The organism is Corynebacterium tuberculostearicum, from assembly GCF_022347385.1.
Taxonomy (GTDB): Bacteria; Actinomycetota; Actinomycetes; order Mycobacteriales; family Mycobacteriaceae; genus Corynebacterium; species Corynebacterium tuberculostearicum_M.
The window spans coordinates 1-50,154 of the sequence record NZ_JAKRDT010000017.1; the positions used below are offsets into that span (position 1 = coordinate 1).

General features: G+C 61.1%; 52 protein-coding genes, 3 tRNA genes and 1 pseudogene. 22 read left to right on the forward strand and 34 right to left on the reverse strand.

The window, feature by feature from the left end; translation table 11 throughout:
• Positions 1 to 123 precede the first annotated feature (123 nt).
• The 6 genes from MHK00_RS09320 to MHK00_RS09345 all read right to left on the reverse strand — a co-directional run bounded on the left by MHK00_RS09320 (position 124) and on the right by MHK00_RS09345 (position 5,208).
• A tRNA-Arg gene (locus MHK00_RS09320) sits at positions 124 to 196 on the reverse strand.
• A gap of 233 nt (positions 197 to 429) precedes the next feature.
• Positions 430 to 2,004, reverse strand: coding sequence for an SLC13 family permease (locus MHK00_RS09325; protein WP_250411486.1), 1,575 nt, complete (start codon positions 2,002 to 2,004; stop codon positions 430 to 432).
• A gap of 260 nt (positions 2,005 to 2,264) precedes the next feature.
• Positions 2,265 to 3,629 carry a magnesium transporter gene (mgtE, locus tag MHK00_RS09330; protein WP_250411489.1) on the reverse strand — a complete coding sequence of 455 codons (1,365 nt, stop codon included), beginning with the start codon at positions 3,627 to 3,629 and terminating at the stop codon, positions 2,265 to 2,267.
• Positions 3,630 to 3,720: 91 nt separating this feature from the next.
• Positions 3,721 to 4,500, reverse strand: coding sequence for an LppP/LprE family lipoprotein (locus MHK00_RS09335; RefSeq protein ID WP_250411491.1), 780 nt, complete (start codon positions 4,498 to 4,500; stop codon positions 3,721 to 3,723).
• Between the two features lie 44 nt (positions 4,501 to 4,544).
• Positions 4,545 to 4,853 (reverse strand): DUF202 domain-containing protein, encoded by a 309-nt coding sequence (locus MHK00_RS09340; RefSeq protein ID WP_250411493.1) that lies wholly within the window; start codon positions 4,851 to 4,853, stop codon positions 4,545 to 4,547.
• Positions 4,846 to 5,208, reverse strand: a complete 363-nt coding sequence (locus MHK00_RS09345; RefSeq protein WP_236882844.1) for a YidH family protein — start codon at positions 5,206 to 5,208, stop codon at positions 4,846 to 4,848. Before MHK00_RS09345 ends, MHK00_RS09340 begins: the two co-directional genes overlap by 8 nt.
• Before the next feature lie 113 nt (positions 5,209 to 5,321).
• On the opposite strand from MHK00_RS09345, the gene MHK00_RS09350 reads away from it, so the two are divergent.
• The 3 genes from MHK00_RS09350 to MHK00_RS09360 all read left to right on the forward strand — a co-directional run bounded on the left by MHK00_RS09350 (position 5,322) and on the right by MHK00_RS09360 (position 6,812).
• Positions 5,322 to 6,059, forward strand: coding sequence for a hypothetical protein (locus MHK00_RS09350; RefSeq protein ID WP_005329725.1), 738 nt, complete (start codon positions 5,322 to 5,324; stop codon positions 6,057 to 6,059).
• Between the two features lie 64 nt (positions 6,060 to 6,123).
• Positions 6,124 to 6,507 (forward strand): NUDIX hydrolase, encoded by a 384-nt coding sequence (locus MHK00_RS09355; RefSeq protein ID WP_005323190.1) that lies wholly within the window; start codon positions 6,124 to 6,126, stop codon positions 6,505 to 6,507.
• 80 nt (positions 6,508 to 6,587) lie between these two features.
• On the forward strand, positions 6,588 to 6,812 hold the full coding sequence (locus MHK00_RS09360; protein ID WP_034668758.1) for a hypothetical protein: 225 nt from the start codon (positions 6,588 to 6,590) through the stop codon (positions 6,810 to 6,812).
• An 80-nt stretch (positions 6,813 to 6,892) separates the two neighbouring features.
• Here MHK00_RS09360 and MHK00_RS09365 read toward each other — a convergent pair.
• Positions 6,893 to 6,981, reverse strand: a tRNA-Ser gene (locus MHK00_RS09365).
• A 108-nt stretch (positions 6,982 to 7,089) separates the two neighbouring features.
• On the opposite strand from MHK00_RS09365, the gene hisC reads away from it, so the two are divergent.
• Both hisC and MHK00_RS09375 read left to right on the forward strand, forming a co-directional pair.
• Positions 7,090 to 8,142, forward strand: coding sequence for a histidinol-phosphate transaminase (hisC, locus tag MHK00_RS09370; RefSeq protein ID WP_250411494.1), 1,053 nt, complete (start codon positions 7,090 to 7,092; stop codon positions 8,140 to 8,142).
• Complete coding sequence (locus MHK00_RS09375) at positions 8,143 to 8,535, forward strand: phage holin family protein (protein WP_250411496.1); 393 nt, start codon at positions 8,143 to 8,145, stop codon at positions 8,533 to 8,535.
• Here MHK00_RS09375 and MHK00_RS09380 read toward each other — a convergent pair.
• Positions 8,532 to 8,792, reverse strand: a complete 261-nt coding sequence (locus MHK00_RS09380) for a MoaD/ThiS family protein (RefSeq protein WP_250411498.1) — start codon at positions 8,790 to 8,792, stop codon at positions 8,532 to 8,534. The genes MHK00_RS09375 and MHK00_RS09380 overlap by 4 nt on opposite strands.
• 59 nt (positions 8,793 to 8,851) lie before the next feature.
• On the opposite strand from MHK00_RS09380, the gene MHK00_RS09385 reads away from it, so the two are divergent.
• Genes MHK00_RS09385 through MHK00_RS09400 form a run of 4 tightly spaced genes read left to right on the forward strand, consistent with a single transcriptional unit; the run spans position 8,852 to position 11,910 of the window.
• Positions 8,852 to 9,988, forward strand: coding sequence for a molybdopterin molybdotransferase MoeA (locus MHK00_RS09385; protein WP_250411500.1), 1,137 nt, complete (start codon positions 8,852 to 8,854; stop codon positions 9,986 to 9,988).
• Complete coding sequence (locus MHK00_RS09390; RefSeq protein WP_005323196.1) at positions 9,985 to 10,464, forward strand: MogA/MoaB family molybdenum cofactor biosynthesis protein; 480 nt, start codon at positions 9,985 to 9,987, stop codon at positions 10,462 to 10,464. Before MHK00_RS09385 ends, MHK00_RS09390 begins: the two co-directional genes overlap by 4 nt.
• On the forward strand, positions 10,454 to 10,915 hold the full coding sequence (locus tag MHK00_RS09395; RefSeq protein WP_250411501.1) for a molybdenum cofactor biosynthesis protein MoaE: 462 nt from the start codon (positions 10,454 to 10,456) through the stop codon (positions 10,913 to 10,915). Before MHK00_RS09390 ends, MHK00_RS09395 begins: the two co-directional genes overlap by 11 nt.
• Entirely contained in the window at positions 10,912 to 11,910 is a 999-nt protein-coding gene (locus MHK00_RS09400; protein ID WP_250411503.1) for a ThiF family adenylyltransferase, read from the forward strand. The genes MHK00_RS09395 and MHK00_RS09400 overlap by 4 nt, the downstream gene beginning before the upstream one ends.
• 157 nt (positions 11,911 to 12,067) lie before the next feature.
• Here MHK00_RS09400 and MHK00_RS09405 read toward each other — a convergent pair whose 3' ends face one another.
• Complete coding sequence (locus MHK00_RS09405) at positions 12,068 to 13,150, reverse strand: type I restriction enzyme HsdR N-terminal domain-containing protein (RefSeq protein WP_005323199.1); 1,083 nt, start codon at positions 13,148 to 13,150, stop codon at positions 12,068 to 12,070.
• Positions 13,151 to 13,408: 258 nt separating this feature from the next.
• Positions 13,409 to 13,492: transfer RNA gene (locus MHK00_RS09410), tRNA-Ser, on the reverse strand.
• Between the two features lie 177 nt (positions 13,493 to 13,669).
• Here MHK00_RS09410 and MHK00_RS09415 point away from each other — a divergent pair.
• Complete coding sequence (locus MHK00_RS09415; protein ID WP_250411545.1) at positions 13,670 to 14,626, forward strand: NAD(P)H-quinone oxidoreductase; 957 nt, start codon at positions 13,670 to 13,672, stop codon at positions 14,624 to 14,626.
• Here MHK00_RS09415 and MHK00_RS09420 read toward each other — a convergent pair.
• Complete coding sequence (locus MHK00_RS09420; protein WP_250411505.1) at positions 14,623 to 15,879, reverse strand: aminotransferase class V-fold PLP-dependent enzyme; 1,257 nt, start codon at positions 15,877 to 15,879, stop codon at positions 14,623 to 14,625. The two genes, MHK00_RS09415 and MHK00_RS09420, sit on opposite strands and share 4 nt — an antisense overlap.
• 213 nt (positions 15,880 to 16,092) lie before the next feature.
• On the opposite strand from MHK00_RS09420, the gene wzm reads away from it, so the two are divergent.
• Entirely contained in the window at positions 16,093 to 16,944 is an 852-nt protein-coding gene (wzm, locus tag MHK00_RS09425) for a galactan export ABC transporter permease subunit Wzm/RfbD (protein ID WP_250411546.1), read from the forward strand.
• Positions 16,945 to 16,990: 46 nt separating this feature from the next.
• Complete coding sequence (gene wzt / locus MHK00_RS09430; protein ID WP_200436047.1) at positions 16,991 to 17,794, forward strand: galactan export ABC transporter ATP-binding subunit Wzt/RfbE; 804 nt, start codon at positions 16,991 to 16,993, stop codon at positions 17,792 to 17,794.
• Here the strand turns inward: wzt and MHK00_RS09435 are convergent.
• On the reverse strand, positions 17,791 to 18,459 hold the full coding sequence (locus tag MHK00_RS09435) for a GNAT family N-acetyltransferase (RefSeq protein WP_250411507.1): 669 nt from the start codon (positions 18,457 to 18,459) through the stop codon (positions 17,791 to 17,793). The genes wzt and MHK00_RS09435 overlap by 4 nt on opposite strands.
• A 104-nt stretch (positions 18,460 to 18,563) precedes the next feature.
• Between MHK00_RS09435 and glfT1 the strand changes: the two genes are divergently transcribed.
• On the forward strand, positions 18,564 to 19,478 hold the full coding sequence (glfT1, locus tag MHK00_RS09440) for a galactofuranosyltransferase GlfT1 (protein WP_250411508.1): 915 nt from the start codon (positions 18,564 to 18,566) through the stop codon (positions 19,476 to 19,478).
• On the opposite strand, the gene MHK00_RS09445 is transcribed toward glfT1, so the two are convergent.
• Genes MHK00_RS09445 through MHK00_RS09460 form a run of 4 tightly spaced genes read right to left on the reverse strand, consistent with a single transcriptional unit; the run spans position 19,475 to position 21,804 of the window.
• Positions 19,475 to 19,969, reverse strand: a complete 495-nt coding sequence (locus MHK00_RS09445; RefSeq protein WP_005329746.1) for a GtrA family protein — start codon at positions 19,967 to 19,969, stop codon at positions 19,475 to 19,477. The genes glfT1 and MHK00_RS09445 overlap by 4 nt on opposite strands.
• Positions 19,970 to 20,410, reverse strand: coding sequence for a GtrA family protein (locus MHK00_RS09450; RefSeq protein WP_005329747.1), 441 nt, complete (start codon positions 20,408 to 20,410; stop codon positions 19,970 to 19,972).
• Between the two features lie 11 nt (positions 20,411 to 20,421).
• On the reverse strand, positions 20,422 to 21,330 hold the full coding sequence (locus MHK00_RS09455) for a plasmid pRiA4b ORF-3 family protein (RefSeq protein WP_250411510.1): 909 nt from the start codon (positions 21,328 to 21,330) through the stop codon (positions 20,422 to 20,424).
• Positions 21,331 to 21,339: 9 nt separating this feature from the next.
• Positions 21,340 to 21,804 (reverse strand): hypothetical protein, encoded by a 465-nt coding sequence (locus MHK00_RS09460; RefSeq protein ID WP_250411513.1) that lies wholly within the window; start codon positions 21,802 to 21,804, stop codon positions 21,340 to 21,342.
• A gap of 34 nt (positions 21,805 to 21,838) precedes the next feature.
• Between MHK00_RS09460 and MHK00_RS09465 the strand changes: the two genes are divergently transcribed.
• From MHK00_RS09465 to MHK00_RS09485, 5 genes are all read left to right on the forward strand, one after another.
• Positions 21,839 to 22,114 (forward strand): hypothetical protein, encoded by a 276-nt coding sequence (locus MHK00_RS09465; protein WP_198492349.1) that lies wholly within the window; start codon positions 21,839 to 21,841, stop codon positions 22,112 to 22,114.
• Between the two features lie 126 nt (positions 22,115 to 22,240).
• Positions 22,241 to 23,656 carry a decaprenylphosphoryl-beta-D-ribose oxidase gene (gene dprE1 / locus MHK00_RS09470; protein ID WP_005329755.1) on the forward strand — a complete coding sequence of 472 codons (1,416 nt, stop codon included), beginning with the start codon at positions 22,241 to 22,243 and terminating at the stop codon, positions 23,654 to 23,656.
• 37 nt (positions 23,657 to 23,693) lie between these two features.
• A complete protein-coding gene (gene dprE2, locus MHK00_RS09475; protein ID WP_250411514.1) occupies positions 23,694 to 24,452 on the forward strand; it encodes a decaprenylphospho-beta-D-erythro-pentofuranosid-2-ulose 2-reductase in 759 nt (252 codons plus the stop codon).
• A gap of 194 nt (positions 24,453 to 24,646) precedes the next feature.
• Entirely contained in the window at positions 24,647 to 26,623 is a 1,977-nt protein-coding gene (locus MHK00_RS09480; protein WP_250411516.1) for a galactan 5-O-arabinofuranosyltransferase, read from the forward strand.
• 74 nt (positions 26,624 to 26,697) lie between these two features.
• Positions 26,698 to 30,156, forward strand: coding sequence for an arabinosyltransferase domain-containing protein (locus tag MHK00_RS09485; RefSeq protein WP_250411518.1), 3,459 nt, complete (start codon positions 26,698 to 26,700; stop codon positions 30,154 to 30,156).
• On the opposite strand, the gene MHK00_RS09490 is transcribed toward MHK00_RS09485, so the two are convergent.
• From MHK00_RS09490 to MHK00_RS09500, 3 genes are all read right to left on the reverse strand, one after another.
• Positions 30,095 to 31,471, reverse strand: a complete 1,377-nt coding sequence (locus MHK00_RS09490; protein ID WP_250411520.1) for a PepSY-associated TM helix domain-containing protein — start codon at positions 31,469 to 31,471, stop codon at positions 30,095 to 30,097. The genes MHK00_RS09485 and MHK00_RS09490 overlap by 62 nt on opposite strands.
• 63 nt (positions 31,472 to 31,534) lie before the next feature.
• Positions 31,535 to 32,428, reverse strand: a complete 894-nt coding sequence (locus tag MHK00_RS09495) for an alpha/beta hydrolase (RefSeq protein ID WP_250411522.1) — start codon at positions 32,426 to 32,428, stop codon at positions 31,535 to 31,537.
• Between the two features lie 39 nt (positions 32,429 to 32,467).
• Positions 32,468 to 34,402, reverse strand: a complete 1,935-nt coding sequence (locus tag MHK00_RS09500) for a M13 family metallopeptidase (protein WP_250411523.1) — start codon at positions 34,400 to 34,402, stop codon at positions 32,468 to 32,470.
• A 42-nt stretch (positions 34,403 to 34,444) separates the two neighbouring features.
• Here MHK00_RS09500 and MHK00_RS09505 point away from each other — a divergent pair, with 42 nt between their 5' ends.
• Positions 34,445 to 35,026, forward strand: a complete 582-nt coding sequence (locus MHK00_RS09505) for a hypothetical protein (protein ID WP_250411525.1) — start codon at positions 34,445 to 34,447, stop codon at positions 35,024 to 35,026.
• The gene (locus tag MHK00_RS09510; protein WP_005329764.1) at positions 35,027 to 35,878 is read left to right on the forward strand and encodes a PrsW family intramembrane metalloprotease; all 852 of its coding nucleotides are present in this window, start codon (positions 35,027 to 35,029) and stop codon (positions 35,876 to 35,878) included. It abuts the gene before it with no gap.
• Between the two features lie 82 nt (positions 35,879 to 35,960).
• Here MHK00_RS09510 and MHK00_RS09515 read toward each other — a convergent pair whose 3' ends face one another.
• The 14 genes from MHK00_RS09515 to betA form a co-directional block, all read right to left on the reverse strand.
• Complete coding sequence (locus MHK00_RS09515; RefSeq protein ID WP_239206325.1) at positions 35,961 to 36,278, reverse strand: DMT family transporter; 318 nt, start codon at positions 36,276 to 36,278, stop codon at positions 35,961 to 35,963.
• Entirely contained in the window at positions 36,275 to 36,634 is a 360-nt protein-coding gene (locus tag MHK00_RS09520) for a DMT family transporter (RefSeq protein WP_250411526.1), read from the reverse strand. The genes MHK00_RS09515 and MHK00_RS09520 overlap by 4 nt, the downstream gene beginning before the upstream one ends.
• Positions 36,631 to 36,942 carry an MGMT family protein gene (locus tag MHK00_RS09525; protein WP_250411528.1) on the reverse strand — a complete coding sequence of 104 codons (312 nt, stop codon included), beginning with the start codon at positions 36,940 to 36,942 and terminating at the stop codon, positions 36,631 to 36,633. Before MHK00_RS09525 ends, MHK00_RS09520 begins: the two co-directional genes overlap by 4 nt.
• A 5-nt stretch (positions 36,943 to 36,947) precedes the next feature.
• Entirely contained in the window at positions 36,948 to 37,775 is an 828-nt protein-coding gene (locus MHK00_RS09530) for a VOC family protein (RefSeq protein WP_250411530.1), read from the reverse strand.
• The gene (locus MHK00_RS09535; protein WP_005323225.1) at positions 37,776 to 38,060 is read right to left on the reverse strand and encodes an RNA-binding S4 domain-containing protein; all 285 of its coding nucleotides are present in this window, start codon (positions 38,058 to 38,060) and stop codon (positions 37,776 to 37,778) included.
• 35 nt (positions 38,061 to 38,095) lie between these two features.
• Positions 38,096 to 39,031: a CE1 family esterase gene (locus MHK00_RS09540; RefSeq protein ID WP_250409639.1), complete on the reverse strand. Its 936-nt coding sequence runs from the start codon at positions 39,029 to 39,031 to the stop codon at positions 38,096 to 38,098.
• Entirely contained in the window at positions 39,024 to 39,353 is a 330-nt protein-coding gene (locus MHK00_RS09545; protein WP_250411532.1) for a YbjQ family protein, read from the reverse strand. Before MHK00_RS09545 ends, MHK00_RS09540 begins: the two co-directional genes overlap by 8 nt.
• A 9-nt stretch (positions 39,354 to 39,362) precedes the next feature.
• The gene (locus MHK00_RS09550; protein WP_005323229.1) at positions 39,363 to 40,037 is read right to left on the reverse strand and encodes a LysE family translocator; all 675 of its coding nucleotides are present in this window, start codon (positions 40,035 to 40,037) and stop codon (positions 39,363 to 39,365) included.
• 136 nt (positions 40,038 to 40,173) lie between these two features.
• Complete coding sequence (locus MHK00_RS09555) at positions 40,174 to 40,377, reverse strand: hypothetical protein (RefSeq protein ID WP_250411534.1); 204 nt, start codon at positions 40,375 to 40,377, stop codon at positions 40,174 to 40,176.
• A 496-nt stretch (positions 40,378 to 40,873) separates the two neighbouring features.
• The gene (locus MHK00_RS09560; RefSeq protein WP_250411536.1) at positions 40,874 to 42,766 is read right to left on the reverse strand and encodes a heavy metal translocating P-type ATPase; all 1,893 of its coding nucleotides are present in this window, start codon (positions 42,764 to 42,766) and stop codon (positions 40,874 to 40,876) included.
• A complete protein-coding gene (gene cmtR / locus MHK00_RS09565; protein WP_150851294.1) occupies positions 42,763 to 43,122 on the reverse strand; it encodes a Cd(II)/Pb(II)-sensing metalloregulatory transcriptional regulator CmtR in 360 nt (119 codons plus the stop codon). The genes MHK00_RS09560 and cmtR overlap by 4 nt, the downstream gene beginning before the upstream one ends.
• A gap of 82 nt (positions 43,123 to 43,204) precedes the next feature.
• Positions 43,205 to 43,447 (reverse strand): hypothetical protein, encoded by a 243-nt coding sequence (locus MHK00_RS09570; RefSeq protein WP_371744450.1) that lies wholly within the window; start codon positions 43,445 to 43,447, stop codon positions 43,205 to 43,207.
• Between the two features lie 253 nt (positions 43,448 to 43,700).
• A complete protein-coding gene (locus MHK00_RS09575) occupies positions 43,701 to 43,829 on the reverse strand; it encodes a chemotaxis protein (protein WP_250411538.1) in 129 nt (42 codons plus the stop codon).
• A gap of 182 nt (positions 43,830 to 44,011) precedes the next feature.
• A complete protein-coding gene (gene betA / locus MHK00_RS09580) occupies positions 44,012 to 45,787 on the reverse strand; it encodes a choline dehydrogenase (RefSeq protein WP_250411541.1) in 1,776 nt (591 codons plus the stop codon).
• Between the two features lie 333 nt (positions 45,788 to 46,120).
• Here betA and betT point away from each other — a divergent pair.
• Together betT and MHK00_RS09590 are read left to right on the forward strand one after the other, a co-directional pair.
• Positions 46,121 to 48,369, forward strand: a pseudogene (gene betT / locus MHK00_RS09585) (choline BCCT transporter BetT).
• 45 nt (positions 48,370 to 48,414) lie between these two features.
• On the forward strand, positions 48,415 to 49,992 hold the full coding sequence (locus MHK00_RS09590) for an aldehyde dehydrogenase family protein (protein WP_250411543.1): 1,578 nt from the start codon (positions 48,415 to 48,417) through the stop codon (positions 49,990 to 49,992).
• 75 nt (positions 49,993 to 50,067) lie between these two features.
• Here the strand turns inward: MHK00_RS09590 and MHK00_RS09595 are convergent.
• Positions 50,068 to 50,154: IS3 family transposase (locus MHK00_RS09595; protein ID WP_239230518.1), on the reverse strand; the 87-nt coding region annotated here is incomplete at its 5' end.

The following is a 50,154-nucleotide window of genomic DNA, read 5'->3' on the forward strand; positions in this document are numbered from 1 at the left end:
CACACTCGCCGAAGAAAAGATCTATTACAACAAGAAAGACAACGAACTTGACCCCCAACAGGGCAACTGAAAACGAAAAATCTCGAGGCATCGACCGGAACGATGTCTCGAGACTTCACATTGTGCGCCCGGAGGGATTCGAACCCCCAACCTTCTGATCCGTAGTCAGATGCTCTATCCGTTGAGCTACGGGCGCAGACCGTTGGTAAGCAGTGCGTGTGCTCTGCTGTGCAACGAGAATTTACTATACCCACGGTACGGAAAACTAACAAATCGCCTGTTCACCCGGTGTTTACCTAGCTGGAATGAGGGCGGTTAGGATCCGTGTTTTCCCGCTACCTAAAAATTCAGCCAGCACAGTAACGGCTGTAGCCATTCCCTAATGACGCTGGTGATCTTTAGGGAATGGCTACGGACTCCGCTCTGGAACTAGATGGAGAGGCCGAAGATTGGCACTGCCAGCAAGTACACCGTCAGGGTAATGAGGAAGATGCCGATGATATTGAGGCCAAGGCCGCCCTTGATCATCTCGCCGATCTTGACGTAGCCAGAGCCATAGGCAATGGCGTTCGGCGGGGTGGCAACTGGGAGCATGAATGCGCAGGTTGCCGCGAGGGCCACCGGAATGGTGAGGAGAAGGACGTTGATATCGCCATCGGCAGTGAGCCCCACACCCACGGCGACGCCACCCATAATCGGAATGAACGTAGCCGCCGTCGCCGTATTGGAGGTGATCTCCGTCAGGAAGAGCACCAGCGCAGCCACGGCAGAGACGATGAGGACAACGGGCAGTACGCTAAGCCCCTTGGCCATCTCACCAATCCACAGGGACAGGCCGGAGGAATTAAAGACCGAGGACAGCGACAGGCCACCGCCGAAGAGCAGGAGGACGTCCCACGGCATTTCATTGGCCGTCTTCCAGTCCAGCAAACGGATGCGGCGCTGGTTATCCGCGGGGAGGATAAAGAGCAGGATGCCGGCGGCAATGCCCACGATGGCATCGTCGTAGTTCTCAAATTCCTTGAGCACCAGCGGCAGGGTAACCCAGGCTGCGGCGGCGAGGATGAAGATGATGCCGGTCATGATTTGGGGGCGGGTCCAGGGGCCGAGGGCTTCAATTTCGTCGTTGATAAGCTCGCGGCCGCCTGGAATATCCTTCATCTCCGGCTTGAAAACGGTGATGAGCAGTGCCCAGGCAATCAGCAAGAAGATTGCTGCAAGCGGCACACCGACCGCCATCCACCGCCCGAAGCCAAGGGTAACGCCCCAGGTATCGGCCATATATGCGTTGAGGAAGGCATTCGGCGGGGTGCCGATGAGCGTACCCAGCGAACCGATGGAGGCGGAATACGCGATACCCAGCATCAGTGCCGTGGCAAACTTCTTCTGTTTATCCCAGCCGCCTACAGTTTCCGCGGTCAGTGCCAGCACCGAGGTGCCGATCGGCAGCATCACCACTGCCGTAGCGGTATTAGATACCCACATGGACAAAAAGCCGGTGGCCAGCATGAATCCCAAGATCAGGCGCTTGGGCGAGGTACCGATGATCTTCACCACGTACAGCGCTAGGCGGCGGTGCAAATTCCAGCGCTGCAGGGCAAGCGCAATAAGGAAGCCACCCATGAACAAGAAAATGGTGGCGGACGCGTATGGGGCACCCACCTCTTTAATCGTGCCCACCCCGGCGAGCGGGAAGATGACCAGCGGCAGCAGCGCGGTGGCAGCGAGCGGGATGGCCTCGGTCATCCACCACACGCCCATCAAGATGGTTACGGCGGCCACGGTGCGGATGGCACTGAGCGTGTACTCGGCCTCCGGATCCGCACCCGCGGAGCCCTGTACGGTCTCGATCGCATTCGAGGGGAAGATAAAGAAGACCAGTACGGCCAAACCCAAGCCGATGAAGAGGCCGATGAACTGGCGGCGCCACTCGCTGCGCGGCGCTCCGGGGGCCTCGTCACCTTCGGTGTGGGCGGTAGATTCGTGAGTATGCGGGGTGGTCATACCGCGCGCTCCTTCACATAGAGAGGATTGTGCTGTGGGATATGCTCCGTATTTCCCAGTTTATTAGCTAGGCCGAGGCAGCAGACCGAAAGTTATCCAGTTCACTGCGAAGCATGCACTGACCATACAAAACATGTGACGCAGAAACCATATCCCGCCACACGCAATCACCCCCGCACCCCCGTAGAGCACACACCGCACCTGCCCGAAACCGGAAATTCCCCCACCACTTCCTCACCCCCGAACCGTAGGGGGGTGTGCTAGATGCCCAGCACGGTCTTGGCAATCAGGAAGTAGATAATCAGGCCCGTGGCATCGCAGAAGGTAGAGATGAAGGGATTGGAAAAGACCGCCGGATCGGCGCCGATGGTCTTAGCCACGATGGGCATAAGCCCACCGACGGTCGCGGATATGGAACAGATCAAAAACAGCGTCGAGCCGATGACGAGGCCGATGCTTAGGCCATAAACCAGGGTGGCCAGCGCCAGGCCTGCTAGTCCCAGCACGGCACCGAGCAGCATGCCGACGCGCAGCTCGCGCCACATGACGGCGAGGAGGTCGCGCGTGCGGACGTCGCCCAGCGCCAAGGCACGCGTCACCGTGGTAGCCGCCTGGTTGCCGGTATTTCCACCGGTGCCGGTCAGCAGCGGAATAAAGAGGGACAGGACCACGGCCTTGGCCAATGTGTCTTCAAAGGAATCGAGTACCTGCACCGTCAGCAGCGCAGAGACGGCCAGCACGAGCAGCCACACGATGCGCGAACGCACCAGCTTGAGCAGCGGCGTGGACAGGTACGGCTGCTGGAGGGCCTCGGTACCGCCGGCGCGAGCGGAGTCCTCGCTATCTTCTTCCTCCACGATATCGGTAGCGTCATCCCACGTCAGCAAGCCGACAAGGCGGTGCGATTCATCCACAACGGGCAGCGCCAGCATATCCAGCGGCAGGAACCAGCGCGCGGTTTCTTCCGCATCATCGCCGGCCTGGGCAAAGACGGGTTCCTGCATAATATCGGCCATGGTGAGTGCGGCATCGGCAGTAAAAATCTCGCGCAGGCTGACCACGCCTACCAAGCGCCGGTCCTCGCGTGTAATGGGCACGGTATAGATGGTCTCTAGCTCGTGTGCGGTTTCCCGCAGCTTGTACAGGGCATCCTTCACGCTCATCTCTGGGTGGATGACGGGAACCTCGGGCGACATGCGGCGGCCCACCGAGCCCTTGTCATAGCCCAGCACCACGCCCGTGACATCGCGCTTGGATTGGGTCAGCGAGCGCAGCAGGCGGTCCGCGATTTCCGCGGGCAGCTCGTCCAACAAGGCCACGCGATCTTCCGGGTCGAGCTCATCGAAGAACTCGTAGACATCGGCATTGCCCAGCTCATCGATGATATCCGCCTGGTGCTTGGCATCGAGGGCATCAAAGACGGCGATCGATTTTTGGCGCGGCAGCAGGCGCAGGGCCAGCGCCGCGCGGATGGCATTTTGCCGCTCGACGACGGCGATGAGATCCTGCAGCGGCACCCTACCCAAAAGTTCTTGCAGGCGCGGGGCCTTTTGTGGATCGATGGCGTCTTCTTGTTTCAGCCACGCCTCGACGATATCGCTAGCCTGCTCGGTGGTCTCAGCCATCGCGCTGCCCTGCCTTTCTTGCCTCTGGGATTTAGCTCCCTGAGTATTAATTACAGCCCATTTAGACTACGCCATGCTGCAGGGAATGCCGCTAGCCGGAAACCTGCCGGTGACCGGTTACCTCAAGGTGCGGCGTGTCCCCGTCCAACGTGAGGTTTCCGGTGAATTCTTGGGTAGCGCAGCAGGCCGGGTCCTCGTCAGCATAGGCACGCCAGGTAACGGTGACCGTGTCCTTGGTCCACTGCAGCTGCTGGATATGCCCGCGCGCGGGTGGCATTCCCTCGCGCTCCCAATCATCCACCTTGGTGATGTAATTCAGGTCGTTGTCATAGATGAGCAGGTTATCCGGCCATCCCGTACCGCCGTGATTACAGACGTAGGTAATGACGGCTTCGTCTCTGCCATCGCCGTTGATATCCGCGTAGGCACCCTTCGGTGTATCGTCCTGATTCAGCTTCAGGCCCGCCGCGGCGGCGTCAAAGAGCATCCCGGTCTTAAGATGCTGTGGTAGCTGGCCGCCTTCCAAGTTGCCCGCTTGGTTATTGCACAACGCCGGCACCCACAGGGAATCGAGGGCCTCTACCGGGATGATTTTATTTTCCCCGCCACCCTCGGCGTCCTTGTCTGCATCGTTTTCATCTTTATCCGCTGCGGCTTCGGTGGTGGTTTCTTCCGCCGGGGAGTCCGTGGCCGAGGACTGAGACTCTGCCTCTGTATCGGATGCGGCCGCCGCAGAGGAGCTCGGGGCGGTGCCGGTGAAATTCGGCTTATCCGCGGCCTCAGTGGAGTCAGTGGAATGGGAGCAGCCGCTCAAGGTGGTAACGACGGTCACCGCGAGGACGGCAAGAGGGAGAGATAGGGGTTTAGGCATAGGCATAATATACAGCGCCACGGCCTCCCGAGCCGGGTGAAAACCTAGAAGAAGAGCCCCCATAGCGCGAAGGCGGCCAGCAGGGACACGAGCCCCGCGGTGCTTGCAAGGATGACCGCGTGGGGGAGGGAACGGTGGGTGGATAAGGCGGCGTCGACAAGCGAGGCACGCTGCCACACCGCCAGGGCCAACGCCAATACCCCCGCGGCGAGAAAGACCAACGGTAAGAAGACGTGCACGCTTACCGCCCGCATAACCCCCAGCACCACCAAGGACAACGCTAAAAGGGTGCGCTGCCACGATAGGCGGGTGCGTTCGGGCTGCAGGCCGGGATCAAAAAGTGGGCTAGCCAAGGAACTCGCCTACTACGAGCGCACCGGCTACCACCACGATCGCCACGACGAGCACCGGGATGGCAAAGCTAAAGGGCAACGGGCGTTCCTCGCGCATTGCGCGTTCGGATTGCTTCCAGTGCACCCATGCCACCAGCGGCAGAATAATGGCGACGACCAGCATGAATACCGACACCGCAGAACGCAATTCGGCCGGCAGGGGGACGTCAAAGGCCTCGAGTGCCACGCCGCCAGCAATCAACGCCAAGGAGGTGCGGATCCAAGCCAAGAACGTGCGCTCATTAGCAAGCGTGAAACGCGGATCAGGGTCGGTGCCAACCGCGAACACCGAGCGGGGAAACCTCGAGTCACTCATGGGTACCACTTTATATTCATTTTCGGTTTGAGTCCCAATAAAGGCGCACTGCGCAGCATCCTCCCGTATTCTCAACAGTGCAGGCCAGCCCCTACGCGAAGGAGCACCTCGCTATGTACCTGCCCCAAAGCCCCCTGCAATTCGATACCTCGCCGGGCCTGCGCTTCGCGCGTGCCGCCCGCATCGCGGGCGTACACAAACCACACCCACACCCCAAGCGCTCGGCCCTGCGTGAGGCCATTGCCGCCGCCGGTCCGGCGCCCGGACGCAATGCCTCCCTATCCCTCTTTATGGTCGTAGGGATGGTCTTCGGGCTAACTGGCATCCTCACCTCCGCTTTTCCTCTGGTGCTGCTGGCTGCCCGTGCGCCCCTTATTGGATTCTCCTTGCTCGGGATAATCCTTTGTGCAGCTATCTGGGGTATCCGCCGCGCATTGTCGTACCGCAAGCGAATCCAGCAGGCCTGGGATAATAACTGGCTAGTCTTCTACCCGGCCCTAGTAGGAAACCTGGTCAAACGCGGTTCCGAAACCAGCAACGGCAAGACCACCTATATGTACAGCACCTGCCTCATGGTGCTGCGCCCCGATGGCGGCACCGACATAGTAGAAGGCCTGAGCGCCACGGGCCTGCCGAGTCCCGCTCAATTGGAAAGCTCCGGCACCTGCCTAGCTGGCCACCCGGATGAGCTACGCGTGGATTTTGAACATAATAATGGCTGGACCCTCTACGCGGTGATAGACGGCGCCCCGATCGATTCCGGCACCATCGGCCATGGCTTAACCCACGAACAGATTGCCGCCGCCCTTACCGTAGCTGAACGCGACTGGGTGCCCCGCTTCATGAATTAAGGAGCACCACCAGGCACCACATCTAAGTTCACCGCCTGCACGCCGCGAGGTTATAGTCGGGCCCATGATTGAAGTTGCTGCCGTAGTTTTCCGCAATTCCTTGGGGCATGTTCTCACCGTACGCAAGGAATCCTCCACCAAGTTCCAGTTACCTGGAGGCAAGCTTGAGGCTGGCGAAACCCCCGCACAGGCCGCAGCCCGCGAGGTCGCAGAGGAAATCGGTGTGGAGGTCCGTCTCCCGGAGCTTTCCCCGCTCGGAACCTTCGACGCGCCGGCCGCCAACGAACCCGGAGAAACCGTGCGCGGACGCATCTTTACCTATCCGCGCCCCGTCCTTGCCCGCGCTGCCGCAGAAATTGCCGAAATCGCGTGGGTAGACCCGACCAACCCGGATCGCGAGCTCGCCCATCTCTTGCGTGACGAGGTCTTTCCTGCCCTAGAATCCTAAGGCCCCGCTTAGTCTCTTGGGAATTTCCTATTGCGGCTCTTAAGAGGGCAACCTAGAGTTATTTTCATCAGAATTGAGTGATGAAAGGACTGACCCCCATGCCGCAGCAATCCACACCGGGACCTATCGTGACGATTACTTTCCTCGCCCTAGGAGTCATTAGCTCTGTTATCGCCATTCTCATGGTGCCTGCCCTCTTCCACGAGGTCACTTCCCTACGCGCTGCGGCTTTTACCGGAAGCTTCATCTTCGGCGTTGGCATGCTCACGCTCTTCCGCCGCTGCGCCAAGTACCAGCGCAAATAGCAGATTTCTCCGCTGCACGGAGCCGACGAGAATAGAAAACGCGAATTAAAAAATCCCGAGCGCGCTCGCTCGGGATTAAATGGCGGAGATGAGAGGATTCGAACCTCCGGACCCCAGAAGGGTCAACTCCTTAGCAGGGAGCCCCATTCGGCCGCTCTGGCACATCTCCACGGTTCGCAAGGAACCTCGTTTGAGAATACCTGCCTGCCCCGCCGCTGCCAAACTAGCCCCCTGCTTTCGCGCCCGCAGCAAAGGCGCAGGCCCTAAAGTGGGAGGCATGATTCGCCCAGACCTGAAAGCCATCCCCGCCTACGTCGCCGGTGCGCGCAACGATGATGCGCTCAAGCTCTCCTCCAACGAGGCGGCGCACCCGCCGCTGCCGGAGGCGGCCGCGGCCATGGCGAAGGCCGTGACGAAGGCCAACCGTTACCCGGATATTGCGGCCACCGCGCTGCGCGAGGACCTCGCCGCGCACCTGGGTGTGGAGTATGGACAGGTTGCGGTAGGCACCGGATCGTCCGCGCTGTGCCAACAGCTGGTGGAAATTGCCGCTACCCCTGGTGAAGAGGTCCTCTTCCCGTGGCGCTCCTTCGAGGCATACCCCATCTTCGCCCAGGTAGTCGGCGCCCACCCCATCCCGGTTCCGCTAAGTGCAGACCAGCGCGTGGATCTGCCGGCCATGGCGCAGAAGATTACGGACAAGACCCGGCTTATCTTCGTGTGCAACCCCAATAACCCGTCCGGCACCACGGTGACCAAGGACGAGTTCGCCGCCTTCATGGATGCCGTGCCTGCCGACGTCCTCGTTGCCCTCGACGAGGCCTATATCGAATACAACCGCGCCACCAACATTCCGCTGGGTACGGAGCTAGTGGGCACCTATCCCAACCTGGTGTGCCTGCGCACCTTCTCAAAGGCTTATGGCCTGGCCGGGGTGCGCATCGGTTATGCCTTTGGCCCGGAAAATATTATTGAGGCCCTCAATAAGGTGGCCATCCCCTTTTCCGCCAGCACCGTGGCGCAGGTTGGTGCCCGCGCAGCCCTGGCAGCGCAGGATTCGCTGCGGGAGCGCACTGATGAGGCCGTCGCCCAGCGCGAGCGCCTAGAAGAAGCCTTGCAGGACTGGGGAGTGCCGCATTCCGAGGCAAACCATGTCTGGCTGCCGGCCGCGAATCTGGCCCGCCTTGGTACCCCGCAGGAAGTGGCCGCTCGCCTGGCCGAACGCGGCGTGCTCGTGCGCGCGTTTAGCGAAGGCATACGCATTACCGTGACCACCGAAGAAGAAACCGACACCCTGCTGCAGGCGTGGAACGCAACCATAGGAGGCTAAATGCGCTCACTCATCAACTTTGCCCTGAATGTCTTTGCCATCGCGGTGGCGCTGTGGGCGGTGGTTACTGTCATTCCCGGCATCACCATCACCCCAGCAAAGACCGGCAACTTCATCGCCATCGCCATCGTCTTCATCATTATTAATGCCGTGGTCATGCCGGTCCTGCGCGTCCTCGGCGCGCCGCTGACCTGCCTGACGCTCGGGCTTTTCTCCCTCGTCATCAACGGCGCCGCGCTCATCATCGTGGAGTGGACGCTCAATTCCCTGGACCTGGGAATCGGCCACCTTGTCATCGACTCCTGGGGCGCCGCGATCATCGGCGCCATCGTGCTGTCCATCGTCAGCAGCGTCATCAACTTCTTTACTAGCCCGCTGCGGCAGCGCGATTAGCCGCCTGCAAACGGCGGCAGGACGTCCACCCGGGTGACGCCAGCCAGTGGGGAATCCATGGCGGTGTTCCCGGCGCCGTCGATAAGAAAGCTACAGCGCTCCAAGACCTCTTTCAGGCTCATGCCGGCCTCGGTGGTGCCGGTATGCTCCTCGCTCAGCTGCGCCACCAGATCACCCAAGGTGGCGGGGGCTTCTACCTGCTCAGAAGCCACGCCCGCAGCGGCGCGGGCGGCGGCGAAATAGTGAACGGTCAACATGCCCTCTACTATGCCCCGCACGCCCATGCCCTGTCGAGACCGCGGGTAAACTAGCCGCCATGCGCACACCCGAGACTCACGCGCGCGAGGTCGCCGCGGCCCTGCCCGCACGCCAAGCCACCTCCGTGCCCCTCACCCAGGCGCAGGATATGGTTCTAGCTGCAGACATACACGCCGGCTTCCCCTCCCCTCGCTTTGATAACTCCCAGATGGATGGCTACGCCCTCCCGCAGTGCGCGGCCGGGACCTACCCGGTGGGCCCCACCATCGCGGCCGGCACTGAGCCCGCCCAGGTACTCGACGGCCCGCTTTCCAGCGCCTGCCCCATCATGACCGGCGCCAAGGTACCGGAAGGAACTGCAGCCATCGTGCCCATCGAGCGCTGCGAACCACAAGAATTCCTCGCTCCGGGTGACCGCATTACCGTGCCAGAGACCTCGCCAGGCCAATTCATCCGCCGCACCGGCTCCGACCTGGAAGAAGGCGCCCTCCTCGCCGCCCGCGGCGATAGGCTCACGCCGGTCCGCTTGGCCGCCCTCGCTTCCCAAGGAATCGCCGAAGTAGAGGTCTACCGCCCCGCCCGCATCCTCATCTGCACCGGCGGCGCTGAAATCGGCCACGGCAGCGCCGCCATTCCGGATGCCAATGCGCCACTCTTGACGGCGATGGCACATCGCGCCGGCATCGACGTCGCCGGGTATATCACTACCGACGATGACCCGCAGGCCCTAGAGCGCGCTTTCACAGAAGCCATCGCGCAACACCGCCCGGATGCCATCATTACCTCAGGCGGAATCTCGGCCGGGAAATTTGAAGTAGTCCGCCAGGTGCTCGATGGCTGGTTCGGCCATGTGGACCAGCAGCCCGGTGGCCCACAGGGCATCGCCGCATTCGGCGGAACGCCGGTGATTTGCCTGCCCGGAAACCCGATTTCCACCTTGGTAAGTTTCCGCCTCTTTGTCGCCCCTGCGCTCGGCTGGGCACCAGAGCCTTTCCACGTCCCCCTGGCCGCGGGCATCGAGGGCCTCCCGCACAAGGACCAATTTCGCCGCGGGCGCGTCGATTCCCACGCCCATATCCTCGGTGGTGCCAGCTCCCACCTGCTCGCCCAAGCGGCAGACGCCACCCATCTCATCCGCATCCCTGCCGGTCAACGCCTTGAAGAAGGCCAGGAAGTGGAGGTTTACCCACTATGAGCGCACAGCGCACCGCCATCGTCATCGTCGCCTCTACTCGCGCCGCCGCGGGCATCTACGACGATCGCTCCGGCCCCATCGCGGTGGATTTCTTGCGCCGCAAGGGCTTTGACTGTCCCGACGCACGCATCGTCCCCGATGCCGAAATCGCCGCCGCCGTTGCCGCCGCCTTCGCCGAAAAGCCCGCGGTCATCCTGACCTCCGGCGGCACCGGGCTGACGCACGATGACCGCACGGTAGAGGCCGTCGCCCCACATATCACCCGCGAGCTGCCCGGCATAGCGGTGGCCTTCTGGCAGAAGGGATTGGAAAGCGTACCCACCGCGGTAGCCTCCCGCGCCATCGCCGGCGTCAATGACTCCACCTTTGCCATGACGCTTCCCGGTTCCACCGGCGGGGTAAAAGACGGCTGCGCGGTTTTGGAAGAATTAATCGTTCCGATCGTCGATATGTTAGAAGGAAAACATGAGCACTGATCCCTCCTATGTGGCCGAGCAAACCGGTTGCACCATTGGCACGCTTCTGAGCGATCAACCCCTTGAATCCCTCCTTGCCGCTGCCAAGGAAGAGGCCGCCACTGCCGCCATGGGTGCCGTCGTCACTTTTGAGGGCATCGTCCGCGATCACGATGGCGGACGGCCAGATGTCACCCTTCTTTCCTATAGCGCCCACCCATCTGCGCCAGAGAAGCTGCAAGACGTCACCGATTCCGTCGCAGCCAACCACCCAGTGCGCCTGTGGGCCGCCCACCGCACGGGGGATCTCAAGGTTGGCGACCTCGCCTTTGCGGTAGTAGCGGCCGCCGCGCACCGAGGCGATGCCTTCCGTGCCGCCGAGGAATGCGCCGATCGCGTCAAGGCGGAAGTCCCCATCTGGAAGGAACAAAGCCACGGCGATGGCTCCACCAACTGGGTGGGCCTGGAATGAGCATCCGCTATGCCCGCCAGGAAGCGCTCTGGGGCGAGGACGGCCAGCGCAAGCTCAGCGATGCCCACGTAGCGGTTATCGGTGCCGGCGGCCTGGGCTCCCCGGCCCTGCTCTACCTCGCTGGCGCGGGTGTGGGCCGCATTTCGCTTTTCGACGACGACGTGGTCTCCCCCTCCAACCTGCACCGCCAAGTCATCCACACCACCGCCGCCATCGGCACACCGAAGACAGATTCCGCCGCGGCCGCCGTCCGCGCACTCAATCCAGAGGTGGACATCACCTGCCACGGCCGCCTCGAATCGGCGACAGCCCTACAACAATTGCGCGGCTGCGATCTCATCCTCGACGGCACCGATAACTTCGACGCCCGCTACCTCAGCTCCTGGGCCGCCCACGAGCTCGGCATCCCGCACGTATGGGCCTCCATCCTGGGCTTCGATGCCCAACTCAGCGTTTTCTGGTCCGGCCACGGCCCCGTCTACGAGGATGTCTTTCCTACAGCTCCCGCAGCCGGCGAGGTTCCTTCCTGTTCGCAGGCCGGAGTCCTAGGCCCGGTGGTCGGCGTTGTCGGCTCAGCCATGGCGGTCGAAGCCCTCAAACTCATCACCGGCGTAGGCACCCCACTCATCGGCACGCTCGGCTACTTCGACGCCCTATCGGGTACCTGGGAATACATTCCCCTCCAGTCCACCGGCGCACAACCCACCCAGCCTGCCGACGCCCCCGAGGTCCGCGAGGTTCCCCTACACGCCCCGCTTATCGACGTCCGCACCTCCCCCGAGCGCGCCCAATCCGCTATCCCCAATTCCACTCACTTTGAGCTCGACCGCATCCTCGCCGGTGAAAATCCCAACATCGAAGCAGATGCTGCGGCCATTATCTATTGCGCCAGCGGCATTCGTTCCGCCCAGGCCGTAGACGTACTCCGCAAGCGCGGCTTCACCAACGTCGTCTCCCTGCGCGGCGGTATTAATGGCTGGCTCGAGCAAACTTAATCCGCGGCAGGAGGATAGTTGTTCTGAGTAACTAACGCTCAACTGAGAGTGTCTCAGAAACAACAAAAGGCGAATGATTTAGGAAGAATTGCGTAGTTTGTCTTTGCCAGCGTCGGCCCAAAAGTCGTAAGTCTGTGATTAAAGTAGTCGAGCCTGACTACTCTGCTTTCAAAATCTGGCAGCGCTTTCTCAGAAGATCGGCGTGTTGATAAATATCTTCAACTGTTTCAAGATCGAAATATTGTTCGCTTTTTTCCTCTCCAAAAATGCCAATTCGGGGTACTCGACGATCAAAATACAGGCGCGCGATAGGCTTTCGATTGTTGTCTTGGAATAAAATCGCGCAGTAACTCTTAGCATCGCGCAATGCAATGTCCGCTACCGGAACGTCAGCACAGCAGATCGCCTTAATAATGGAATATGCTTGAAGCTCTTCTTCAGTTGTTACAACTCCATCACTCACAACATTCTCTTCAACCTGTTTCTCCTCTACAGGAGACTTTTCTACGGCCGTGGAGACATCGTCAAAGTCCTGAGCAGAACGCAACCTTCGATTAGCCTCATCTTTCAAGAATTGCGATTGTGCGGTTTCCACCAACTTGGTGAAAGTCTCTAGGTTCTGTGCAGTCATTCGCCGTGTAGTAACGCGAGCTGCTATAAGTTTTACCCATTCCGCATCAGGTTCTTTAAATTGCGTGGATAAAACTTTACGGATTTCCGAAATGTATTTCAGCTGTTCCGCACTTGCTACAATTGTTTCAAAATCGAATTTTGATTTCGTGCACATTTCAAGATGGGGAAAGATACGTGCATCTACGTTACTCAAATCTAAAGTCATGAATGGCTTCTCATCCATTCGGTTGGCAGCATCGAGTTGCGCATAAAACTCATAGACCTCGCCATTAGTCAAAATCGCAAATTCAGTATCCGTGACGTTAAAGTAGCGAACGAGCTGATTTGCGTGACTTATGTTTAGAGGCTCACCGATTTTCTTGCACTCAATAAGAAACCGAAAATCATCTCCCGATTTGATCGCAAAGTCGACTTTCTCACCCTTTTTCACGCCTACGTCGGCCGTATATTCCGGTATTACTTCGCGTGGATCTGTGACGTCATAGCCTAGAACAGTGCTGATAAAAGGAATGATGAATGCAGTTTTCGTTGCCTCTTCAGTTTCAATTATGGGCTTCAGCTCTTGAACTCGCGCCGAGAGGCTCTGCACTGCTTGATTGATACTCATTCTTAGGTCCCCTTCTAGGAAAATTCGCGGACATAGACAATCACTCTAAGTAAGCAGGGAATCCATAAGTGGATTAGTTTCCACGATTCCAGCTCTGTTCTCTTTTTACCGTAGTAGAACACAATGCAAACGGTGCGCTATCCCCTATTTTGGCGCCAAATTTACAAAACGCGCAGACTAAAGTCATCAGAATGTAACCTCGAAAGCAAAAAGTCGCGCGACACCGAAAGCAACGATGCCACACGACTTCATATATTGCGGAGACGGCGGGATTTGAACCCGCGGAGGTATTACCTCGCCGGTTTTCAAGACCGGTGCATTCGGCCGCTCTGCCACGTCTCCATGGTGTTCTTCGAAAACACTCATCGTGCCTACGAAGCAACTTGGTCAGTGTACTAAATAGATAGCCCGGTTTCCCAAAAAGCCACCTCCAACACTGAATGTCGCAGTAGGTTACTCCGAATTTCGTGGCACAGAACACACAAGGTTCGTTAGATTGGATCCATGACTACACCACGCATGAAGGCCATCGTTCAGACCGATCCGCAGGAACGTCGGTCCTTAGAGCTCCGCGAAGTCGAGGTTCCTAAGCTGCGCTCGGGAGAAGTGCTCGTCAAGGTGCAGGCAGCCGGCGTTAACCGCGGCGATATCCTGCAGACGATGGGTGCCTATCCGCCACCACCGGGGGCATCGGAAATCTTGGGCTTAGAAGCAGCAGGCACCATTGCCGATGCCGGGGATACGAACTGGGAGGTAGGCACCGAGGTGGGCTGCCTGCTTGCCGGTGGTGGCTACGCCGAATACGTTGCGGTTCCGCAGGGCCAGCTGCTTCCCGTGCCCAAGGGGTTGAGCGTTGAGGAAACTGCAGCGGTAGTTGAGGTCGGATGCACCGTGTGGTCCAACCTGGGCATTGAGGCGGGCCTTCACGAGGGCCAGCGCGTCCTCATCCATGGCGGGGGCGGCGGCATTGGCACTTTTGCCATTCAGGTAGCCAAGGCCCTCGGCGCAGAGGTAGCAGTTACGGCCGGGTCGCAGGAGAAGTTGGAGCGTTGCCGCGAGCTGGGAGCCGATATTCTCATCAACTATAAGGAGCACGACTTCGTAGAAGAGTTGAAGGGAAGCTGCGATGTCATTTTGGACATCATCGGCGCGAAATATTTTGAAAAGAATATGAAGTGCCTGGCTAAGGACGGCAAGCTCATCATCATTGGCATGCAAGGCGGTACCAAGGCGGAAATCAACTTGGGCGCCATGCTGCCCAAGCGCCTGACCATCCAGGGCACGACGCTGCGCGCCCGCGACTTAGAAGACAAGGCACAGATTGTGGCGGGCACGGTAGAAAATGTGTGGCCCATGTTGGAAGACGGCCGCGTAAAGCACGCGCTGCATGCTACTTACCCGCTTGCCGACGCCGCCCAGGCCCACACCGCCCTAGACAGCGGCGAGGTCACCGGCACCTTGGTGCTTACCGTTTAAGCCAGCGAGGCTACAACGCGGATGAGATGCTCGACGTCGTGATAGGTGTTGAAGGGGCCGAGCGCAACGGTAACGGCACCGCCAATTTCTTCCACGCCCATCTCCGTAAGCAACGGGGTCTGCGGGGCGAGCGTGGTAACAAGGCCGTTATCAAAGAGGCGCTTATAAACGGTCTCAGCCGGAACACCCTTTACTGCGAAGGTGAGGCGCGGCAGACGATCGTCGGAGGCGCCCGCGGCAGCCTCCCCGGTCACGCCAAGAATATGCACGGCGGGCAGGGTGCTCAAGAAGGAATAGAGGTCAGCGCGCAGATCTTCCAAGTAGACGCTGAGCGCATCCATGGAGGTGCGCAGGCGCTTGCGGCGCGAGCCGCTCTCCCCACCGGCTAGGCCGGCAAGATGATCCACGAGCGGTCCGACACCGCCGGCCAAGCCAGAGGAAATGGGTGTTTCCAGCTTGCGGGCGCCCTTGCCGGTATGCACCGGATCGAGGGCATCGAGGCGGCGGAACATGCGGGTATCGCGAAAGACCAAAGCTGCTAGCTGCGGTCCGCCCAGCAGTCCCAGATCGAGGCCCAAGATATCGGCGCCGAGATCATCAAAGTTGATGGGGCGGTAGGGGGCGATCGCAGAGACGTCGAGAAGCGTCCAGGCGCGGGAGCGCTCATGGACTGTGTCAATGATCTCGGCGGCCGGGGAGACCGTGCCCAAAAGCTCGTGCGCGGCGGAAAAAGCGACGAGACGCGTGGAGCCGTCGACAAGCTCGGCAAATTGGAAACCTGGCAGCTCACCCGTGCCCAAGTCTGGCTGGGCCCAGCGGGTCTCGGCCTTGACCTCAGAGAATGCCGAGTACAAAGACGGCGGATCCAGCTTGGAGAGCACCACCGAGGAATTGCTGCCCAACAGCGGACGGGCCGCGTGCGCCAAGGACTGGTACAACACAGGCAAAGACGGGCCAAGCACCACGCGGTCTGCCTTGGACCCGGTCAGATCCGCTACAGCCATGCGTGCGGCGGTGTAATTACCATCGCCTTCCAAACGGCCCGGCGCGGGCGTGGCAGAGTGGGCGCCGCCTGGGCCCTCCTGGGTGGCCACTGCAGTGGACATCCGGAAGGATCGCGCCACGCCGGAGGCGACGCGCTCAGAGATCTGGGGGACCACGTGCGCGTTGAGGTAGGTCCAACCATCAGATAGCCCGGTGTATAAACCGCGCACACTGAATACGTCGTAGTGTGCCGAAGCTCCTGCTGGCATTACGGTCCCCTTCTTCATCGCGCTAGGCATCGCCACACAGTGGCGGTCGGTTCCCTACTGTATACGCGTTTGCCCCAAGTTTCCCAAATCTGAATTTTCGCTGGATATCGCTGTTTTCGCAGGCCGGCGGCGTGTAGTTCCCGTTTGCCCAGCCCGCACGCTAGGGTGTTGAGCGTGCAAGATAACAATCAACTGCGCGCTGATATCGCCCGCATGACCTCCCAGCCAGACGGCGAGGCCACCCCAGCGTCCCAGTCCGAGACCCTCAAGGCCGCCTTCACGGACCTGGTGCAGGGTGCACAACAGCGCGAGCTGTGGTTCAAACTGGGCATTCAAGATATTAAGCAGCGCTACCGCCGCTCTGTCCTGGGCCCGTTTTGGATCACCATCGCCACCGGCGTGATGGCCCTCGCCTTGGGCCTGTTGTATTCCATGCTCTTCCAGATTCCCGTCGCGGAGTTCCTCCCCCACGTCACCGTGGGCCTTATTATGTGGACCTTCATCTCGGGTTGCATCAAGGAAGGCTCCACCGTCTTCATTGACAACGAGGGCTTGATTAAACAGCTCCCCGCCCCGCTGTCGGTGCACGTTTACCGCTTGGTGTGGCGCCAGACGTTGTTTTTGGGCCATAACCTCATCATCTGGTTGCTGCTCATCCTTATCTTCCCGCGCAACTTGGGATGGGAGTTCTTCCTCTTCCTCCCAGGTCTGGCGTTGTTGTTGGTCAACGGCGTGTGGGTCACGATGTTCTTTGGCATCATCGCTACCCGCTTCCGTGACGTCGCTCCGCTGCTAGAAGCACTCACCCAGCTGCTGTTCTACGTCACCCCCATTGTGTGGATGACCAATACCCTGAAGGACCAGGGCGGTGCGGTGGCCGGCCGCGCCCGCATCGCGGAGATCAACCCGCTCTACCACTACCTGGAAATCGTCCGTGCGCCCATGATCGGCGAGCCGGTGGCCGCCTACCACTGGTGGATCGTCATTGGCTGCACCGTTCTCGGCCTGCTCATCGCCGGCTTGGTCATGCGCAAGTGGCGCTTCCGCGTCAGCTACTGGGTTTAAGCCCACGCCCTGCACTTCCTGAGATTCCTCGAAAGGATACAGACTGATGGTCTCGATTGATACGTATAACGCGTGCGTGGACTTTCCCATCTTTGATGCCAAATCCCGCTCGCTCAAGAAGGCCATGCTTTCTTCCGCCGGCGGCGCCATTGGCAAAAATGCCCAGAACACCGTCGTGGTGGAGGCGCTAAAGGATATTAACCTGCACCTGCGCGAGGGCGACCGCGTGGGTTTGGTGGGCCATAACGGCGCCGGCAAGTCCACCCTGCTGCGCCTTTTGTCTGGCATTTACGAGCCCACCCGAGGTTCTGCCGATGTGCGCGGCCGCGTGGCCCCCGTCTTTGATTTGGGCGTGGGCATGGACCCAGAGGTCTCTGGCTACGACAACATCATTATCCGTGGCCTCTTTTTGGGCCAGTCCATCAAGCAGATGAAGAAAAAGATGGATGAGATTGCGGAGTTTTCTGAACTCGGCGATTATCTCTCCATGCCGCTGCGCACCTATTCCACCGGTATGCGCGTGCGCTTGGCGCTCGGCGTGGTGACGTCCATTGAGCCGGAAATCCTGCTGCTGGATGAGGGCATCGGCGCCGTCGACGCCGCTTTCATGGCCAAGGCCCGTGTACGCCTGCAAGAGCTGGTGAAGCGCTCCGGCATCTTGGTCTTTGCCTCCCACTCCAATGACTTTTTGGCCCAGCTGTGTAATACCGCGCTATGGATCGACCACGGCGAAATCCGCTCGGTGGGCGAGGTTTCCGAGATCGTCGGCGAATACGAAGGCCCTGAGGTGGGCGAGTATGTGCGCGACCTGCGCGAGCGTTTTGAGAATGAGGACACCAGCGGAAACTAGCTGAGCATACGCAGCAGCTGGTCGCCCACTCCGGTTACCTCCAGCTGCAAGCCATCCGGCCGGTGATAGTCCGCGGCGCTAAGGCGCGCGCTGACCACCGGCCGGTTAATTTTTTCTGGGCCGGCAGGCTCTTCCTTTTTCTCGGTACTTATGCGGTAGCCCATCTTTTCACTCACCCGGGCCGAGGCACGGTTGGTTTCTATCCAACAGGTACGCAGCGAATGCGCATCGAGGTGGGTAAAGGAAAACTCGGCCACCGCTTGGCGGATAAGCGTGCCATAGCCTTGGCCTTGGAAGCGGTGCAGTACCCATGATGCGGTCTGCACTTCCCGCGCGGCCGCAAAGTTTTCGGCCGCTAGGTCCACCACGCCCACCAATTCTTGGGTTTCTGCGTCGCGGGCAATGAAATCCAAGGTCCAATTATTGGCGCGCAGCTGCGCCCGGTGCTCCCACCGGTGCTGCGCCATGGCAGCGGGGGTATTCCTCTTTTCATCAAAAAGCCAGGGAAAGGCGTGCTCGGGAATGTCGGTGCCATAGATATCTGCCGCACACACTGTGGCCACGCACGCGATGTCTTCATCGCGCATGACGCGCAGGTCGACTCCACGGCCTGTGTCATCGCCGGCCCGAATGGTCACCGCAAAAGGCGGCCAGATATTTTCCATACACTTCACAGTATCCACAAAGCTGCGGCCATATCTAGTTTTCGCTTCACCCGCACGGAGTGTTTCTGCGCTGGTCCCCCTACCCCGGTGGCAAGATAGAATCCATGACTGCCTCCCTGACTTCCACCGGTTCCACCGCCGCCGTCATTGTTACCCATCAGCGCGCCGAGCTACTGCGGGCCTCGCTTGAACAGGTAGTCCACCAAACCCACCCCGTGCAGTGGGTAGTCGTGGTGGATAATGGCGCGGAAGATGCGGTGCGCGAACTCGTCGAATCCATGGCGGGTGACCGAGGCGTCTACGTGCCTTCGGAAACCAACCTGGGCGGCGCTGGCGGCTTTGCACTGGGCTTTCTCACCGCCCTTTCCTTGGGCGCCGATGCCGTGTGGTGCGCCGATGATGATGGCCGCCCCGCCGATCACACGGTACTAGCGGAGCTGTATCGAGTGGCCGAAGCCAACCGCCTGCATGAGGTCTCCCCGGCGGTATGCAATATCAACGATCCCGGCCGCCTCGCCTTCCCCTTGCGCCAGGGGCTGGTATGGCGCCGCCGGATGGACGAACTGGAAGGCGATTTCCTGCCCGGCATCGCCTCGCTGTTTAACGGCGCGCTGATTTCCGCCGCGGCCATGGAGATCATTGGTGTGCCGGACTACCGGCTGTTTATCCGCGGCGATGAGGTGGAATACCACCGCCGGCTGGTTAATTCCGGGCTCTCCTTCGGCACGGCGCTGACCACCAGCTACCTGCACCCGGACGGATCGGATGAGTTCAAGCCCATCCTGGGTGGCAAAATGCATACCCAGTACCCAGAAGGTGAGTTCAAGCGCTTTTTCACCTACCGCAATCGCGGCTACCTGCTGTGGCAGCGCGGCATGCGCAAGCTACTGCCCCAGGAATTTGCCCGCTTTGGCTGGTTCTTCTTAGTCCAGCGCCACGACCCGGCCGGCTTTATCGAATGGCTCAAGCTCCACAACCGCGGGCGCCAAGAAGATTTCCGCCGGCCTAACCAGGGCTAGGACGGATCCTGCTTGGCGACGACCCGGACCCCCGCCTTCCTAAAAATAATCCAGCGTTGCACCGCAAAGTTCACCACGGTGGCGGTGCCCTGCGAGATAGCAAAGGCCACCACGAGGGAGAGGGTGGAGTTCCACTCCCAGTGGACGTCGAAAAGCTCAAAGAGGAACTTATAGGCCACCATATTGACCACGAAGGTCACGCCGTAGGTGGCAAGGACACCGGCGAAGCGCACCGCGGTGGCTTTGGCCTGGAAGGTCCAACGGCGATTGAGCAGATAGGCCGCCCAGGTACCGACGATAAAGCCCACCGCCCGCGCCGGATCGGCGCTCAGCAGGCCGAAGCCGATCTGCAGGAGCCAGGTTAAGGAGACGTCGATAAGCGCGGCAAGTGCCCCCGTCACCGCGAACCTGGCGCTTTGCGCGCGCAGGCTGGTCGAGCGCGAAGCCCGCTGGGCCGCGCCGCGCCACGTCCGTGGGGAGGCTGCTGCCATCTATCTTTCCTTAAAGATAAAGGCCCTTTGAATGGCAAAGTTGGTCACCGTGGCCACGCCTTGGGCGATGACGAAGGCGATGGTGTCTTTCACCGCCCCCTCAAAGCCGAGGGCCATAAGCGGCTCATTGAGCACCCAGTACAGGAAGTTTTGGACCGCAAAGGTAGAGGCGTACAAGATGCCCACGGTCGCGGCCGTGCGACCAGATACCTTGGCCCCAAAGGTCCACCGCGCATTGGCCAGGTAGGCAGCGATGGTGCCAAAGACCCAACCGATGGCCTTGGCGGCGGAACGGTGCAGGCCTAAATACGTCAATAAAAGCGTGAGACCGTAGTCAATGGCGGCGGTAAATACGCCCACGGAAATAAAACGCACCAGCTGGGTGTGCAGCGAGGTGGACGAGGGCTTTACTTCTACGGCGTCGTCAGCGGAATTAGTCACGAGTGAGTAGCCTACCCGCGCAAGAGCGCTCGGTACATGTCCAACCGATCCACCGGCGCGGCGGATTCGGCGCCATAGGCGCCTATCCCGGCCAATTGCTGCAACGACGCCGCACACAGTTCCCGCACGTCGGCGCCGGAGAGCGCCGTGCCATCGTCATTGACCCAGCCGAGCGCATCCATGGTGGTCTCCACGACGGAATCGGTCAGCTCCGCGCCACCCATGCAGGATAGGGCAAGCGCCATGGACCAAAAGGCGTCTTTGCCTTCATGGGTCACCTCCCGCGGCAAGCTGGCGAGCACGCGGGAAGTATGCGGTGTGAGGTCGGTTTCCCTGCCTAGGTCCATCGCTTGCAGCAGTGGGACGAAGTCATAGAGTTTGGTGCGCTCAATCAAATCGCGCACGGGGGACGATACCGCGGAAAAGACTTCATCGGTAACCTCTTGGCCGGTCAATTCACGGTTCACGCTGGTCAGCTCAAAGGGCTGGAAGAGCGAGCCCGAGCCGCCTACGCACAGCGCCTCTGGGGTGCCATTATCGCGGGGATAGATCTCGGCTACTACCAGCTCGAAGTCCCACAGTCCCCAAGCGAAGTCGATTTGATCGCCCTCGCGCCAGAGGAATTCGGAGGCCTGGCGCTCCGGATCGATGCGCGGGCCACGGGCCTCGGTGTGTTCATAAAAGTGCCAGGGAGATTCCTCCTCCGGCAGGCCAAAGCAGATGCGCAGTACGCGGTGCAGCTCGGTGAAGGTCAGGGCATCGCTGAAACCAATCTGGCGGTGCACCTCGCCATCGGCGCGAATATTCGCGGCTTGGCAGATGATGGTGAGGGGCTCGCGTGCGAGGGATACCACGCCATCGGCGCGTTTGGCCCGCGCCTGTGCGATATCGGTGACCCCTGCGTTCATGAGCCCCACCATACGCAAGTTTTAGGAAGCTAGTTTTGCAATATCCCGTGCTTCCAGCTCACTAATGAGGAACGTCAGCGCCGCACCAATCGCACCCAAGAGGGTCCACGGACGCTTGGCACCGCGCTTGCGCAGGAACTTCACCATGCGACGGGAAAGGGCAACGTTCATCCACCCGCCTAGGATGAGCAGCAGCACCACTGCGGCAAAAATAGCCCACGGCTTAAGGCCTTGGTCGTCACTATCCTGCGGCGAGCGCGGCTCATCGCCGTCCTGCTCGGCGTGCGCATTGGTATAGGCCACTAGGGCGCCAAAGCCAAAGAAAGACAAGGTATACGCGGTGATCAAACCGCCCTTGGACTTGATCCAATCCGGATAGGAGGTCGCGATGCCCACGGCGGCGGCCTGGGTGATGCGGCCAGCCAGGGTGTCATCGAGGGCGTAGTTGTCTTGGCGCTGATCGTGTGTCTCACGGTTGTTGGTCATAGCGACTACTTTAAGCGGCGGTAAGCTAATGCGCATGTACTCGGAAAAGACAGAGCATATGACGCCGGCGCAGCAGGCAGCACAGGATGTGCGCGCAGAGGACGATAAGCGCAACGGCCACTTCGAGGCCACGGAGCATACCGATGTGCCGTTGAGTCCTTTCATGACTCGCCTGATGGCAGAGGAATTGCCCATGCTGGATTCCTCCTCACGGGCTCGCGTGTATGAGCTTTTGCGGGAGTACGACGGCCCGATTATTGAATCCCAGGAGGAGCTGCCGGAGGAGATCCGCACACTCATGGATCTGTAAACGGGCACATTCGGGCAGTACAAGCGTCCGTTTTGTTCCGAATATCACTCGCGTCACTCCAGCCACCCTCCTGTGAGCTAGGTAGGCTAGAGAAGCGACATAAATCCGTCGAGCAAAGAGTAAGAGATGGAATTACATACTACTGAAAAGTCCCTGCACGGCTGGGGCCGCACCGCCCCGACGACCGCCCACGTTCTCGCCACCGAAGACGTGGACGTAATCAAGAAGGCCGTGGCCCAGGTTGCAGAAGATAACTCGGATAAGCCCGCCCACCTGCGCCGCGGCGTCATCGCCCGCGGTATGGGCCGCTCCTACGGTGACCCCGCCCAAAATGGCGGCGGCCTGGTCATCGACATGCAAAAACTCAATAAGATCCACTCCATCGACCCAGAGTCCGCTCTGGTGGACGTCGATGGCGGCGTCACCTTGGACCAGCTGATGAAGGCCGCCCTGCCGTATGGCCTGTGGGTTCCGGTTCTGCCGGGTACCCGCCAGGTCACCATCGGTGGCGCAATCGGCCCGGATATTCACGGCAAGAACCACCACTCCGCCGGTTCCTTTGGTGACCACGTGGTCTCCATGGAGCTGCTCGTGGCCGATGGCCGCGTGCTGCACCTGACCCCGGAGGGCTCCGAGGATGACCCGAGCGGCGACCTCTTCTGGGCCACCGTTGGCGGCATGGGCCTGACCGGCATCATCTTGCGCGCCACCATCCGCATGACCAAGACGGAAACCGCCTACTTCATCGCGGATACGGACCGCACCGATAACTTGGATGAGACCATCGCCTTCCACTCCGATGGCTCCGAGCACAACTACACCTATTCTTCCGCCTGGTTCGATGTCATCTCACCAGAACCAAAGCTGGGCCGCTCCACCATTTCCCGCGGCTCGCTGGCCACCCTGGCACAGTTGGAAGAGCTCGCCCCGAAGCTGGCCAAGGACCCACTGAAGTTCAATGCGCCGCAGCTGATGACGGTGCCGGATATCTTCCCGTCCTGGACCATGAATAAGCTCTCCCTCTCCGCCGTGGGCTTGGCGTACTACACCATGGGCGCACCGGCGAAGAACCAGGTCAAGAACCTGACGCAGTTCTACCAGCCGCTGGATCTCATCGGCGAGTGGAACCGCGGCTACGGTTCCAAGGGCTTCCTGCAGTACCAGTTCGTGGTACCGACCGAGGCCGTGGAGCCGTTCAAGGAGATCATCCGCGATATGCAGCGCTCCGGCCACTACTCCGCCCTCAACGTGTTCAAGCTCTTCGGTGAAGGCAACCGCGCACCGCTGTCCTACCCGATGCCGGGCTGGAACGTCTGCGTGGACTTCCCCATCCGTCCGGGCCTGGGCAAGTTCCTGGATGACCTGGACCGCCGCGTGATGGAATTCGGCGGCCGCCTCTACCTGGCCAAGGAATCCCGCACCTCCGCGGAGAACTTCCACAAGATGTACCCGGGCATGGAAGGCTGGCTGAAGACCCGCAACGAGATCGACCCGACCGGCGTCTTTGCCTCCGATATGTCCCGCCGCCTCGAGCTGCACTAATCACTGGAAATAACACCTTGAAGGAGATTTACTGACCATGCTTAATGCAGTAGGCCAAGCACAACACATCCTGCTTCTGGGCGGCACCTCCGAGATCGGCCTCGGCGTCGTCTCCGAGTTCCTGCAGCGCGGCCCGGCCAAGGTCACCCTGGCCGCCCGCCCGGAGTCCCCACGCATCGCCCAGGCCAAGGATGACCTGGAATCCCGTGGCGCTGACGTAGAGGTCCTGGACTTCGATGCCACCGACTTCGATTCCCACCCGGACGTTATTAATAAGGCCTGGGCCCGCGGCGACGTCGACGTGGCCATCGTTGCCTTCGGCACCCTGGGTGACCAGGAAGAGCTGTGGCAGAACCACGACAAGGCCGTTGCCTCCGCACAGACCAACTACACCGCACCGGTGTCCGTAGGCGTGCTCTTGGGCGAGAAGTTCAAGCACCAGGGCCACGGCACCATCATCGCTATGTCCTCCGTGGCAGGCATGCGCGTGCGCCGTTCCAACTTTGTCTACGGCGCCTCCAAGGCCGGCGTGGACGGCTTCTACATCAACCTGGGCGAGGCCCTACGCGGCACCGGCGCCAACGTGCTGGTTGTGCGCCCAGGCCAGGTGCGCACCAAGATGTCCGCCGAGACTGGCGACGCCCCACTGACCGTCAACGTCTCCGACGTTGCCGAGGCCACCGTCAAGGCCGTGCTCGATGGCAAGCAGTCCATCTTCGTACACCCGCTATTTGAGTACGTTTCTTTGGCATTCAAGTTCATCCCGCAGGCCATCTTCCGCAAGCTGCCGTTCTAAACGCCGCAGCTTTCCGCGCTGGCGCTAGCCGGCCGGCTCGCCTCCGCCCCGCCCCCGCTCTTTCGCCTCGCCGCACGCCCGCGGCGAGGGAGGTGACGGGGGCGGTGGTGTATCAGGGGGACGTCGGCAAGCAAGTGCTCACCTGCCCGCGCCAAATCTGGGCTGTGGGGCTTGGGTATGCGAAACTAATGGGCATGACAAGCACCGCTGTACCCGCCCAGTCAACGCCCGTGAGCGAGGATAACCGCACCGAGGCCTACCGCGCCGATGCGCTGACTCCTCGCGCGACCCTACTGGGTTTTGTGCTGGCCGCCCTGGCCGGTGGCGTGGTAACGCTGCTGGGCTGGTTTGCCTTCAAGACGGTCTCGCTGCCGTCCTTTAATACCTCCATGGTCACCCGCGCGCTGACCACGGTGGGGGTGGTGCTCACGCTGGCCCTGGCCGGCGGGCTGTGCGTGTGGTGGCTCTATGACCACTACAAGGAGTCCTTTACCCGGCCGCGCTGGCGGTCCTGGCTGACCTACGCGGTCACCTACCTCTCCCCGGCCCTATTGACCCTGGCCGCCGTGGGCCTGCCGTTGTCCGCCTCCCGCTTGTGGCTCGATGGCGTGCAGGTAGACCAGGCCTTCCGCACCCAGTTCCTCACCCGCTCCGTGGATGAGATGGGCTATGCGGACATGAACTACCAGGACATGCCGTCCTTCTATCCGATTGGCTGGTTCTGGCTGGGCGGCCGCTTGGGTGCGCTCATGGGAATTCCGGGCTGGGAGGTCTACCAGCCCTGGGCGCTCATCTCCATTGCCGTGGCCGGCTGTATTTTGGTGCCCATCTGGCAGCGCCTGACCAGTTCCCTGCCGGTCGCCACCGCCATCGCCCTGGTGACCACCGCAATTACGCTCACCATCGCGGCCGAGGAGCCCTATTCCGCGGTCATTGCCATGGGGCTGCCCGCCATTGCGGTACTGAGCGCCCGCGCCTTCCGCGGCTCCTGGCTGGCCACCCTGGGAATAACGCTCTACCTAGGCATTTCCGCTACGTTCTATACCCTTTTCACCGGTGCGGCCGCACTTACAGTAGTCAGCCTCATCGCGCTGTTTACCGCGCTCTATGAGCATACGTGGCGCCCCATCCTGCGCCTGGTAATCATGGCGGTAGGCTCCATTGCCATCGCGCTTATCGCCTGGGGGCCCTACCTATGGTCGGTCATGCACTCACCGGCGCCACTGCAAACCACCGCGCAGCACTACCTGCCGGAGGAAGGCACGCAAATTCCAGTGCCTTTCTTGTCTTTCAGCATTGTGGGCTTCCTCTGCCTCATGGGGCTTATTTACATCGTCATCCGCCTCAATGACGTGGAGGTACGCGCGCTGGGCATCTCCCTCCTTGGCGCCTATCTGTGGACCGTGGTGTCTATGGTGGCAACGCTGGCCGGCACCACGCTGCTCAGCTTCCGCCTCGAGGTGATCGTGGTGCTCCTCTTTGCCACCGCCGGCATCCTGGCCCTGGCAGAGATTCGTCTACTCGGCGTGCACCGCCTCTACCCGGCGCGTTTCTCCCACACCACCAATAAGCAGATCACCGCGGTCTTTGGCATCATCTTGGCCCTGGCCGGCGTCTTCTATGCGCAGCAGATCCCAGAGGCTAACGAGGACGCCATCGATCACGCCTATAGCGATACCGATGGCTATGGCGAGCGCGCGGACCGCTTCACCAGCGATTCCGCCCACTACTACCTGGATATCCACAACTTCATTCAGGACCAGGGCTATACGCCGGATGAGACGGTGGTGCTTACGGATGAAAAGACCTTCATGTCTTATTACCCCTACTGGGGCTTTAACGCCTTTACCAGCCACTACGCCAATCCCTTGGGCGAGTTCAGCACCCGCAACGAGCAGATTGAAACTTGGGCCAATGATTCCTGGGATATGCAGCCGGATGAGTTCCGCAAGGCCTTGGCTTCTGCTCCCTGGCGCGGCCCGGATGTCATCATGTTCCGCGGCGACCTGGAAAATAAGGACGATGGCTTCAAGCTCCACCTAGCAGAAGATATCTATCCCAACCAGCCGAATATTCGCTACCGCGCGGTCTTCTTCAATGCCGACGTTTTTGATAAGGGCTGGAAGTTGCAGCAAACCGGCCCCTTTGTAACAGCCGTTCGCACCAAGTAAGTTCACCCACACTTCCCGCCCGCGGCAGGGTGTGCCCGCGGGCCGAGGGGGTTATCTGACGTAAACTAATCGCCGTGTCAGATAGCCTCACTACGAATACCACCCAAGCGCGACCTGCCGCTGACGGCTCCCGCTTCACCGCCGCCCCTGCGGGCCTGCGGTGGACCGCAATCATTGCCGGGCTGATTGGTTTCCTGTGTTTTGTAGCGACCCCGCTACTGCCGGTGACCCAAACCCAGTCCTCTTATGATTGGCCGCAGCATGATTCCGTGCAGTCCATCAACGCGCCGCTCATTTCTGTCGCCCCAGAGGACCTGAAGGCCACCATCCCCATCTCCGCAGTCGATGAACTGCGCGAGGGCCAGTCGATGGTCTACGGCACCGTCCCGCCGGAGTCCAAGAAGGCCTCCAACCGCGGCCTTTTCGTCCGCGTGAATGACGAGGGCCTGTCCGTTGTGTCCTTGGATGAGGTGCTGCTTACCCTCAACGCCAAAGAGGTAGCCAAGCTCCCCAAGGACGCCAAGATTGAAATTTCCGCTACGGGCGATGGCACCTCCGTGAGCGTGGGCGAGCATGAAAAGACCACCGAGGAGGATCTGCGCCCGCAGGTCACCGGCGTCTATACCGAAATCGACGATAAGGCTGACGTGCAAGCCCTGCTTGACGACGGCCTCAATGTCCACGTCGATATCAACTCCCGCTTTACCTCGTCCCCGACGTTGCTCAAGACCATTGCCATGTGGCTGGGCATCGCCATGGTGGTCGTGTCCCTGTTCTGCCTGTGGCGCATCGACCGCCTCGATGGCCGCCGCTTCGGCTTCATGCCCGAGACGTGGAAGAAGGTACGCCCGCTCGATGGCGTGGTCGCCGCCATTTTGGGATTCTGGTACATCCTCGGCGCCAATACCTCCGATGATGGCTTCATCTTCTCCATGAGCCGCGTCTTCGATCACGCGACCTACATGGCCAATTACTACCGCTGGTACGGCGTGCCGGAGGCGCCCTTTGGCGCTCCTTACTATGACTTGGTTGCCGTACTCTCCCAGATTTCTACCGCCTCGGTCTTCGTGCGCCTGCCGGGCCTGATTTCCGGGCTCATTATCTGGTTTATCCTCTCCCGCGAGATGCTGCCGCGCTTTGGCCAGCTTGTCGACGGCCGCCGGGTCGCCCACTGGACCGCAGCGCTGATGTTCCTGGCCTTCTGGCTGCCGTATAACAACGGCACTCGCCCGGAGCCCATCGTGGCGCTCGGCGTGATGTTTACCTGGGCTTCCTTCGAGCGCGCCATTGCCACCCGCCGCCTGCTTCCCGCGGCCGTGGGCACCATCGCCGCAACCATCACTCTGGCCGCCGGCCCCACCGGCCTTTTTGCCGTGGGCGTCTTCCTGGTCAGCCTGCCGCACCTCTTCCGCGCCATGGCCGAGCGCGTGCCATCCATGGGCGGTGGCGCCCTGGGCTGGCTTTCGCTCATTGCGCCGTTCCTGAGCGCTGGCACCGCCATCATGGTCGCCGCCTTTGGTGACCAAACGCTCTCCACCGTGCTGGAATCCACCCGCGTGCGCTCCGAGGTCGGCCCCTCCCTGCCGTGGTACGCCGAGTACGCGCGCTACTCCACCCTCTTCCAGGAATCCGTGGATGGCTCGCTGACCCGCCGCTTCGCGGTCTTCACCATGCTCTTCTGCCTGGTGCTCATCGTGGCGGCCTTTATCAAGAACCGTCGCGTCGTTGGTGCTGCCGTCGGCCCGACCCAGCGCCTGCTCATCATCGTGGCGCTGTCCATGTTCTTCCTCATGTTCACCCCCACCAAGTGGACCCACCACTTTGGCATCTACGCCGGCGTGGCCGGTGTCATCGCCGCCCTCGGTGCTGTGGTGCTCTCCCAGTTTGCGCTGCGTTCGCCGCGCGCTCGCACCTTCGCCATCGCCGCGGTGGTCTTCTTGCTCGCCATCTCCTTCGCCGGCTGGAACGCGTGGTGGTACGTATCCTCCTTTGGCATTCCATGGTGGGATCGCACGGTGCAGCTCAAGGCCATCGAGGCTAATAAGGTGCTGCTCGCCATCGCCCTCATCATCTTCGCCATCGGCGTGGTGCAGTCCCTGCGCCATAGCTACCGCAAGTCCCAGGCGGAAGAGGCTGGCGCGCTCGCTGAGTTTGAAAAGAATGCCGCCGCCAAGGTCTCGCGTTCGGCCGGCATCATGTCCGCGCCCATCGCCGTGGCCTGCGCCATCGTGGTAGCGCTTTCTTGTGCTTCCTTTGCCAAGGCCACCGTCTCCCAGGCGGATTCCTACTCCGTGGGCAAGGGCAACCTGGCTTCCCTGCGCGGCAATACCTGCGCGCTAGCGGATCAGACCATGGTGGAGACCAATACCAATGATTCCTTCCTGACCCCGGTGGATGGCGACTTGGGCGATTCCCTGGTGGATGAGGACGAAACCCACACTGGTTTCGATCCGAACTTCATCCCCGAATCCATCGAGCCGGAAAACCAGAACTCCGCCTCCGTGGGTGCCATCGCCGATGGCTCCAGCGATTCCTCCTCCGATAGCGCCGAGACCGCTACCTCCGGCGCGGATGCTGAATCCGGCGGCGCGAGCGGTTCCGCCGATTCCCAGGAGTCGAAGGAAAAGAAGGAAAAGAAATCCAAGGAAACCACCAATACCTCTGAGGGCGGCGTGCGCGGCACCCAGGGCGTCAATGGTTCCACCATGCACCTGCCGTTCAACCTGGATTACACCAAGGTGCCGGTGCTCGGTTCCTATAACGAAGACCAAGACTCCACCTCTGAGGTGACCACTAAGTGGTACAACCTGCCAGAGGTCAAGGACAATACCCCGGTTCTCGCCGTATCTGCAGCCGGCAATATCTACCACCACGATGTCAACGGGGTAGAGCAGGAAGGCATGAAGCTTAGCCTCGAGTACGGCACCATCGATGACTCCGGCAAGGTCACCAACACCGGCGAGGAAGAACTCTCCGCCGTCGGCGCCACGCCCAAGTGGCGCAACCTGCGCCTGCCGCTGGATAAGCTGCCGCAGGATGCCAACGTGGTGCGCCTGGTAGCCACGGATGATTCCACCGATGAGGATGATTGGCTGGCCTTTACCCCGCCGCGCGTGCCGGAGCTGGATACCATCAATAACCAGTTCTCCAAGGACACCCCAGCACTGCTGGACTGGGCCGTAGCCCTGCAGTTCCCGTGCCAGCGCACCTTTGACCACTTTGCCGGTGTCACGGAAATCCCGGAGTACCGCATCCTGCCGGATTCCTCGGCACAGACCTCGCTGACGGACTTCCAGTCCTTCTCCGGCGGTGGCGCCATGTCCACCGCGGAGGCGGTCAACTACTCCTACGAAATCCCGAGCTACCTCAATAATGACTGGGCCCGCGATTGGGGCGCCATTGAAAAGTACGAGCTGCGTACCGATTCACAAGGCAATGCCCCAGTCCCCGCCGAGATCGATTATGAGGACATTACCCGCTCCGGTCTGTGGCAAGACTCCGAGATGAAGATTCGCCCCGAGGGCGAGGAGTAGTCTCACCTGTGGCAGCGCCTCGGCCCCGCTGCGGGGCGCGCAACCGCCGCACAATCCAATCGCCTAGGAAAAAGATCACAAGCGAGGCGCCAAAGAGCGGCGCGATGATCGAATAGGCCACCACCCCCGCCAGCACGGCGGGGGTAATTTTTAGCTCGGGCAGGCCGCGGCGCGGCTTTGTCCACCACATCCACAAGCCAGCGCCACTCACCACGAGCAGTCCCAAGGCCAGCGCCGCCAAGGCGACCTGGCTGTAGATACCAAAGAGCGTCCCCATGTGCAGCTGGATGAGCCACGAGGTTAGCTGTGCGGCAAGCGGCCAATCGGCGGAATTGATGCGGTCGATGACCTCACCGTTTGGGGTCACTGCCACGGCATCGCTGCGCAGCTTGAAGTCCGCACGAGCCTCGCGCACTCCCCACGCATCGCCTGGTTTTTCCGGAGGGGTCATTTCCAGGACTCCGGTCAACCCTTGGCTACGGGCTGTCGATAATGCGGTTTGGGCGCCAGCAAGTTCTGCAGGGCCGTTGTGCCCCGCATGCCCGACATGGCCCGAATGGCCGGCATGACCGGAATGCTCCCCCGCCCCGGCGCTAGTGTCCGCTTCTGCAACGGAGGTGGCCACGGACGGTTCCTTCCAATTGAGTTCCTCACGCACCTTGCCAATACCTGTGCCCGCCACCAGCGACCATGTCAGGCCAGTAACGGTCAAGAAGAGGAAGCCCGGCAGCAACCAGGCACCCACGCGGGCGTGCAGCGCCAGCACCTTGGAGGGCTGCTTCTTGTTCCTTTGCTTACGCTTGAGCCATAGGTACAGACCGAGGATGCTCAGCGCGCCGAGCCACGAGGCCGCAAGTTCGGCATAGAGGCGGCCCGGCTCGCCTAGCCACAAAGTGCGGTGACCATTAGAAGCCCACGTACGGAAGGGTAGCGCGCGGGATCCGCCATATTGTTGTAGTTCGCCGGTGATATGCAGATCCACCGGATCCACAAAGACGGCGTGGGTGTAACTGGCGTTGGGTGCGCTGGGGTCTGCGAATAGCACGCGGGTGGTCTCTTGCGGATCCTCGGAAGGCTCGACCTGAACCACGTGCCCATCTGGGTGCTCGCGCTGAGCTGCGGCAATCTGCTCGTCTAGGCTGCGCGGGTTGCCTGGCGCGGTGGCGGTTACCTCATCGTGGTAAATCCACGGTTCAAAGGTGGGTGCCAAGGCGTAGAGAAAGCCGCTTAACGCTGCGACTATGAGGAAGGGCGCGATGATCACGCCGGCGATTTTATGCAGGCGCGATAGCGCGCCATGAGTGGATATGGTCATGCGGAACTAGTCGCACTCCTATTGAAACTAGTTCCTTTTTAGCATGGAACCTCCAGGGAATTGTTATTTTTCTAGCTCGCCTGCCAGGAACGTGGCCGCATCTCGCACGCGCTGCCGGGCCACCGCCGGGGTAGATACGCGGTGGGTGGAAACATAATCGCGCGCAACGGCACCGGGCACGCAAACGCGCGCGGCAATCTCATCCTCGGTGGCGGTCTGCACGAAAGTGTGCGGACCAAGCTCAGATAGGTCCGCTGGGATGCCGTATCCGGCGCGCAGGTCCTCCGGCAGGTTTGCCAGGGCATCGAAATCGGGGAAGGTGAGCAGGAGGGCGTCGGCAGGCGTCAGCACCGCCAGCGCCCCGCCGGAGGAATAACCCCAGGTAGTAACGCTAGAAGCACCCTGCTCGCGGGCATAGTCAATGGCTTGCTGCACGGCAGTGACCATCTCTGCCACGGTGTGCTCGGGGGCGAGCGGATAATCCACGTCAATAATGGTGGTGCCAGATAGCTGCGCGGCGGCTGCTACCTCAGGGCGCCATTGCATCTCTAGTGCCTGGCCAGCACCGCGCCACCAGCCGCCCGAGTGGAGCGACACCGCCCAGCGGCCGGTGGACTTTGTGGGCCGGAAAATGGCGCCCACCTCGGACTCTTCTACGCTAATTCCTTCCGTGTACGCAGTACCTGGCAGCGCATGATCCACCGCAGTACCAAGCACCATCATTGCCGCATGGGTAATGCGATCCGGCAAGAGCGCGCAATATTGGTCCGCCTCAGGGGAGCCGCCCCCGGCCCACGGCGGGCGGAAATCCGGGGTGTCATAGTGGGCGTCGATATAGGCAACGAGCTGCTCGAGCTGTTCCTTTTCCTCCATCTGGCGGTCTTGGCCGCCGATGTGCCATTCCTGGCCGGGCTCCAGCGGGCGGTGCGGGTCCTGGTTAGCATCTGCGTTAGTCATGCCACCGAGCCTACGCGCACCGCCTACCGGCTAAAGGGGCTACCAGATGGTGACGCGGTCCTCTGGCGCAATGTACATCGCGGAATCCTCCGCTACGTCAAAGGCCTCGTAAAACTCCGCGATATTGGCAGCGATGAGGTTGCAGCGGAACTCCGCCGGCGAGTGCGGGTCAATGGCCAGGTACTGGGTGGCCATCTCCGGGCGGATGGCGGTGCGCCATACGCGGGCCCAGGATAGGAAGAAGCGCTGCAGGCCGTTGTAGGTGTGCTCAGCCAACTCCGGCTCGGCGCCGTCTACCTCGAACTTCTCCTCCTTGCCCTGCAGGTCAATGCCCTTATCGGCGCAGTAATTCTTAAAAGCCACCACGGCGATGCCCAGGCCGCCGAGGTCACCGATATTCTCACCCAGGGTAAAGCTGCCATTCACCCCGGTAGATTCGATGCCGGTCTCCTTGAGCACCGTCGGTACCTGGCCATTGAACTGCTCCACCAGCTTGGCGGTGAGCTTGTCAAAGGCCGCGCGGTCCTCCTCGGACCACCAGGAGTTCAGGTTGCCCTGGCCATCAAACTGCGAGCCCTGGTCATCAAAGCCATGTCCGATCTCGTGGCCGATGACGGCACCGATGGCGCCGAAGTTTTCTGCGGCATCGGCATCCGGGTTATAAAACGGCGGGCGCAGGATGGCGGCTGGGAAGGTGATGTCATTGACCACCGGGTTATAAAAGGCGTTGACCGTCTGCGGGGTGGTCACCCATTCATCGCGGTCGGCCGGCTTGCCAATCTTGGCCAGCTCAAAGTCATGGGAGAAGGCGGAGCCGGCGCGGGCATTGGCCAGCAGGTCCGCGCCCTTGCCAGAGACCTCGAGGCCGGAGTAATCGCGCCAGGAATCCGGGAAGCCAATCTTGGCCTTGAACTGGGATAGCTTTTCCAGCGCGCGCTCGCGGGTGGCGAGCGTCATCCATTCCAGCTGGGAGATGCGCTCACGGTAGGCGGCGATGAGGTAGTCCACCAGCTCATCCATCTCGCGCTTGGAAGAGGCCGGGAAGTGCTTATCCACGAATACCTGGCCAATCTCTTCACCCACGAGGGACTCGGCCAAGCCCACGGCGCGCTTCCAGCGGTCGCGCTGCTGAGTAGCGCCGGAGAGCTTGGTGCCATAGAACTCGAAGTTCTTCGCGCCTACTTCCTCCGGCAACATGGCCGCGCGGGAGCGCAGGATGTGCCAGGTGGCCCACAGCTGCCAATCGGCCATGCGCGCGGTGGTAAAGAGGCTCTCGAAGTGTTCGAGGTAGGACGGCATCATATTGACCACGCGGTGCTCTGGCAGGTTGCCGCCGGAGAGCAAAGCGCGGGTCATGGTGGGCAGCTCGCTAAATTCGCAGGGGTTATAGGTCTTGACCGCATCGCGGGTGGAGACCACGTCCCAATGGCCAGCGGCCAGCTCCTTTTCCAAGGCGACGATACGGTGGGCGGCTACCTCGGCGCCCAGGCCAAAGAGGCGGGCTGGGTCGAGGAATTCCAGCATCTCGGCCACGTGCTTTTCATAAGCGCTCAGCGTTTCCGCGTGGGCTTCCTCGCGGTAATAAGCCTCATCCGGCAGGCCCAGGCCGGATTGAATGACATAAGCAATGGCGTCCTCGGAACCAGAGTCCTTGGATACCCAGAAGGTCACCGGGGAGCCAACACCGGTGCGCTCAAGCTCACCCAGGCGCTGTGCCAGTTCCTCTGGGTCGGCCGCGCTCAGGCGGTCCAGATCCGCATCCAATGGAGCCATGCCGGCCGCGTTGACTCCCTCGGTATCCATAAAGGAGGCATAGAGCTTGCCCGGGCGGCCGGTGTCCTTGTCCACGATCTCGTGCACGAGTTCCTCCGCCTCATCGCGCAGCGCGTGGAAGGTGCCATCCACGCCGCGATCATCGGGAATGACGTGGCTTTCCAGCCAGGGTCCATTGACTAGTTGATAAAGATCTTTCATGCTTGCCACTCTAGGTCAAAGCAGCAAGATAAGGTGTGGGCTATGGAATTTTATCGCTTTCCTCCAGCGCATCCGCGGCGCTTTTTCCTCGCCGTCATTGCGTTCGTGGCGGTGGTTCTCGCTTTGCCCACAATTGTGCAGGCGGCGCTGGCGGATCCCTCCGCGGACGTCGAGCAGGTCACCCTGACCGAGCCCAGCCAGGATTGGGAGATTGACGTTGCTGATCTCTACTGCGAGCGCGATTATGAATCCCTCGCCAGCATCGGCTGGACCTGCGGTGATGTCAGCGTACAGGCCACCCTCACCGAGGATGCCAAGGACGATGCCACTACCTTGCGTCGCATGGTCCGCGCCCTCGCCATGGCTTCCCTGCCGGCCGACGCCCCTATCTTCGACGGCACGAATGGAGCACTCCTGCTTGCCGACGCCCCCTCCTCCACCGCCGCCCTCTCCCTCGACGGCACCGGCAAGGATGAAAACAAGGATTGGGTGGTCACCGTGACCGGCAAGGGCGATCAGGCCCGGGCCACCGCCTCGCGCATCTGGCATGCCTTCGGCCAAGAGGATCTGCCCGCCGATGCTAATGCAGAATTCGCTGACTTCTCCGGGGAGTTGATGTATTAGATGTCCAAGCTCTTTCGCACCACGCTGTGGATCCTCTCCGGTGTTGGCCTCATCGCGTTCTTGGTCCAGACGCTGAGCACATTCTTAATCTCTCCCCTGATGGGCCTGCTCAGCCTGCTCATCGCCGCCGTGCTCGTAGCGCTGGTCATTTACCTGCTGCAACGCAGCCCCATGTGGGCACGCCCGGCGCGCCTGTGGGCCCTACTGGCTTTCCTTTGGGGCGGCGGGGTGGCCGTTTCCTTGGCGCTTATTAGCGCTGGGCCGGTCATGCAGCTCGCCATCGGCACCGGCTGGGTCGATGCCATGATGTCCTGGAGCGGCGCCTACCCAGAAGAAATCTCCAAGGCTACCGGCGTCATCTTCGTACTCATGTCCTTCCGCCAGCTCAACCGCCCCTGGCATGGCTGGATAGTGGGCGCAGTGGTGGGCCTAGGCTTCGAGGCCTGCGAAAACATCCTCTACGGCGCCATGGGCGCCACCATGCACCCCGATAGCGATGTCCAGGGACTGTTTGAGATGTGGGGCCTGCGCCTTGTCGCCGGCCCGGGCCTGCACGTCTTGCTCACCGCGCTGGCTGGTTGGGGCATCGGCTGGGCGCTCTACGCCGCCGCCAAGCCGCTGTGGTGGCGCATCGGCGTCTTTCTCGGCTGCCTAGCCGCCGCTTTCCTCCTGCACTTTTGCTGGAACTACCTGCACGATTCCGAGGTGGCCGCCATCATCCAGGCCGTCACGGTAGCGCTTATCCTCTACCCGCTGAGCATATGGCTGGTGCTGCGCGGTAATAAGCTCGCCAGATGCGATGAGAGCTATAGCCACAGCACTGCCGACGACGCCCTCGTCTTCGTGCACTAAAGCCACCGACCACTCTGTAAAGCAAGCACGTTTCGCCCTTTTCACACCCCGTGAGAGACGAAACGTGCTTGTTTTGTCAGTGCTACGCCCCGGCTTCTACGAGCAGCACTCCCCCGACAATGAGCACCACGCCCAAAGATTTTAACCAAGTAAACGGCTCCTTGAACAGGAGATAGGAGGCAATGGCGGTAAGCGCAACACCGGTGGCCGCCCAGATGCCGTAGGCCACGCCAAGATCCATGCCGGCTTTGAGCACGAGCGCCAAGAATCCATAGGCAGAGACATAACACAGGGCGACGAGCACCACCCAGAAGCGGCGGCCAGTTACCGCGGACATGCGCAGGCACAGCGTGCCGGTGACCTCAATGGCGGTGGCGAGGAAAAGCAGGAACCAGATCATTGCGGTGCCACCTCCACCGTGCGGTTTTCATCCTCGTGTGGTTTCGCGCCCATTTCCACGCAGAATACGCCGGCCATAATGAGCGCGATGCCAGCGAGTTTTACTGCTCCGAGCGGCTCACCAAAGAGCGCGGCGGACAGCAGCGCGGTGGAAATTACTCCACCAGATGCCCAGAGTCCATAGGCCACGCCCACGTTGACGCCTTCCTGCATCACGCGGTGCAGCAGCACGAAGGCGAGGATGAAGCAGAGGGCGGCCACGCCGTAGATCCAGAAATGTTCTACGGCGTACTTCAGCGCGACGGTGCCCACGACTTCGGCGGCAATCGCAAGAAAGAGAATGACCCAGGCCCTCACTCCATCAACTCCTGTAATTCGCGGGCGTCGATTCCGTGCTCGTGCATTGTAACGCGGCCGCCAGCGTGCGCGATGGCCTCGCGATCCCAGAACTCCGCGGCGCGGGCGGGATCGTGGGAGGCGCCATCGGCGCGGACCACGCGCCACCAGGCGGTATCGGCACCACCGCCGTGGCGCTTTAACACGGTGCCGACGTTACGCGCACCGCAGCCGGCCACCTTGGCCACCTCACCATAAGAGGTGACGTTGCCGGGCGGGATTACGGCAACGACCGCCAATACGCGCTTGACCAGTGGCGACTGACTCATCGCAATTACTGCGGGTCGAGCCCCAGCACGTCATCCGATTCGGTCGGCTCCTCTTCGGGGGCGTCTTCAACCTCGGTGAGGGTGATGGTGGCACCGGTGGAATCGGCCAAAAGGCACATGCGGCCGAAGGGCGAATCCCATGGTTCGCGGATGACCTCGCCGCCTAGTTCCACTGCCTTCTTCGCAGCGGCGTCGATATCGCGCACGCCCAAATAGGTCTGCCAGAAACTCGGAACCTGCGGCGGGAACTGCCCCTCGGCGTTCCACAGTCCAGCAAACGGCGCACCGTCTTCTTCCGCGGTGGCGTATATGAAGTTCTCATCTTCGGACTGCATGGCGCGGATTTCCCAGTTGAATAGCTCGCCATAAAAATCCATCGCGCTCTGGAAGCCCGAGGTAGCGGTGAGCTCGTGCCAAACCGGGGTGCCGGGCTCGCCGGCGGCCACGAAGTGTTCTCGGCCGGCAGGTTGGATGAGGCCGAACATGCCCCCGGCGGCGTCGACAAGCAGGGCCATGTGCCCCAGCTGCACCTGCTGCGGCTCCACGAGGATGCGCCCGCCCAGGTTCTGCGCGCGCTGGCAATCGCCCGCGATGTCCTTGGACAGGAAGTAGGTCACCCACGTATCCGGCATGGGGGCCTCCTCCGGCTGCGGGATCAGCCCAGCGATGGGCAGGCCCTGCAGGCGCGCCATTTGATAGGGATTATCCTCGCCGGACTCGGCGGAGATTTCCCAGCCCAGCACCTGCTCATAGAAGTGCGCGGACTTGCGCGGGTCCGAGGTGGTCAGGTCGATCCAGTAGGGCATGCCCACTTCAGCTTCGAATGCTGGCATCTACATATTCCTCCACTTTTCCGGATCAAAGTCGTCGTCGGCCGTGGCTTCATCAAAGTAATCATCGTCATCGTCCGGCTCGCCCACGCGCGCGCAGGCGTCCTCGATGCACACCTCATCGCCTGGGTGGAGCATGGCGCCCCGGCGCGTCTCGGGCTCGCCATTGACCGTAACTACGCCTTCTGCGATGAGCTCTTTAGCCTCGCCGCCGGTAGCCACCAAGCTGGCCAGCTTGATGAACTGGCCCAATTTGATGGAGTCGCCGTTGATAGGAATGTCTAGCATGCCGCCCAGCTTACCCAGCCCGCGCGCGGCTATAGCTACGGGTGGGTGATATGGAAGAAATCCAGGACCGTATCGGTAGTCCACTCCGCCCTCACCAGCCCGGAGTGGTCCGTGGCCCCGCCATTCCACGTGTGCGCGCCACCGTGGATGGTGTATTGCTCGGTGCGCGCATCACATACCCGCCAGGTAAAGTGCTCCACCGCTTCTTTCCGACGCCTCTTTGGAAACGGGTTACACCCATTCTCCCTGGCAATCCCGCGCAGCGATTTTTTGACCGAGTGGTAGTGCGCACCGTGCTGGCGCCCACCGCCATATTTCATCAGCACGTCTTCGGTGCCGTGGATATCTAGGTAATCGGTGGGCTCGCTGGCGCAGTCTTTTTCCACGCGGTCATATTTTGCCGCCGAAACCGTGGCCACCGCATCGAATAGGCCCGGCCGCTTGCAGGTCACCGCGCGGGCGAATCCGCCGCCATTGGAAAAGCCCACGCCATAGGTGGTGTCCGTGGCGGGATAATGGCGCCGGACGAAATCAATCGTGTCATCCACGTACTTGAGGTCATCGTCCAAGCTGGTTACCGCATAGGGTGCCGGCGCCCACGCCTTGCCCGCACCTTGGACAAAGACGGTAATGGCATCGCCCTGGGATAAGTCGGTGCCTTTGAACATGTTGCCGGCGTCCATCTCATAGCCGTGCATCGCCACGACCACGGGCAAGCGGTGGTGCTTATCCGCATTAAACGGCACGTGGACTACAAAACTGCGATGATTTTGTAGGTTAATGATCTGGTACTGGCCATTGGCCGTTGTGCCCTGGTCCGGCAGCGTGGTGATATAGCCATCGGCCACGCCTTGCGATTCATTCGGCACGCTGCCCGGCTGCGGCGGTTCTTCCTCGCACCCCGCCATGAGTCCGGCGGCCGCGCATAACCCAGCGCACAGGGCCAGTGTTTTCTTGCCGATTTTAATCACGGGCGCGCAGCTTCACCGCCGTGCCGGTGGCCGTGACCATCAGCATGTCATTCGACGTTCCCATGGGCGAATAATCGAAGGCAATGCCCACCACACCATCGGCCCCGAGCTCCTGACCGCGACCCCACAATTCATCGAGTGCCGCCTCACGCGCCTTGATGGCCTCGCTCTCGTACCCGGCGGAGCGCCCACCGGTGATATTGCGGATGGATGCCCCGAAATCCTTCAGCATATTAATACCGATGACCGTTTCCCCGGCGATAATGCGGATATAGTCCGTAATCTCATAACCATCAACGGTATTAGTAGTGGTAAAAATCATGGCCCCAGATTACATGGCTATAAGTCCACGCACGCCCTCAAAAAGGATGATGACACCCAGCAGCAGGAAGACCACGCCGCTGACAATATCCACCCAGGCGGAATTCTTAGCCATCCACTTCGAAACCGCGCGGGTACTCAAAGCCACGCCGACAAAAAGCACGAGGCTTTCCAGAATCAATACGGCACCCACCATGAGATTGGCGCCGATGCCCATACCGGGATCAATGAAATTGGCAAAGATGGCGCCAAAGAAGATGACCACCTTGGGGTTCGAAAGATCGCAGATGAATCCCATGCGATAGGCAGTGCCCGCCTTGATGATGCCGTCCGGTGTAAACCCGCGCGGCTGCGGGGCGCGGGTTTCGGTGCCCACGACGGTTGCGGGCGCGCGCCGCTCCTTGATGCCACCGGTAATGGCGGTATAGGCCATCCACAGCAGGTAACAGCCACCGAGAACCTGCAGCGCCACCAGAATGCCAGGGTGCGCGGAAATCAGCGCGGACAGCCCCGCCAAGGAGGCCACGGTCCAAATGGTAAGGCCGGTGGTACTACCAAGCGCCGCCCATACGGCTGCGCGCGTAGAGCGCGCACCTAAGCGAATGATTTGCACTACGTCTGGGCCCGGCGAGGCCATCGCCGCGAACCATACGCCCATCAGGGTCACTAGGGCGCTAATAGCCACCTAACACCTCCATACTCGCATGCCATTGGATCAACGCATGCCACTATAAGGACGCTCTCACCTGCAGCGAAACAGGTAAGTTCTGTGATGTAGGTAGCTCCTATATCAACTCTTTTATAGAAATCCACTACCTGTACTAACCGAAGAGCTCGATAGCGCCCTCCACGGCCATAACCAGTCCCAGTACCGCAAAGATAAGACCCGAAACGATATCGATGGCCGCGGAATGATGCGCAATCCAGCACGATGCCGCGCGCACAATGAGAGCAAAGGTGGAAAACCACGTCACCGACATCGTCACAAGGATGACCGCCACCGCAACGGTCCAAGTCGGCGACATATCGGGACGAATAAACTGCGCGAAAATCGCGGTGAAGAATCTGCATCTAGTCGGTTACGACAACTGGAACGGCGAGAGCTCGGCAACGCTGATGAGGGTGGGGTCCTTTGTCAAACACACTGCCCAGGTAGTCGCGGGCTGTGTCGATGAGACTCGGCAGCACTCCGAATGGATGTCCGCGGTATCAAGGCCGCTGAACTATTCAAGTTGCGGGACAAAAAGAGTCTCGCAGTGACGCTTGGTCCCTGAGCAAGTTCGATCCTTCCACGATCTGCGCTGGAGACGCGGAGCGCTCGGGGGCCCTTGACCTGCTGGGGCACGTGCCGGGTGGTGGCTCGCCCACAGCCCCCGTGCCCACCCACACCGAGAAGGGACAGGTCACCGAGTACGATCCCGATTCCACGGAGACGGACCGTGAACTCGAATGACGTGCCTGGCCCAAGGTGTGTCCGCTCGGCGTGTGGTTTAACCCTTATGAGACTTGCCGGTCGCAGCCTCAGCGCTTCGCTTGCGCAGCCCGCAGGCCGTTCAAGATCACGATCACTTCGGCGACCTCGTGAACCAACACGACGGCAGCCAGGCCCAGCACACCGCTGATCGCCAGTGGCATCAACACGATGATGATGGCCAGAGACAGCACGATGTTCTGGTTGATGATCCTGCTTCCTCGGCGGGCGTGCTGCAGCGCCTTCGGAATTAGCCGGAGGTCGTGGCCGGTGAAAGCGACGTCAGCAGACTCGATCGCGGCGTCAGAGCCGGTCGCTCCCATCGCTATGCCCACCGTCGCACCCGCCAGTGCCGGCGCGTCATTGATGCCGTCGCCGATCATCGCCGTCGGCGTCTTGGAGGAGAAATCGGCGACGATGCTTGCCTTGTCCTCAGGGCGCAGCTCGGCGCGCACGTCGTCGATTCCGGCGATTCCAGCCAGCGCCCGGGCGGTGCGAGTGTTGTCGCCGGTGAGCATGCTTACTTCCACGTCGTTGGCGTGCAGGGCCTGCACGGCTTCGGGCACCTCGGGCCGCAACTCGTCACGGACCCCGATCGCCCCGGCGAGAGCGTCATCGACGGTGACCAGGACGCAGGTCTGGCCCTCGGACTCCATGCGCTCAACGTCCGCTTTCAGTGGCCCGGCGTCGATCCATCGGGGGCTGCCCACCAGCACCCGTCGGCCTTCGACGGTGCCGCCAATGCCATGCCCAGCTTCCTCGCTGATGTCCGAGGCGGTGGGCGCTTCGGGCCCCGCTGCCGCGATCGCTGCGGCGAGGGGGTGTGTCGATTGCTGCTCAACTGCCGCCGCGAAGGAAAGCACCTGCGTCTGATCGAATCCGTCTGCCGGGACCACTCCGGTAACCTCAGGCTGGTTGCGGGTAAGGGTTCCGGTTTTGTCCACTGCCAGGTGACGGATGCCGCCGAGTCGCTCGAACGCCGCGCCGGACTTGATGACCACTCCGAACTGGCTGGCCGCCCCGATCGCGGCCACGACCGTCAGCGGCACGGAGATTGCCAGCGCGCACGGCGACGCTGCGACCAGGACTACCAGCGCACGGGTGATCCACGTCTCAGGGTCGCCCAGCAGCGAGCCGATAACGCCGACCAGCACCGCCAGGATCATCACCCCGGGCACTAGGGGTTGGGCAATCCGGTCGGCGATCCGGGCGCGATCGCCCTTTTCCGCCTGCGCTTGCTCGACTAGGTCCACGAGTGTGGTCAGCGAGTTGTCCGTTCCAGCTGCGGTCGTCTCGACCTCCAGCACCCCGGCGGAGTTGATCGCTCCCGCAGGCACTTCGTCGCCGGGCGCAACCTCCTCCGGAATGGATTCTCCGGTGATCGCTGAGGTGTCAAGGCTGGAGCGCCCGGACCGAATGATGCCGTCCGTGGCGATCCGCTCCCCGGGGCGCACGAGCATTAGCTCGCCAACCTCGAGGTCCTTCGCTACGACCTCGGCTGCTGTGCCGTCGCGCAGCACCGTCGCGGTCTGCGGTACCAGCTTCAACAGTGCCCGCAGTCCGCCTTGGGCCCGATCCATCGCCTTGTCTTCCAGTGCCTCGGCGATCGAGTACAGGAACGCTAGCGCCGCGGCCTCTCCGACGAATCCGAGGAGCACCGCGCCGACCGCGCTGATCGTCATTAGCAAGCCAATGCCGAGCTTGCGCTTGGTGACAAGGTTCCGGATCGCTCCAGGCGCGAACGTGTAAGCGCCCAACAGCAGGCCAACCCAATACAGTACCGTCGCGGGCGTCTCCAAGTCGGACCAGCCCAGCGCCAGTCCTGTTATGAGGGCTACACCGGAGAAGATCGGCAGCAGTAGCTCAGGGTCCTTCCACCATGGCCGATCGAGCTCGTCAATCTCCGTGACGGGTTCGTGTTCGCATCCACATGCTGAACTCATGCGTCCGTTCCTTTCTCGCCGCAGTCGGGCACCGAGCACTCAGTGTCGATACAGGGGGCATTCTCGTCGACGGCCAGCGTCGCGTGGACCAGCGCTTCGAGCGCTGCCGCGAGGTGGGGATCGGCGATTTCGTAGCGGGTCTTGCGGCCCTCCGGCTCAGCTACGACAATGCCACAATCGCGCAGGCAGGATAGGTGATTCGAGACGTTCGAGCGGGTCAAATCCAAGCTTTGCGCGAGCACGGCCGGGTAGCTCGGACCGTCTAGTAGGGTTAGCAGGATTCGGGAGCGCGTCGGATCAGCCATGGCCCGGCCGAGCCGGTTCATGACGTCGAGACGCGAAGCAATAGTCAGCATGCGCTGAATTATACAGTATGCGATGAACTATTTAAAATGGGCTGAACTAACAGTCACGCGAAAGTCCTGCGACCTGCAAGAATTAGTCGATGGGATAGCCGATGACTGGTCCTTCACGGTTCGGCTGCCAACTCAACGCGGGGGCGACATGGGCGGCGAAATTCTCCAGAATCTTCACGTGGATGTCCACACCCACCCCTGTGGGGATGGGGATGAACAGGGTGTCGGCGGACATGACGGCGGCGTAGGTGCGGCCAGCGACACTGACACCAGGTTCTCCATCAAGGGCTAGACACTGACGGACATTGCGTACGGGTCGAACCACACGTAGCAAGGCTTTCTAATAGCCAAATGACTAACTCTTTTCGCTGGTGTCCGGGAGTGATACGTCCTTGAAATCGGCGGTGTTGGCTATTCCGCGTACAAAGTACTGGCACTGCTGCTTGGAAACCACTTTGGTCTACGAAGCCATAGCCTTCAAGCTACATCGCAGGAAAATTCCATTTCACTGTCGGTATGGGCCTTTTGCAGTTGGTTAATTCGAAATTCGTTCACTGTCTCCTTAGCCACCCGCACGATTAACGCGGTGTTTGGTCATCCTCGCGCGAGGCGAGCAGCTCCTTCAGGTGCGTATCGATGTCATCGAGCTTCTTAATAACGTTGACGGCGAAAACGATACTAATGACTAAAGCGATAATGCTGAGCATCAATGTCCCCCTTTCTCTGGCAGTTCACTCCATCGGATCTGATTCCTTGCCCGACGATTAAACCATGGTTCTGGCCCAGCGGATGGGAAGGCACGGTGGGGACAAAGGGGGACGTCGGCAAGCAAAAGCGCCGCGCCCCACAATGGGAAACGCGGCGCTAGAGCAATCCGGCGGGAGGGTGCTTAGTGGTCAGCGCCCTGGATGGAGTGCTTGTGATCGCGGATTGCTTCGCCCTCAGCGTAGAGCGGCATATCCTGCTTGGCCTTGTACCACTCGGCGTGGTTTGGCTCGAGCGGGGTGCGGCCAGCGATGAGGTCGGCAGCCTTCTCGCCCACCATCATGGTTGGGGAGTAGATATTGCCGTTGGTCACGGACGGGAAGACGGAGGCATCCGCAATGTAGAGGCCTTCCACGCCCCACACGCCCATGGTGTCCGGGTTAACCACGGCCATCGGATCGGACTCCGCGCCCATCTTGGCGGTGCAGGATGGGTGCAGCGCGGTCTCGCCATCGTTGCGGACCCACTCCAGGATCTCCTCGTCGGTCTGGACATCCGGGCCCGGGCTGAACTCGCGGGCGCCTACCTCTTCCATAGCCTTGGTATCCAGCAGGGAGCGGGCAACGCGTACGGCCTCAACCCACTCGCGGCGGTCCTGGTCGGTCTTCAGGTAGTTGAAGAGGATGGACGGCTTATCGTGGATATCGGCGCTCTTGATGTGAACGTGGCCCTTGGTATCGGAGAACATCGGGCCAACGTGCCACTGGAAGCCGTGCTTGACGTCCGCCTTCTGGCCGTCATAACGCACAGCCATCGGCAGGAAGTGGAACATGAGGTTCGGGTAATCCTCGTTCTCATTGGAGCGCACGAAGCCACCACCTTCAAAGTGGGAGGTAGCAACCGGGCCCTTGTGGGTCAGCAGCCACTGCAGACCCATGAACGGCCAGCGCCACTTATCCAGGTAAGGCTGGGAGGACGCGGTGGACTTGGTGGTCTCATACTGGATGTAGACCTCGAGGTGATCCTGCAGGTTCTCGCCCACACCTGGCAGGTGCTTGACGACGTCGATGCCGTGCTTCTCCAGAATCTCACGGTCACCAATGCCGGAGATCTCCAGCAGCTGCGGGGTGTTAATGGCACCGGCGGACAGCACGATCTTCTCGGCATAGACGCGGTGAACGCCGCCCTGCCACTCGTACTCGACGCCGACGGCCTTCTGGCCCTCGAAGAGGATCTTGGTGGTGAAAGCGCGGGTACGGATCTCGAGGTTCTCGCGATCCATATTGGGGTAGAGGTAGGCACGGGCAGCGGACCAACGCTTGCCGTTCTTAATATTGCGATCGAACGGAGCGAAGCCCTCCTGGCGGTAACCGTTGACGTCATTGGTCAGGTTGTAGCCGGCCTCCTGCACGGACTTGAACAGGGCCTGGAAAAGCTCGGAAGTAGCCGGGCCGCGGGAGAGGTACAGCGGGCCATCGTGGCCACGGCGCGGATCGTTCGGCTCGGCCGCAGCGGCGGTCTCCATACGGTTGAAGTACGGCAGGCAGTGGGCGAAGTCCCAATTCTCCATGCCCGGGTTCTGGCCCCACTTCTCGTAGTCCATCGGGTTACCGCGCTGGTAGATCATGCCGTTGATGGAGGAAGATCCGCCGAGGACCTTGCCGCGGGCATGGTAGACGCGGCGGCCGTTCATCTCCGGCTCTGGATCGGACTCGTACATCCAGTCGTAGTTCTTTGCGCCAATCGGGAAAGAGAAGCCGGATGGCATGTGGATGAACAGATCCCACAGGGAATCTGGGCGGCCGGCCTCGAGGACCAGCACGCGGGTGTTCTTGTCTTCGGTCAGGCGTGCGGCGATGACGGAGCCTGCGGAGCCGCCGCCAACGACGACTACGTCGCTTACTTCATCGGTGACCTTTTTAGCGGAACGCTTCTTGGTCAGCTTGTCCATAAAACCCATAAATCCCCTTCTTTCTGTGAAATATTTCACACGTCAAGATTGCCCCACCGGAAGTGAAAATATTGTAATTTATACAAAAGTCTGTATTTATTCACATCGCCTTATGTGCGGGCACTACCTCCAGAGTACACATCCCTCTAGAAGTTTGCCCATCTTAATGTATATTTACCTTGTCCGGATGGATGTCTCTGGAGATGAAATCCGAAGTCTTTGCGCATAGTCCTCCCGAATATGATTCATTTCACTCACCTATCTCTCCCTGCGATCTTGTGAGCATTTTGGGGCGCCCGCGCGAAAGATTCGGCCCAAACCAACCAACAATAGGAGAAGTAGATGGCTAACTTTGACCCTCACGATCCTGAGGAGTCTCACACTTCAAACAAAGACCCCCAACAAGGGGGTAAAAACACCTCTCTCGCAAGCCCCTCTGGAGAGCCCAAGAAGCGCAACCCGCGCTACCAAGTCCGTGCCCTCGTCGGCAGCTACAAGGCTGAAACCGGCGATGCCGTAGGCGCGAATCAGGTACCTGCTCCCAAGACAAACTGGCCGGTATTTATCATCTCTGGCGTCCTTATTATTGCCATGGCGCTCTATGCCGGGCTCGGCCGCGATTCCGCAGCAGAAACCCTCGCCAGCGTGACCGGCTGGATCGGCCACAACCTCGGCTGGTTCTATGTCCTCACCGCCACCATCGCCGTGGTCTTCGTGCTCTATATTGCCTTTTCCAATGCCGGCAATATCCGCCTAGGCCCGGACCACTCGCGGCCCAAATTCAATACTTTCTCCTGGGTGTCCATGCTCTTTGCCGCCGGCATTGGCGTGGATCTTATGTTTTTCGCCGTCGCCGAGCCGGTCACCATGTACATGGCGCCGCCCGTGGGCGAGGGCGAGACTATGGAGGCCGCCAAGGAAGCCGTGGTCTACGCCATGTTCCACTATGGCCTGACCGGCTGGGCCCTCTACGCCCTGATGGGTATGGCCTTCGGCTACTTTGCCTACCGCCTGAATATGCCGCTGGCTATTCGCTCCGCGCTCTACCCGCTCATCGGCAAGCGCGTGCACGGCCCTATCGGCTCCGCAGTAGACGTCGCGGCCATGCTGGGCACCGTCTTCGGTGTCACCGCGTCCCTGGGCATCGGCGTGGTGCAGCTGTCCTACGGCATTCACCTCATCTTCGGCTTTGAGCAGGGCTTCGGTCTGCAGGCCGCGCTCATCATCATCGCCATTACTATTGCGACCCTCTCGGCTGTATCCGGCGTGGATAAGGGCATTCGCTTCCTCTCCGAGCTCAACGTCTACCTAGCCATCGCGTTGATGATTTACGTCGTCGTCTTTGGCAAGACCGCCTACCTCTTCGATGCCATCGTGACCAATATCGGCGACTATGTCTCGAAATTCCCGTCTTGGACCATGGAGACCTTCGCCTTCGCCGAAGACCAAGCCAACGTAGATACCTGGATGCAGTCCTGGACCCTCTTCTTCTGGGCATGGTGGATCGCCTGGGCGACCTTCGTCGGCCTCTTCCTGGCCCGCATCTCCCGCGGCCGCACCCTGCGCCAGTTCATCTTCGGCACCCTGACCTTCCCGTTCCTGTTCATCCTGATGTGGATGTCCTTCTTCGGTAACACCGCCTTGGACATGGTCCGCTCCGGTGACTACCCCGAGTTCGCCGAGAACGCGATTAACGTGCCAGAGCAAGGCTTCTACGACATGCTGCATGAGTTCCCCGGATCTAGCATCGTCATCTTCTTGACCACCTTCATCGGCCTGCTGCTCTACATCACCTCGGCCGACTCCGGCGCGCTGGTGATGTCCGACTTCACCTCCCGCATTACCGATAACCGCCAGGATGGCGCGCGCTGGCTGCGCATCTTCTGGTCCGTCACCGTGGGCGCGCTGACCCTGGCACTGCTGCAGATCGACGGCATTGCCACCGTGCAGTCCGCGACCGTCGTGATGGGCCTGCCCTTCGCGTTCGTGGTCTACCTCATCATGTTCTCCCTGTGGAAGTCCCTGCGCCTAGAAAACGTCCAGCGCGAGGCCCGCACCACCGCTATGCACGGCATGATTTCCAGCCGTACCGAGCGCGAACCGGCCAATGCCGACCTCTGGAAGAGCCGCCTCGACCGTGCCAATACCTTCCCCTCCAAGCAGGAGATGGATACCTACCTGCGCGAGACCGCTACCTACGCCCTCCAGCAGGTGGCAACGCACATGCGTACCCGCGGCTACGATGCCCTCTTGCTCACCAGTGAGCTTCCCGACGTCGAGCTTCCCCAGCTCGACCTCGAAGTAAAACTCCACAATGAGCGCATGTTCCGTTATCAGCTCTTCCCGGTTGCGGCCGAGCGCCCCGACTTCAGCAGGGCGAAGGAGACGAATACTACCGCCTCGAGGTCTATGACATGACTGGCTCCTTGGGCTATGACGTCTACGGTTACTCCGAGAACCAAATCATCAATAACGTGCTGGACCTTTATGAGCGCCACCTGGCATTCCTGCACATGCAGCAGACCCAGCCGGGCGAGTCCGATGTCTCCGATGGCGCCGAGCCCGAGCGCACCTGGCGCGAAGATAGCTAAGCTGGCCAGTACAACTACCTCTATGAGAGAAAGGTTGCTTTTCACTTGAGCACCCAGAACACTCTGTTCGACCCCACCCAGACCGATTTGCTGAAGGGCGTGCATGCCGACGGCGCCCCGAAGTCCCTGTTCATCAACGGTAAGTGGGAAGCCGCCCAGAGCGGCGAGACCCGCACCATCATCTGCCCGGCCGATGGCTCCACCGTGGGCCTGGTGTCCGAGGCATCCGATGAGGACACCGAGCGCGCCATCAAGGTTGCACGTGAAACCTTTGACAACGGCGAGTGGGCTAATACCCCGTCCGCCGAGCGCGGCAAGCTCGTCATCCGCGTCGCCGATTTCATCCGTGAGCACAAGGAACTTTTCGCACAGGCTGAGTCCGCCGATACCGGCAAGCGCTACGAGGAATCCCTGGGCGATATGGATGACATCGCCAACGCCTTCGAATTCTTCGGCACCCTGGCCCAGCACCAGGCCGGCCGCGTAGTAGACCCGCAGGATCCCAACCTGCGCTCCCGCATCGACGCCGAACCCGTTGGCGTCTGCGGCCTGATTACCCCGTGGAACTACCCACTGCTGCAGGTCTCCTGGAAGGTCGGTCCGGCCCTGGCAGCCGGCAATACCTTCGTCCTCAAGCAGGCAGAGCTCACTCCGCACACCGCGATGCTGCTCATGGCCGCCCTCAAGGAGTGCGGCCTGCCGGACGGCGTGGGCAACCTGATTACCGGTGCTGGCGCTAACTGCGGCAACCCGCTCTCCCAGCACCCGGACGTGGACATGGTCTCCTTCACCGGTGGCCTGGTCACCGGCAAGATCATCGCCAAGAATGCGGCTGAGACCGTCAAGCGCACCGCGCTCGAGCTCGGTGGCAAGAACCCGAACGTCATCTTCGCAGATGCCGATTTCGACGTCGCCGTGGACAACGCCCTCAATGGCGCCTTCTTCCACTCCGGCCAGGTCTGCTCCGCAGGCTCCCGCATCGTCGTGGAAGAGTCCCTGCACGATAAGTTCGTCGATGCCCTGGTAGAGCGCGCCAATAAGATCAAGATCGGCGGCCCGACCGATGAGAAGGCCGAGACCGGCCCGCTCATCTCCGCCGAGCACCGCGAGAAGGTCGCCGCCTACGTGGACAAGGCCCGCGAGCAGGGCGCCAAGATCCTCACCGGTGGCCGCGCTGCCACCAGCGAGGACACCAATGGCCAGCACGGCACCGGCACCACCGACTTGGGCGCTGGCGTCTACTACCTGCCGACCATCATCGATGGCGCTACCCGCGAGATGGATTGCGTCCACGACGAGGCCTTCGGCCCGACCGTGACTATCGAGACCTTCACCACCGAGGAAGAAGCCATCGAGATCGCCAACGACACCGAGTACGGCCTGGCTGGCGCCGTCTACACTTCCGACGCCGGCCGCGCCGAGCGCGTTGCCCGCGCCCTGCGCCACGGCACCATCTGGATCAACGACTTCCACCCGTACCTGCCGCAGGCAGAGTGGGGCGGCTACAAGCAGTCCGGCAACGGCCGCGAGCTTGGCCCCACCGGCTTGGCCGAGTACCAGGAGCACAAGCACGTGTACCAGAACCTCTCCCCTGCCGCGTGGGATCAGTTCGGCCTGCAGTAACTAAGCCGGCCACATAGCATTCAGCCCCCGCGCTCTTCGTGTGAACTGGCCCCCGAAAGTTGGACTGGTTTAATTCTAGGCGGTTAGGGCTTCAAGGGTCTGATTTCGATATTGCATCGGGGTCAGGCCCTTGAGTCGTTGTTGGATGCGTTCGGTGTTGTA

Coding starts and splice junctions, on each gene's coding strand:
- wzt (WP_200436047.1), top strand. CDS start 16,991: ATGGTCTCGATTGATACGTATAACGCGTGCGTGGACTTTCCCATCTTT.
- wzm (WP_250411546.1), top strand. CDS start 16,093: ATGACCTCCCAGCCAGACGGCGAGGCCACCCCAGCGTCCCAGTCCGAG.
- MHK00_RS09355 (WP_005323190.1), top strand. CDS start 6,124: ATGATTGAAGTTGCTGCCGTAGTTTTCCGCAATTCCTTGGGGCATGTT.
- MHK00_RS09400 (WP_250411503.1), top strand. CDS start 10,912: ATGAGCATCCGCTATGCCCGCCAGGAAGCGCTCTGGGGCGAGGACGGC.
- MHK00_RS09390 (WP_005323196.1), top strand. CDS start 9,985: ATGAGCGCACAGCGCACCGCCATCGTCATCGTCGCCTCTACTCGCGCC.
- MHK00_RS09385 (WP_250411500.1), top strand. CDS start 8,852: ATGCGCACACCCGAGACTCACGCGCGCGAGGTCGCCGCGGCCCTGCCC.
- MHK00_RS09545 (WP_250411532.1), bottom strand. CDS start 39,353: ATGATTTTTACCACTACTAATACCGTTGATGGTTATGAGATTACGGAC.
- MHK00_RS09465 (WP_198492349.1), top strand. CDS start 21,839: ATGTACTCGGAAAAGACAGAGCATATGACGCCGGCGCAGCAGGCAGCA.
- MHK00_RS09480 (WP_250411516.1), top strand. CDS start 24,647: ATGACAAGCACCGCTGTACCCGCCCAGTCAACGCCCGTGAGCGAGGAT.
- dprE2 (WP_250411514.1), top strand. CDS start 23,694: ATGCTTAATGCAGTAGGCCAAGCACAACACATCCTGCTTCTGGGCGGC.
- MHK00_RS09490 (WP_250411520.1), bottom strand. CDS start 31,471: ATGACCATATCCACTCATGGCGCGCTATCGCGCCTGCATAAAATCGCC.
- MHK00_RS09560 (WP_250411536.1), bottom strand. CDS start 42,766: ATGAGTTCAGCATGTGGATGCGAACACGAACCCGTCACGGAGATTGAC.
- MHK00_RS09575 (WP_250411538.1), bottom strand. CDS start 43,829: ATGCTCAGCATTATCGCTTTAGTCATTAGTATCGTTTTCGCCGTCAAC.
- MHK00_RS09445 (WP_005329746.1), bottom strand. CDS start 19,969: ATGGCAGCAGCCTCCCCACGGACGTGGCGCGGCGCGGCCCAGCGGGCT.
- glfT1 (WP_250411508.1), top strand. CDS start 18,564: ATGACTGCCTCCCTGACTTCCACCGGTTCCACCGCCGCCGTCATTGTT.
- cmtR (WP_150851294.1), bottom strand. CDS start 43,122: ATGCTGACTATTGCTTCGCGTCTCGACGTCATGAACCGGCTCGGCCGG.
- MHK00_RS09455 (WP_250411510.1), bottom strand. CDS start 21,330: ATGGTGGGGCTCATGAACGCAGGGGTCACCGATATCGCACAGGCGCGG.
- MHK00_RS09525 (WP_250411528.1), bottom strand. CDS start 36,942: ATGAGTCAGTCGCCACTGGTCAAGCGCGTATTGGCGGTCGTTGCCGTA.
- MHK00_RS09420 (WP_250411505.1), bottom strand. CDS start 15,879: ATGCCAGCAGGAGCTTCGGCACACTACGACGTATTCAGTGTGCGCGGT.
- MHK00_RS09530 (WP_250411530.1), bottom strand. CDS start 37,775: ATGCCAGCATTCGAAGCTGAAGTGGGCATGCCCTACTGGATCGACCTG.
- hisC (WP_250411494.1), top strand. CDS start 7,090: ATGATTCGCCCAGACCTGAAAGCCATCCCCGCCTACGTCGCCGGTGCG.
- MHK00_RS09435 (WP_250411507.1), bottom strand. CDS start 18,459: ATGGAAAATATCTGGCCGCCTTTTGCGGTGACCATTCGGGCCGGCGAT.
- MHK00_RS09460 (WP_250411513.1), bottom strand. CDS start 21,804: ATGACCAACAACCGTGAGACACACGATCAGCGCCAAGACAACTACGCC.
- MHK00_RS09495 (WP_250411522.1), bottom strand. CDS start 32,428: ATGACTAACGCAGATGCTAACCAGGACCCGCACCGCCCGCTGGAGCCC.
- dprE1 (WP_005329755.1), top strand. CDS start 22,241: ATGGAATTACATACTACTGAAAAGTCCCTGCACGGCTGGGGCCGCACC.
- MHK00_RS09350 (WP_005329725.1), top strand. CDS start 5,322: ATGTACCTGCCCCAAAGCCCCCTGCAATTCGATACCTCGCCGGGCCTG.
- MHK00_RS09555 (WP_250411534.1), bottom strand. CDS start 40,377: ATGTCGCCGACTTGGACCGTTGCGGTGGCGGTCATCCTTGTGACGATG.
- MHK00_RS09375 (WP_250411496.1), top strand. CDS start 8,143: ATGCGCTCACTCATCAACTTTGCCCTGAATGTCTTTGCCATCGCGGTG.
- MHK00_RS09345 (WP_236882844.1), bottom strand. CDS start 5,208: ATGAGTGACTCGAGGTTTCCCCGCTCGGTGTTCGCGGTTGGCACCGAC.
- MHK00_RS09415 (WP_250411545.1), top strand. CDS start 13,670: ATGAAGGCCATCGTTCAGACCGATCCGCAGGAACGTCGGTCCTTAGAG.
- MHK00_RS09360 (WP_034668758.1), top strand. CDS start 6,588: ATGAAAGGACTGACCCCCATGCCGCAGCAATCCACACCGGGACCTATC.
- MHK00_RS09325 (WP_250411486.1), bottom strand. CDS start 2,004: ATGACCACCCCGCATACTCACGAATCTACCGCCCACACCGAAGGTGAC.
- MHK00_RS09510 (WP_005329764.1), top strand. CDS start 35,027: ATGTCCAAGCTCTTTCGCACCACGCTGTGGATCCTCTCCGGTGTTGGC.
- MHK00_RS09535 (WP_005323225.1), bottom strand. CDS start 38,060: ATGCTAGACATTCCTATCAACGGCGACTCCATCAAATTGGGCCAGTTC.
- betA (WP_250411541.1), bottom strand. CDS start 45,787: ATGGGTTTTATGGACAAGCTGACCAAGAAGCGTTCCGCTAAAAAGGTC.
- MHK00_RS09505 (WP_250411525.1), top strand. CDS start 34,445: ATGGAATTTTATCGCTTTCCTCCAGCGCATCCGCGGCGCTTTTTCCTC.
- MHK00_RS09500 (WP_250411523.1), bottom strand. CDS start 34,402: ATGAAAGATCTTTATCAACTAGTCAATGGACCCTGGCTGGAAAGCCAC.
- mgtE (WP_250411489.1), bottom strand. CDS start 3,629: ATGGCTGAGACCACCGAGCAGGCTAGCGATATCGTCGAGGCGTGGCTG.
- MHK00_RS09380 (WP_250411498.1), bottom strand. CDS start 8,792: ATGTTGACCGTTCACTATTTCGCCGCCGCCCGCGCCGCTGCGGGCGTG.
- MHK00_RS09395 (WP_250411501.1), top strand. CDS start 10,454: ATGAGCACTGATCCCTCCTATGTGGCCGAGCAAACCGGTTGCACCATT.
- MHK00_RS09515 (WP_239206325.1), bottom strand. CDS start 36,278: ATGATCTGGTTCCTGCTTTTCCTCGCCACCGCCATTGAGGTCACCGGC.
- MHK00_RS09335 (WP_250411491.1), bottom strand. CDS start 4,500: ATGCCTAAACCCCTATCTCTCCCTCTTGCCGTCCTCGCGGTGACCGTC.
- MHK00_RS09405 (WP_005323199.1), bottom strand. CDS start 13,150: ATGAGTATCAATCAAGCAGTGCAGAGCCTCTCGGCGCGAGTTCAAGAG.